We start from the raw sequence: 42,125 nt of genomic DNA, 5'->3' as shown, positions 1-42,125 counted from the left end.
GTTTTCGGGGTTCACTTCAACTTCAGTATAAGGGGTTTTTATTTTTAATTAAGAAGTTACTGTTCCTTGAAGACTTTGAGACAATTGAACATCGACTTTTTCAGCATCATGAATATGATTCATAATAGTAGTATTTAATTTTTGGAACATTTGTTGTGTGTTAGCGAATTCTCGTAATATATCATCATTACAAGACTTTTGGTTTTCAATAGCCTTAATAACATTTGTCGCACCGTTTTGTAACGTTTGAATCATAATTAAAATATTTTCAATTCTAGCGTTTGTATCGGCGCTCATTTCTACACCTTCATCGACTAAGTGTAAATTATCTTTTGTGTTATCGTATGCTTTTTCAATTTCTTCTTGAATTTTTTTCGTTAAATTGCCGATATTTTTTGTGCTTTCTGCTGTACTTTCCGCTAGTTTTCTTACTTCATTGGCAACGACAGCGAACCCCTTACCGTGCTCTCCGGCACGTGCTGCTTCAATACTCGCATTTAAAGCAAGTAAATTTGTTTGTGCTGCAATGTTTTGAATTACCTCTACAATTTGCTCGATTTCTTTTGAGCGTTCGCTTAGATGATTCATACTATTAGACGTGCGCTGAGATTGTTCACCTAATTTGTTAATTACAATAAGCAAGCGGTGAACGGATTCTTTTCCTTCATTAGAACAGTCAATAATTTCTGCGATAGACTGAATTAAACTTTGCTCCTTTTGTAACATTTCATTATTTAATTCGTTGGAATGTGTCGTACGTGCTGAAACATTCTCAAAACATGAACTTAACTGTTGAACTAAATTTTGGAGTGTACTGTGTTGGTTATTTACAAGTTTATGCTCTTGGACAACGCTTTGTACACGATCGTGGATAGTAGAAATAGTCTCTTGTTTTTCAATATCTTTTTGTTTTAATTCTGCTTCTAATTCTTGTATACGCTCTTCTAATTGAGTAATTGTATGTTGGAGTGATTTCTTTTGAGTAAACATATATTTATTTCAACCGCCTTTGGAAGTTATATTTTCTCTATATTTGGATTTTAGCATCTTTTGTAATTTTTAAATATAGGAATTGTTAAATATTTAAGAATCTATTACATTTTATTCATAATTCCCTATTTTTTGTCACGAAAAATAAACTGTATTTAATCGTTTTGTAAACAAACTGTAAAATAAATCATGTATAACTGTATAAGAAGGGAGTCGGATTATGAACTATTTTAAGCGAATCAGTAGTCTAGTATTAGCAGGAATTATCGGTCTTTCTAGTACAGTCGCTGTAAAAGCAGAGTCAAACGACGAGAAACTTAACAACATGCAACAGCAATTGCAACAAAACGATGCAGAAATGCAAAAGAAAGAGCAAGAGAAGCAAGCTGTTAGTAAAGAAATTAAAGGTATCGAAAACGAACTACATAATTTAAATAATACAATTGCAAAAAATAAAGAGGATCAAGCTGCTATTCAACGTAAAATTGATGAAACACATAAGCAGATTGAACAAAAAAAGGAAGAAATTATCGTTTTGGAGGATAAAGTCCTTGCTCGTAAAGATATTATGAGAAAACGTATGGTTTCTGTTCAAAACAGTTCAAATACAAGTTTAGTAGTAGAAGTTGTAGTAGAGTCAAAAAACTTTGCAGACTTCTTACAACGTATGAACGCAGTTTCTACTATTCTAGAAGCTGATAAAGAAATTTTACGTCTACAAGAACAAGATCTTCGTCAAATTGAAGAAGATAAGAAAACAATTGACGAAAAAGAAGCATCTTTAGTAGTAGACAAACAAAAATTAGCGAAAGCACAAGCTGAACTGCAAGATAACTTGAAAAAACGTCAAGATAACTTACAAGCAGTTCAAGCTAAATATAATCAGGTTGCAAGTCAACTTAATTTAGCAGCGGAAGAGAAAGCTAAAATTGAGTCAAATATGAAGACAGTACAAGAAACGATTGCTCGTGAGCAAGAAGCAGCAAGAATCGCAGCGGAAGAGCGTGCAAAAGCAGAAGCGGCTGCAAAAGCAGAGCAAGAAGCTTTAGCGAAAGCACAAGCGGAAATTGCTGAAAAGCAAAAGCAAGAAAAAGTTAATAAACCAGCTGAACCAGTTGCTAATAATAATTCGAAGGTAGAACCTGCACAACCTGAACCACCTTCTAAGCCAACTGCTGGTGGGAAAGAAATTTATGTAGAAGCAACAGCTTATACAGCTGATCCAGGGGAAAATGGTTATGCGCCAGGTCAACAAGTATTTTCTGCATGGGGACCAGGTGGTAAAGGTTATAATCTAACTGCAAACCCAGGAATGAAATTAATTGCTGTAGATCCAAATGTTATTCCATTAGGTAAGACTGTAAATGTTGAAGGTTATGGAGTAGCAATTGCAGCCGATACTGGTGGAGCTATTAAGGGGCATAGAATTGATGTTTTAATGCCGGATAAAGGTTCATCAAGTAGCTGGGGCAGAAAAACAGTTAAAGTTACAATTTTAAACTAACACGTAATCCAACTTTACAATACGTAAAGTTGGATTTTTTTATAGTAGTAATGTTAAGTTGAGTTTACATTTTGTTAAGGATAGCATACAATGATGGTGAGAGGTGGTAAATTTGACCATTTTAAACAGAGTAAAAGAATTAAGAGCTCGTTTTAACTTTACACAAAGCGTATTAGCAGAAAAGGTTGGAGTAACGAGACAAACAATTGCAGCAATTGAAAAAAGGGATTACGTTCCTTCATTGTTACTAGCATTGACGATTTGTGATGTATTCCAGTTAAAGATGGAAGACGTGTTTGTTTTAAATAAGGAGGGGGAAGAGGATGAATAGAATTGGTTTTTCTTATATTATAAATGTACTCTATACTGCACTAGCATGCTGGACATTTGTTGAATTTTATAGTGTTATTACAGAGTTAGCAGATATATTTAAAAACGAGAAATTCCCGTTTGAAGTAGCGGTTAATGGAGTACCATTTATTTTATTATTTATTGGGGCTATTATAGTTACAATTTTTTATAGAATTCAAGAGAAAAAATATAAGAATTTATCTTTTTGGATGTATCCATTATTATTTCCACTAGAAGATGAACGTGAAAAAGCGATTACGGATAAAGCTTGTCGAACAACATTTGTATCGTTATGGTTTGTGTTACCTTGTGCAGTTGGATTTTTAACTTTTTCGCCTATTATTAATGAATATCTTCCTGGATACCCATTATATATTCTATTTTCGATTTTCTTTATTCAAATGACAGTATTTCACGTATCACTATACAGAAATAAATTAGCTTAAAAAGAAACCTTCTTGCACCGGCAAGAAGGTTTCTTTTCAGCTAATACTTGTACATATGGCGATATTATTTTATCATTTTATATAGAGTAAGATTTTGTAAGGGAAAGGAATTGTATATGAATAAGCAAAGAATTTATAGTATAGTAGCAATCCTTCTATTTGTTGTAGGTGGCGTGTTAATTGGAAAGCCATTTTATGATGGATATCAGGCTGAAAAGAAACAGACTGAAAATGTGCAGGCTGTTCAAAAGATGGATTATGAAAAGCATGAGACGGAATTTGTAGATGCTTCCAAAATTAATCAACCAGACTTGGCGGAAGTAGCGAATGCATCATTAGATAAGAAACAAGTAATTGGTCGTATTTCGATTCCAAGTGTTTCAGTAGAACTGCCTGTTTTGAAAGCTTCTACTGAAAAAAACTTATTATCAGGTGCAGCGACAGTAAAAGAGAATCAAGTTATGGGAAAAGGAAATTACGCACTAGCAGGACATAACATGTCTAAAAAAGGTGTTTTATTTAGTGATATAGCTTCTTTGAAAAAAGGCGATAAAATTTATTTGTATGACAATGAAAATGAATATGAGTATGCGGTTACTGGTGTATCTGAAGTAACTCCTGATAAGTGGGAAGTTGTGGAGGATCATGGGAAAGATGAGATAACGCTTATTACATGTGTATCTGTAAAGGATAATTCTAAGCGTTATGTTGTTGCTGGTGATTTAGTAGGAACGAAGGCGAAGAAGTAAAAAAAGAAGGTGAACTCTTTAAAGAGTTCACCTTCTTTTTTACTAATGTTGAGAAATAATAGAATATTTTGGTTGGTATTTAAGTATTCTTCTATTTATGTATAATAAAGTTAGAATTTTATATTTTGGGAGGAACAAGAGTGAGACAACAGGTGAAGAAACTTCTTTTAACAACGAGTATAGCGTTATTGGTAGCTCCAATTTCAGCTTATGCACATCCAGGGCGTACAGATGCCAATGGTGGACATACGTGTCATACAAATTGTGAGAAATGGGGATTACAGTACGGAGAATATCATTATCACAATAAACCAGCTTCTAGTAGTGGTGCAACGAGTCCAGCTCCTAGCCAAAATAATAGTAGTGCTATAGAAGCTGAAAGACAAGCAGAAGCACAGCGCAACGCTGAGGTTGAAAAACAACGTGCTGCAGAAGCACAGCGCAATGCTGAGGCTGAAAAACAACGTACTGCAGAAGCACAGCGTAAAGCTGAAGAAGAGAGACAACGTGTAGCCGAGGAACAAAGAAAAGCTGAAGAGGCACGTAAACAAGAGGAAGCGCAGCGCCAAGCTGATATGGAAAAAGGTCAACTTGAAGGTCAAAAGAATGGAGAAACTGATTTTAAAGCAGGAAAAAATGATGCAGAAGTGCATGTAGCTGGAAAATCTGATGCATATAAACAAGCGTTTAAAGCGACTTATGCAGCCGCATGGTCTTTAGAAGAGCAGAAGAAAACGCATTTTGAAAAAGGAAAAGAACAAGGTTTAGCGCAAGAGACGATGGACGATAGTCAAGTTGCTCCAGAGTTTAAGGTAAACTTTGCAGACGGGTTCAAAGTAGGGAATAAAGAAAGAGTAGAAAAAATTGAAAAAGAGCAAGCTGAATTAGGGGAAAAGACAGGGAAAGAACTAGCTGAAAAGAATCCTGGAAATAGAGAGAAAGAAGTATACGTGAAGGCATATGAAACAGCGTATGAAAAAGGCTATAAGTCTACAAAAAAGGCAGTAGAAAAGGCTGGCTATAAGTATGCATTTGAAAACTATGATTTAAAAATTCCTGCTAAGTATGAAAGAAATGAATTATTAAAGAAATGGTTTACTGAAGGATTTAAATCGAATAAAAAAGCAGCGGAAATTCGAGAAGAAGGGTATAAAAAGGGAGACAGCTGGTTCTCATTTTTCTATAAGAGTTTCGTACCAAGTGAATATAAAGAACATAAAGAGCTGTACGAACAAGCAATAGAAAAAGGTAAAACGGCATAAAAAAAGATGAGGAGAAATTCCTCATCTTTTTTAATCCATCCATTTCACTAATTTCTTAGAAATTAATAATAAAACACAACCTAATACAATTGCCACAGCGCCAATAACTGTGAATACTTCAGCGTATCCAAGTGAAGTTGTGAAGCTTGCAAGTTGTCCGCCTAAAATGTTGGCGATACCTGAACTTGCTAGCCATACACCCATTAGTAAAGATGCTAATTTTACCGGAGCAAGCGCACTAACCATTGATAGTCCGACAGGTGATAAGAATAGCTCACCTAACGTATGGAAAAGATACGTAAAGACGATAAATAGTAAGTTTGCTTTTTCTGTAATGTTATGTTCATCACTACCTGTTTTTAATGTAGCGATAACGAGAATGATATAACCGATACCGAGCAAGATCATCCCAAGTCCCATTTTAGTTGGGATTTTTAAATCACCCTGCTTGCGAGTTGCAAGTTTTGCCCATAATGCAGAAATGACTGGAGCAAGTAAAATAATAAATAATGGATTGACCGATTGGAACCAAGATGTTGGAACTTCCCATCCGAACACAGAGCGGTCTACAAATTTGTTTGTATATAATGTTAATGAGCTACCAGCTTGTTCAAAGCCAGCCCAGAAGAAGACAACGAAGCATGTTAAAATGACGATAACTGCGGTACGTTGTTTTTCTTTTTTTGTTAACGGTGTATCTCCTACTGATGGTTGTCCAGCAGCTGTTTGTAAATCGCGAGTTGGTTTTTTACCGATATTACCAAGGAAGCGATTTGAGAGTGTTGTAAATAAAATTTGTCCAATGATCATTCCGATTGAAGCGGCTAAGAAACCGTAACGGAATCCGTAATGTACAACGCCATCAACTGTTGTTTTGAATAAATTTTCTGATAAAAATCCGCAAACGAGTGGAGCTAAAAATGACCCGACGTTAATACCCATATAGAAAATGGTAAATGCACTATCACGTTTTGGATCGTTCTCTTCGTATAATTCTCCAACCAGTGTAGAGATGTTCGGTTTGAAGAATCCGTTACCGATAATAATAAGCGCTAATCCGAGGTATAGGCCTAATTGGTTTTGCAAGGCAAATAGCGTAAGGTTACCGATTGCCATTGTTATACCACCAATTGTGATCGCTTTTCGTCTACCTAGGAAACGGTCTGTTAAGTATCCACCAATCATTGGTGTGAAATAACAGGCTCCAGTGTAAAATCCGTAAATAGAGAGTGCCCATGCGGGACTAAACCCAAGACCACCGCTTACTAAAGCTGTCGTTAAATATAATGTTAATAATCCTCGTAATCCATAGTAACTAAATCTTTCCCACATTTCTGTAAAGAAGAGTAAGTATAAACCTGGAGGATGTTTCTTTTTTCTTTGTTGTTCTTTTTCTAGTTGTATCGCTGATTCCATGTTATTTTCCTCCTGACACAAACAAAAACAAAGTTAATAATTTTGTACATTTAATATTTTACCTTATTAACTATTATAAGTCAATAAAGGTTGATTTTTCAGAAGAAATTGGAAAAGGGGGATAGCTATAGAAGGGGTGTTTCTTTTGTGATAGACTATGGACTATGTTTTCTTTGTAAGGAAGCAGGTTATTGTACTTTTTTATATGTGGAATTGATTTCATAAGAGATGAAATTAAAGAAGGAGAAAGAAATGAAATTGTTACAGAAAAAAGAAATTTTACTTATTAGTCTTATGTTATTTTCGATGTTCTTTGGAGCAGGGAATCTTATATTCCCACCTTTTCTTGGATATGAAGCAGGAGAACATGTGTGGATTTCATTAGTAGGATTTATTATATCAGCAACAGGTCTTCCTATATTAGGTGTTATCTCTATTGCAAAAGCAGGAAGTTTTCAAACGTTAGCGGGTAGAGTTCATTCTTCATTTGCAATTATTTTTCCATGTATCGTGTATGTATTTATTGGACCTGGGCTTGGTATACCGCGTGCGGGAAGTTTAGCTTTTGAGATGGGGCCAGGTCAGTTACTCCCTGAAGCAGGAAGCGGAGTATTATTGTTTTACACAGTTATTTTCTTTAGTATTGTTTACTGGTTAAGTTTATCACCATCTAAGTTAATGGGTTTGTTTGGGAAAGTTTTAACACCATTATTATTATGTATGATTGCCATTATTTTTATAAAAAGTATGTTTACATCAGTAGGTGGCGTGAAAGAGGCTGCCGGGAATTATGGACAAGCTCCTATGTTTCAAGGATTTTTAGATGGATATTTAACAATGGATGCGTTAGCTGCTTTAATCTTTGGGATTGTTATTGCAAATGCTTTACGTGCAAAAGGTATTGAAGATGATAAAGGTTTAGCAAAATATATGAGTATTGCTGGAATCGGGGCAGGACTATTATTATCGATTATTTATGTCATCCTTGGATATGTGGGGTCAATTAGTGGCTCATTAGGAACATTTGATAACGGTGCGAAAGTGTTAGCACAAGTGATGACCACATTATTTGGACAGGGCGGAGTCGTTTTATTAGGTCTTATTTTTACTATCGCGTGTTTATGTGTTTCAATTGGACTTGTTACGTCTTGTAGTCAATTTTTTGCAAGTGCATTTCCGAAAGTATCTTATAAAGTTTGGGCATTTATAGTAAGCGTTGTTAGTATGATTTTAGCTAATTTAGGATTAACGCAAATTTTAAAAGTATCAGTACCAATTCTTGGATTTATTTATCCAATTGCATTAACGCTTATTATTCTAGGGTTATTCCATAAGTATATGGGAAAGTATGCATACGTGTATGCAGTAACCGTTGGGGTTGTAGCGATATTTAGTGCAATTGATATTTTAAATAAAAATGTAATGATGAATCAGTGGACGTCAGTATTAAAATGCATTCCGTTTTATACAGAAGGTGTTGGGTGGATAGTTCCAGCTATTATAGGCGTGTGTGTTGGTGTCATCGTTAGCATTGTTCTAAATAAGAATAAATGAGTAAAAAGGTGTTTTCCTATTTTGGGAAGACACCTTTCTTTTTTTGGAAAAAATACTATTGAAAATGAATAGACTAAGAGTATGATAAAGATAATTGGTAATATATAGGTTCAATGAGAAGTTACGAATGAGGGGGAGCGTATGAAGAAGGATTTGGATAAGAAAATAGAAGCACTCGAAACGGCAATTGAAACGATTCAAGAAGCACTTGCTGAATTAAAAGTGAAGCAAAGGGAAATAGAAGTAGAGAACGCTCAGCAACATGTTAGTAAGGAAAAGAAAGAATGTATTGAAACGGTAATGGAGGAAAAGCCAAAAGAAGAAATAGTTACGATGAAAGAGCCTGTGCAAGAACATGAGGTAAAACAAGTAGATATATCAGCTTTTAAACCAGAGCCATTTAATATTATTAAGTTTTGTCAGACGTGGTTACCGCGTGTATTTGTCGGTATTATGTTGCTTGGAGTGATCTGGTTATTTAAAGCAGGGGTAGATGCTGGTTTATTAACACCAGCAATACGAATTGTGTTTGGTATCGCATTATCTATCGGTTTGTATTATATAGGAGATATTCAAATTAAAAGAGAGCGGCAGGCGTTAGGATTAGTATTGGTTGGAGGAAGTATTTCGGGGATTGTTTTAACGACGTTTGCGGCACATTATTTGTATGCATTTATTCCGGCAAGTATCGCGTTTCTCTTTAATATTGCATCGGTTATTTTAGGGATTTATTTAGCGAAAAGATATAACTCGGAATACCTTACTATCTTCGTAGCGGTAGGAGCGTTCTTCGTGCCATTCTTGTTAAATAGTACGACTCCTAATCCTTATATTTTCTTTGGATACGAGACGATATTAACACTTAGTTTATTATGGTATGGATTGAAAAATCGTTATAAATACTTATATATGATTTCTTACGCTGTTGCGGCCATTGTTCTTTTTGTCTTCTTTGCTGTTATGTCAATGTTAGTAGAGAACTTGCAAATACAGTTAACGATTGTATATGGTTTGATTCATTTACTATTATTTTGGCATATGTTTACGGAGAGAAGTTTTATACCAGAACCACGTTTGTCGATATTTAGTGCGAATGCAGTTTTCTTTATACTAGCTATTGCCAAAATACCTGATTTTACAACATGGGGATTGATTATTAGTGCAATTGTGCACGTTGCTATGTTTGTGCTTGAGTATAGAAAGAATAGACATTCTACATTTACAAATCTCTTATTTGGTTTCGCGATGGGAGCATTTAGTTTAGCGATTTTATACGAGTATAGTTTAGTGAATGCAGCGATCGCACTATTATTACAAGGTTTCCTTGGAATGGTTACTTCTATTAAAGGAAAACAACAGATAAAATTGTATGTTAGTGCAACGATTTACGCGATTGGAATGATACAGACGATTTTTAGTCCGTTTGATCAATTTATTTCGGCAGGCTTTGTTGCTCATATTATTTTAATAGGAACATTCTATTATTGCATGAGACAAGCGAAAGAAGTGTTAGCGAGTTTTGGTAAGTATGTGTACTCTATAGCGCTCTACTGGTTAATGGTCATTGTATTTATTACAATCACTAGAATTGGTGAAGTTCTTTCTACAGATGGAAGTATAATTAGCGTATCTGTATCGTTATTATGGATGATATATGCGTTATTTGCAGTTTGGTTTGGCCGTTATAGACAGATGAATGAAATATTATACGCTGGATTAATCGTATTAGTAGTAACGGTAGGGAAGTTATTCCTACTTGACTTACCAGAGGTTTCGATGATGATTAGGGCAGTGTTATTCCTAATCGTCGGTAGTATAGGTATCGTTATTTCAAGAATGTTTTTCTCAAAAGAAGAGAAGTGAAAAGAGGGCAATCCATGTATGGATTGCCTTTTTCATTATTTTTTATTAATCGTTACAGTTTCATTATATTTCGCTGTTGTATTTTGACGTAGACGAAGCGTTGCTTGTCCAGTTGTATTTGAATCAATCTGTACATTTACAACTTTTTCAGCAGAGCCTAAGCTGTTTGTTGTGAAAGAGAAGGCACTACTATATCCAAAAGCAGATGGCCAAGTGCCGTTTGTATTTTGGACTTTAGCCACTTGTGTTCCTCCAGAAGTGAAGATACCTAAAGAATAGTTGTTATAAGTTGTATTAGGTAGTAAGTTGTTTATTTGAATCTTCATTTGGAAAATTTCATTGTTTGGTAGAATGCTAGGGCGTGTAACGACGTAGTCACTTGTTGTTATCGCACCGTTATAACCGTATGAACCTGGTTTGAAAGTATTTGTATTAAACCATTGATAACCTGCATTTGGTGCACTCCAAGGTTCAGGTTGTGGTTCTGTTGATAAGTTTGGCTGTTCAAATGTTTGTAGAGCTGTAGGTGAATCAAGTTGTAAACCATTTACTTGATCTAAACTTGTAAATGTCTCTTTATTCGATAACCAATTTACGATATTTTCTAATAAAATTGCATCGTTTTCTTCTTTATAACCATCGTAAGTTTTCTTTGTTTGACCAGAATCTTCACGAACGTACTTTGGCGTAGCATCTTCAACAGGAGAAGAATCACCAATAAAGGCAGCTTTTCCAAGTCCTACTTTTGCAATTGCAGCATATGGGCCTTCTGCAATACCACCGCCATTATAAACGCCACTATCAACAGCGTTATTCCATTTGGATGGATTTTCTGGAAGATAAACAAGTCCTTTTGCTAGTTTTGGGTCTGTAATTGCTAGAGTAGAACCAGCATGCATTGCTACAGACGAAACACCTTTTGTAATTCCGAAAGATTGTTCAGGTGATACAATTGTTTTCGCTGAAACATCACCAATTGCATTGTAGCGGAAGCGAATACCGAAGTTGTCAGATAGCCAATCAGAGCTTTCTACGCCTTGCATAGCTTGTGAATTTGCTTCTTCGTTAGACATTCCTTTTGCTGGATTATCCCAAGCACCGCGTCTATATCCATTAAATACTTCAGAAGAATCCCAACGATTTTTATTACGATCTGCATTATAATGATCGGCAATGAAGAAGATACTACCGCCATTTTTCACATATTGTAACATAGCATCTTGTTCAGATTTTTTGTAAGGAATATTAGCTTCTGGAACGATAAATACATTGTAGTTTTTTAAATCTTCGTATGTAATAGGTGTTGATTTACGAAGTTCTTTTACATGATATCCGTTTTGGGCAATGCCGTTTCCGAAGTCAGAAAAGCCGCCGTCAATAACCCAGTCAGCTGTCCCAGCAGTTTGACCGTGTGTATTATCGAATAATACTTTCTTCCCATTGTTTTGATTTACAACTTTTGCAGCAATTTCAGGAGCCGGGTCTACAGAGCTTTCGGCATAAGTAGACGGAATATAAGCACTCCCTAGACTAAGTGTGATTGCTGTTGCTAAAGAAAATGTAATCCATTTTTTATTCTTCATAGAAGAATCCCCCTAATAATAAATATATGTGCTTTAATAATGTAATCTATTTTTTGTGTGAAAGAAAGATAGAAAATATTAAATAGTGTAAAGATAACGTTAATTTAATTGAGAAATATTTATGTGAATAATGAAAAAATCCCTTCCTAGCAAATAGGAAGGGATTTTGTGCTTAACTAATTTTTGAATTAGGTGTTTCATCAATCCTATGAAACCCTTTCATGTAATACACGATAGCTAAGCCGATAAGCCAAATTGGGCCGACAATCAATGCAATTCGTGTATCTTCTGAATAGGCCATTATACCTAATACTAATACAAGGAAAGCGAGTGAGAAATATGAGCTTAATGGGTATAAAGGCATTTTATACGATAACTTTTGTTTGTTTTGAGTAGGTAAACTTTTACGGAATTTAATTTGAGCGACTAATATAATTCCCCAAGTCCAAATTGCACCGAAGGTTGAAATGCTAGTGAGCCATGTAAATACCTTCGCAGGTACGAAATAGTTTAATATAACGCCAATGAGTAAAACGATAGCAGTTGCTACAATTCCTTGACTTGGAATGCCATTTTTATTTAAACGACCAAATCTTTCAGGAGCTTTCTTTTGCTGAGCTAATGTAAATAGCATACGGCCTGTACTAAATAAACCACCATTACAAGAAGAAAGAGCTGCTGTTAATACGACAAAGTTAATAATACCTGCTGCTTTTGCGATACCGATTTGCTGGAATGTTAATACGAATGGGCTTCCTTTCTCCCCAAGTTCGTTCCATGGATAAATTGCCATCATAACGAATAGAGCTCCAACGTAGAACAGTAATATTCTCCAAAACACGTTATCAATTGCTTTTGCGAGTGTTTTCTTTGGATTTTGAGCTTCACCAGCTGTAACCCCGATAAGTTCTACTCCAAGGTAAGCGAATAATACCATCTGTAAAGAGAGTAGTAATCCAGAAAATCCATTTGGGAACCAGCCACCATGTGACCAAAGGTTTGAAATACCAGTGGCGATACCACCGTTTCCGAATCCGAATAAAATAATACCAGCTCCGACCACTATCATACAGATAATTGTGACAATTTTAATGAGAGCAAACCAAAATTCAAGTTCTCCAAATACTTTTACCGATAAGAAGTTGAATGCACTCATTAATAATAGAGCGAGTAACGCCCAAGTCCAGCGCGGGATATCTGGGAACCAGTACTGCATGTAAATACCAGCTGCTGTAATTTCAGCCATACAAGTAACAACCCATAAGAACCAGTAGTTCCAACCAGTAATATAACCAGCTAGTGGGCCGATATAATCATATGCATATTTACTAAAAGAGCCGGCAACAGGTTGTTCAATTGCCATTTCGCCAAGCGCTCGCATAATGAAAAAAATAACGAGTCCGGCAATCATATAGCCTAGTAAAATAGAAGGACCAGCTAGTTTGATAGCGGAAGCGGATCCTAGAAATAGTCCAACGCCAATAGCTGAGCCAAGTGACATTAAAGTAATATGTCGTTCTTTTAAACCACGATTTAAAGTTCCGGATTTGTTTGTGTGCTGCATAAGAAGAATCCCCCTTGTAGAGTGAACGATATTTGAATGCGTTTACTAAATATTTAACTATTTCAAATTATAAAACATTTCTATCTGTTATGCTACAAAAATAATCATAATGAACTGTACTACATCTGTACTTGTCAGACTTAAACTTAAACTTAAAATTCGAACTATTAGAGAATATATTGACTCTTCTTTTTATTGATTGTTAAGATTAAGTATTATATTTTCTCACATACTAGTAAGAAAAGAATGTGTGATAATAATTCAGGTGTAGGAAGGGTACATAAGCATGTTTCAATTACAAAAATATAACACTTCTGTGAAGCAAGAGTTTTTAGCTGGCATCACAACTTTTTTTACATTTGCGTATATTCTTGTCATCAATCCAAAAATATTATCTGATGCAGGTGTACCATTTGACCAAGCGTTTACAGCAACAATTATTGCAACCGTTGTTGGAACAGTAGGTATGGCGATTTTCGCGAATTACCCGATTGTTATTGCTCCAGCTATGGGGATGAATGCATATTTTGCTTATTCTGTTGTACAGAAAGCAGAAGGAATTACATATGTAGTTGCCTTTTCAGCTGTATTTGTAACAGGGATTATTTTTCTTTTATTATCTTTTACTTCGTTTAGGCAAAAGTTAATTTTAGCAATCCCTGATAGTTTAAAGCATGCAATTGCAGGTGGAATTGGACTATTTATTGCTTTTATTGGATTGCGCCTTTCTGGAATTATCGTGGATCATCCGTCTAATTTAGTTACGATTGGTGATTTTCATTCTCCAGCCGTTATTTTAACTTTAATTGGTTTAATATTAGCGGCGGTATTAATGGCATTACGTGTGAGTGGTGCGTTATTTATTAGTATGATTGTGACAGGAGTTATCGCCTTCTTTACTGGGCAACTGAAATTTGCTGATAAAATTGTGGCGATGCCTCATTTGCCAGAGGGGAGTATCGTTTCAAACCCAATCAATGCATTTTCAGATGTAATTGAATACGGATTATATGGTGTTGTATTTTCATTTTTACTTGTACTTTTATTCGATACAACAGGTGCATTACTCGGTTTAATTAAACAAGCAGGTTTAATTACAGACAATACAGAGAAACGTTTTGGTAAAGCGTTTATTGCAGATGCAATTGGCGGGACTACGGGTTCTATCTTTGGAACAAGCCCAACAGCAGCGACGATTGAATCATCAGCTGGTATCGCTGCAGGTGGTAAAACTGGATTAACAGGGATTGTAGTTGTTGGTCTAACAATTATAACGGCATTTTTCAGTCCTGTTATTGCTTCTTTATCAAGTGTAGCCGCTATTACAGCTCCTTCATTAATTATAGTAGGTAGTTTAATGGCACAAAGCATTCGAGATATTAATTGGAATGAATTTGAAGATGCGTTACCAGCATTTTTGATTTTTATAGGTATTCCGTTAACATCTAGTATTGCAAATGGAATTGCAATTGGATTTTTAGTATATCCAGTTTTGAAAATTGTGAAGGGTAAAGGAAGTACATCCATTACTATACTTATTTACAATTTTATTTGGATGTCATTTATTCTTATAATATAGATATAGGAAAGTGAGCTTCTTATGAGAGGCTCCTTTTTTGTGTATAATAAAGTGAAACTATAGGCAGTAGTGGAGATTTATCCCCACTGTGCATTAGCCCGCATCAATCGGGATAATGTGGAAATTAAATTGAATTCGTAAAATATAAATTACCTAATGCAATATATATGTTACAATAAAGGTAGAGGAGGAACATGAATGGCTGTAAGTAAAATAAAAGTCGCGCGTGTTCAGTTAGATTTAACACAGCAACAATTAGCAGAAAAAGTAGGCGTTACAAGGCAAACGATTAGTTTAATTGAGAAGGGGAAATACAACCCATCTTTAGATTTATGTTTGAAAATTTGTTATGCGGTAGATAAAACATTGAATGATTTGTTTTGGGAGGAAAAGGAGTGATAGGGTGAAAATCGTGAAAGATGAACGTTTAATGATTGAGGGGTTAAAACACATTAGGTTAGTTTTCATCTTACAAAATATCATCATACTAGGTATTGTTTTTTACCGTTATGTTTTGCAAGGAGCAGGATATGAAAGTGTTTCGGATCTATTAATGGTATTTATGGGCGGAATCATAGCCATTAACTTCTTAAATTTAAAACATTCTGTAGAGGCATATGAGCATACAGGTGGGGTATCACGTAGCTATTTCATGAAATTATTATTCATTCCGGTAGGTATTGTTATTGGACTGTTAGCTATTTGTATTATTGTAACACCGGATATTTCGATAAAAGAAATCAGTATAACAGCACTTATTATGTTTGCTTGTTTTTTAGTTCCTAGTTTATTTATCTACATATATATGAAAAAGATAAAAAGTGAAGATTGAAATATAAGAAAAGCTTTCCCGTATTGAGGAAAGCCTTTCTTATATCTTTTTATACAGTACTTTATGAAGGCCAATTGGTTCAATTTCAAAGATTTCACCATGTTCGCGAAAGCCTAATCTTTTGTAATAGTCAGCTACAGTAATTCGGCCATTACACCATAGGATGTTTGCCTTCCGTTCTTTTAAAATTCGTTCTGCCTTCTGAATTAAGGAGCTTCCAGCTCTTTTGTTTCGAAAGCTAGGTAATGTTGCCATTCCTCGTAGTCTATAATGGATACCATTTTGTAAATCAGGATATATTTCTTTTGAGAAGGAAGCGATGCTAATCAACTCATCGTTTATAAAGGCGCCTAAGTGGAAGGTATCTACTTCGTAATCGGAAGGATATTTACAATCTGCTAATAGCTGATTAGGGCGCAAAATTTTCTGACGTAATACGTAAGTTTCAGATCCATCAATATTTTTCACGGTAATCATATTAACATCCTTTCTTATAACCCTTTTTCTATAAGTTGTATAAAGAAGTATGCAGGTGCAGCGAGAAGACCGAGTATGCTAGCGGTTCCGAGAAGGAGTGAAAGTAAAAGGCACGAGTATTTAACTCCATTTGATTTTTTCCAACCATAGCTGCAAATTTCAATACTAACACCGATGAGAATAATGGCGACGAGTACTTCCGCTAATAATAAGAGAGCTAAAGTTACAATAGACATAATGTAATCCATCCTCATAATATGTGATAGTAACATTTTACCATATGAAATTTAAAAAATGCCCCTCAATTATGTGAGGGGCGTTTTTTTACTCTAATATGTTTTTTAGTGTATCGATATGCTCTTTTGAACCTGTTACAAGTAATGTATCACCGTGTTGTAGTCTTGTATCACCATGTGGTATTAAAGCTTTATTACCACGGTAGATTTGAATGACTAGTACATCGCCTAAAAACGGAAGGCGGCGAAGTGCAACGCCGTTATATTTATTGCTGCACAGTTCAACTTCGCGTACTGTTTCGTTTGCTGTTGTGATTAAACGAACGAGACTAGGCTTATCAATAAGTGCACGTAATAAAATACGTGTAGAATTAATTGTCGAGAATACAGCGATATGTTCTTGCGTTGCTTTTTCTTGTAGAAGTGGATCTTCTACACTTGCAATAACATGTTCAACACCTAATTCTTTTGCATGTTCTGCTAATAATAAGTTTTGTTCATCGTCACTTGTTGCAACAACGACGCGATCTGCATCAAATGCTGTTTGTTCAGTTAATGATGCGATTGTGATATCATCTAATTTCACGATAGGGAAGTCATGCGATGTCGCTTCCTCATCATTTATTTTGTTTTGACGCATCATATATAGCGTTACGTCATAATCTTCTCGTTTTAAATCTAGTGATAACGGAAGGGTAATTCTGCTCGCGCCAATAATAGCTACTTTTGGTTTTGGCGTTTCTACTTTTGGGAACATTTTTTTAAACAATATCGGTGCAAAAATACAAGTAATAACTGCGCTTAAAATAAGGGAAGCAGATAAACTTGGACTGATGATTCCTAGTTTTTCACCGATTTGTGCAGCTGCAATAACTAAAGAAAGTGTTGATGTTAATAAGATGGCACTTCCTAGTACGATATTGCGTGGATACCATTTTCGTAAGACAAGTGATGGTAAAAGTTTTGAAATAAAGAGTCCTACAATTAAGATTGGGATCATTAACATACTAGAAGGTTCTTTGAAAATAGACCAAACCTCTAGATTTACACCAACCATTACGAAGAAAATAGGGATGAAGAAACCATAGCCGATAGAATCAAGCTTTTCAACCATATCTTCATTTGGTGATAATAATGATACAAGTACACCTGCTAAGAAGGCACCTAAAATATTTTCTGCTCCAACAGATTCAGATAACCCAACTAAGATTAAAATGAGTGCAAAAACAGCTCGTGTATCAATTTGTACACTACCAGCCTTTAAACTATCTAAGTATGGAATGTTTTTAAAGCGTTTTGCAACAAAGTAAATGACAATACCAGCACCGAATAGAAGAAGTAGGAGCCACATACTTTGGCCGCTTTCGGAATTTAATCCGACGAAAACAGCGAGTAAAATCATTGTAACTAAGTCTGCAATAACAGCAACTAATAAAATGATTTGTCCGATTGCAGTTTTTCCTAGGTTGTTTTCTTTTAATGTTGGTACAACAACACCTAAAGAAATAGTTGAAATAATTAAAGTCATGAACATTGCATTATCTACAAATCCTAGCCATACGAATAGTAATGATAGGGCATAAGATAAGATGAAAATAAATAAGAAGATAATGCTTGCTGCTTGGAATGTATTTGGTTCGTTTGTCGTATTTTTTTTCCCTTTTTGTTTAAAGATAGAAAAATCAATTTCTAAACCGCTTAAGAACATGAGGAATATAAATCCTAGTGTTGATAAGACTTGAAGCCACATATCTGGCTCAATAATATTAAACCCACTTTTACCTACAAAGATTCCTGCGATAATTTCTGCAACGACAACAGGAAGTGCTTTTAATTTAAAGCGTTGTAACAAAAGGGGAACGAAAAACGCGATTGCAACGACAACCATAAGTGATAGAACAGAAGTATGATGTTCCATTGCGTTCTCTCCCTTCAAATAAATATAGTACCTATTTAGCCATATAATAGGTAGAAAAGCAACGCATATGGATTCGATTTCATAAAGAAAGACTTTTCTTAAGATTTGTCATAATAAGTATATTTTTCATGATTCTGTTGTTAATTCCGTAATGTGGATGTAATAGGGGAGGAGAATAAAAAAAGACTGCTGAGATTCCTCAGCAGTCTTTTTCATGTACATTACATTGAGAAGAAGATCCATACAGTTAAACCAACTGTTGCAGTTGCAACGAAGAAACTGTATATCATTGTAAGAATTTGAACTCTTCCTTCTCCTTCTTTTAAATGCATGAACATAATTAATTGTAACAAAGCTTGCGCAACAGCCATTATGATAATAGTTGTTAAGACTGTTGAAAGTGGCAATGTTGTGTAAAGTGCCACGTATAGCGCTAGGAATGTTAGTGCAAGCGATAAAATAAATCCGAAAACGTGTGACCAAGGGAATCCGCTATGCGCATGCCCGTTTGCTTGGTTATTATTTTGACCCATTTACGCCACCATCCCGTTCAAGTAAACTAGTGTGTAAATAAAGACCCAAACTAGATCAAGGAAATGCCAGTATAAGCTGATAATGAATACTTTACGAGCTGTAACTGGTGTTAAACCTCGTTTTAAAATTTGGATAATAACACAAGTTGCCCAAATGATACCGCCTGTTACGTGGGCTCCGTGCGTTCCAAGAAGAACGAAGAATGCAGATAGGAAAGCACTTGTTTGAATTGTTGCGCCTTCACCGATGTACATAATGAACTCTTCGATTTCAAAGAATAGGAAACCTGCACCTAAAAGTAATGTAAGGATGAACCATCCAAGCATTGCTTTTTGGTTGTGCTTACGCATTTCGTGAATTACGATACCACATGTGAAACTACTTGTTAAAAGTAGTAATGTTTGAATTAAAAGCGTTTTAAGTTCAAATAGTTGCGCTGGAGTTGGGCCATCTGCCGTACGACCAGCAAGGACTAGATAAGAGGCGAAAAGTGTTGCGAACAGCATAATTTCAGCCCCAAGAAAAATCCAGAATCCTAGGATATTCAATCTGCTTTGTTCGGATTGATATTCCAAAGGTAAGCTTTTATCTAAAGCCGCCATGTCATTTCACCTCTCATGCTATATGTTCTGTTTCTTTAATTTCATCAACACTTACGTAGTAACCATCGTCATAATCGAATGAACGATAGATTAAGCAAGCTAAAATACCAATACCACCGATTGCTGCAAGCCAGAACCAGCTAAATACTAATGCGAAACCTGCAAGACCGAAGAATCCAGACGCAATAATAGGCACACCAGAGTTACTTGGCATGTGAATTGGTTTGATATCTTCTGCAGCTGGTGTAACTGTTTCTCCGCGTTTTTTCATGTACCAGAAAGCATCAGCTTCTTTGATTTCAGGAAGTTTCGCGAAGTTGTAATGTTGTACAGGAGATTGAGTTGCCCATTCAAGTGTACGGCCATCCCATGGATCTCCAGTTGTGTCACGTTCACCGTGACGTGCACTCCAAATTACGTTGTAGCAAAGAAGTAGGAAGCCGATACCCATCATTACCGCACCAACTGATGCGATTTGGTTTAGCCATCCCCATCCAAGACTTTCAGAGTAAGTGTACATACGACGAGTCATACCGTCTAAACCTAAGAAGTACATTGGGAAGAAACAGATGTTGAATCCGCTCATAAAGATCCAGAATGTCCATTTACCTAGGCGTTCATTTAACATATGACCAGTCATTTTTGGATACCAGAATGTGAATCCAGCAAGCATAGCGAATACTGTACCTGCGATTAATACGTAGTGGAAGTGAGCGATTAGGAAGTAGCTGTTATGGTATTGATAATCAGCTGCTGCCATTCCAAGCATAACCCCTGTAACCCCACCGACTACGAAGTTTGGAATAAATGCCAATGACCAAAGCATTGGAACTGTAAAACGGATACGTCCTTTATACAGTGTAAACAACCAGTTAAAGATCTTAACACCGGTTGGAATCGAAATCGCCATTGTCGAAATCGAGAAGAATGAGTTAACCGCTGGACCTGCACCCATCGTGAAGAAGTGGTGAAGCCATACGACGAAACTTAGTAAAGAAATTGCAACCATTGAGTATACCATCGCACTGTAACCGAATAGACGTTTACGTGAGAATGTACTAATGATTTCAGAGAAAATACCGAATGCCGGTAAAATAACGATATATACTTCAGGGTGACCCCATACCCAGAACAGGTTGGCCCATAACATCGGCATACCGCCGCTCGCCATCGTAAAGAAGTGAGCATCGAATAGACGGTCAAATGTCATTAATGCAAGAGCAACTGTTAATACTGGGAAAGCGAAAATAATGATAATTGTTGTAATTAAGATTGACCAAGTAAACATTGGCATTCTCATTAAAGTCATACCAGGTGTACGCATTTTTAAGATAGTAACAAGGAAGTTAATACCGGTCATTAGCGTACCGAGACCTGAAATCTGTAATGCAATTGCGTAGTAGTTATTTCCTACGCCTGAAGTAAACTCTGTACCTGCCATTGGGAAGTAAGAAGTCCACCCAGCGTCTGGAGAACCACCGATTACGAAAGCGATGTTGAATAACATTGCTCCGACAAAGAATAACCAGAAACTTAAAGCATTTAAGAACGGATATGCAACGTCACGAGCACCAATTTGTAATGGTACTACAAGGTTCATTAATCCCATAACGAATGGCATTGCCATGAAAAGAATCATTACTGTACCATGCGTTGTAAAGATTCCGTTATAGTGTTCAGCGTTTAAATAAGTTGTTTCTGGGAATGTTAACTGTGCACGGATCATTAAACCATCCATACCACCACGGAATAACATGATAACCGCAGAAATAATATACATGGCTCCGATTTTTTTATGGTCAACAGTTGTCAACCATTCGTCCCAAAGCCATTTCCATTTTTTATACTTTGTTAGTACGAAAATGATTGCTAATGTCACAAGAACGATAGAAGCGTCTGCACCGTAAATAATCGGGTCACCTGTGACAAAGAATTCATCAAGCTTCACTGTGTTCACTCCAATCTGTTGGAATAATAGCTATTATTTTTTGTTTTTGTAGTAGTTGTAATCACAATATTCAAGTGATTTTGGATCTACATAACTTAAGTGGTGACTAGAGAACGTCATGCGTCCAACTACACCAGGTTTAATAATTTCGTTGTATTTCTGTTCTGTTAACTTATCAGCAGTTTGTTGTACTTCTTTAACCCACTTGTCATATTTCTCTTTAGTTTTCGCTTCAACTTCGAACTCCATGTGAGTGAATCCTTCACCAGAGAAGTTCGCACTACGACCTAGGTAAGAACCTGGCTTATCAGCTTGTAAATAAAGATCCATAATCATGCCATCCATTGTGTACTTCATACCACCAAGTTCTGGTACCCAGAAAGCATTCATTGGGCCGACAGAAGTCAGTTTGAATTGAATTGGTACACCAGCGGGGATGTTTAAATAGTTAACGGTTTCAATTTTTTCCTCTGGGTAACTGAATAACCATTTCCAGTTTGCAGATGTAACATAAATTTCAACTGGTTTAATATGTTTGGACTCTTTCGGAACCTCTTCCGAAGCATAAGTTGCTTTTACCGTTGGAATCGATAATGCGATAACGATAATAACAGGAACAAGCGTCCAAATAATTTCTAATAATGTGTTACCGTGTTGTTCAGGTGGCTCATAGTCCATATTCTCTGGTTTTTCACGATAACGAATCAAGATGACTGTAAACAGGATGAATACAATTGCGATAATTAATGACATAAGCAAGAATGACCAAACAATTAAATCATACTGTGCTTTTGCAACAGGTCCTTGCGGATTTAATACTGCGAGTTTTTTATCACAGCCACCGAGGAACAGAAGTAATGATAACGGAAGAAGCGAAGCCAACTTCCAAAACGCTTTCTTTAGTTGCACGATTGAAAATCTCCTTTCTCCTTGGATTGAAACTATGCCAATAAAACAATATAAACCTATTAATTTATAGAAGGCAATAGTTTTTGATATATTGTTAAAAAATAGACACAAATGCACACTTTTTACGGTGAATATCATTTGTAACTTGATTACATTGTAAACTATTTTCCAGAGAAAAACGTGATTGTGAAAATTTTAAGATAAATAAAGTTATACCAGGATATCCAAGAAATAGAAAAAAGCTATCTTATCATAAGAAAGATAGCTGAATATTTTGTAAATTTAGTTTATTTCTCGTGTGATAGTTCGTTGCTGTTCAAATGTGACAACTTTTTTGTATTTAACTTGGTATAAAATGTAACAAATAATCATAAATGGAATGCCGCAATAAAGGGCAATTCTTTGATCTGGAATGAAAGCCAAACTAACAAATGTAATAAAATTGAGTGAGAATGCTACGATTGGCACTAATGGATAAAGTGGTGTACGATATTTTAAATCATTGATGTTGCCACCATTTTTCACGAAATTTCTACGGAAGAAAAACTGTGAAGCGGCGATTGACATCCAAACGACAACGGCAGCCATTGCTGCAATAGATGTTAAAACTAGAAAGACAGTATCTGCCGCAAATACACTTGTTAATAAGGAAAGACTTGCAAAAATCAGACTGAAAATTAATGCATTTAGCGGTACACCTTTTTTAGTTAACTTTGTAAAAGATGGACTTGCCATTCCTTGTTTTGCCATTGCCCAAAGCATACGAGAATTTGCGTATAGACCAGAGTTAGCTACGGATAATACAGCTGTAATAATAACAAAGTTCATTATGTCTGCTGCGTATGGAACACCAGCCACATCAAATACAAGTACAAATGGACTTTCGACTAGATTAGCCTCTTGCCATGGGAGTAAACCTACAACAACTGATATTGCTAGGACGAAGAAGAAAAGAGTTCGCCAAATTGTATTTTTGATTGCTTTTGGAATTGTTTTTTCAGGATTTTCACTTTCTCCTGAAGCAATTCCGATTAATTCTGTCCCTTGGAAGGAGTAATTTACTGTAATCATCGTAAGAAGAACAGCTAATGCACCGTTTGGAAATAATCCACCATTTTCAGTGAAATTGTGAAGCATTGGAGCTGGCTTTCCATTAAAGTCTAGTAGACCGAACATAACAGCACCACCAAGTACGATGAAAACAACAATTGTCGCGACTTTTACACTTGCGAACCAAAACTCTGCTTCTGCATATGCTTTTGCCGATAAAGCGTTTACAAGGAAGAGTGCTGCTGCAAATGTAACACACCAAATCCACGAAGAAACGTCTGGAAACCAACGTTTCATTAAAATACTTACAGTTGTTAACTCTACGCCAACTGTAACAGCCCAATTTAACCAATACATCCAACCGACAACAAATCCAAAACCAGGTGAAATAAATTTGCTTGCGTAGCTCTGGAATGAACCTGCTTCTGGCATAGCAACGGATAATTCACCGAGACATAACATCGTTAAATACATAACAAATCCACCGACTAAAAATGCAAGAATAGCACCACCAGGTCCAGCGTTATGAACGATTTGACCAGATCCCATAAATAGTCCGGTTCCGATAACACCACCGAGTGCGATCATGAATAGGTGTCTACTTTTCATTGTTCGTTTTAAATCTGTTTGTTCAATTTGTTGATTCATCTGCCCCTCACCCCGTATTTTCTTGAATGTGTGAACTTCGTTTTATTCTGAGTTTTTAATCATTAGTGGGGGATGTGACACATACTCAGTTTATTTGCTATGAAATGAATGGAGTATGTAAAAAACGAACTATGACTAAATACTCTAAGAATTTTCATTAACAAGGTGATATCTTCACTATGTTAATAATTTTGATTTTAGCAAAATGTTTCGAAAAAGTATATTGTTTTTTCTTTTTATTAAAAATAATTAGAATTTTATAACGATAAAAATGCGAATAATGATTCACAGAATCTTTCTAGCAAACTAGTAAGAAGAAGGGTACAATGATAAGAGTTGTGTCTGTAAAATAATAATTAATGGAGTTTTGTTTATAATGAAAAAGTTAAAGTATCTTTTTGTTTTTGGGATTATACTTGCTGCTGCGTTTTTTATAGGGAAAGATAAAATTATACAAAAGGCGCAAGTTTTACGCTTAGAGTTTCTATCTGAAATGAAAGAAGCGGCTATGATTGAAGATGTTCCGTTTATTAAACAATTACCAGAGTTACCTCGAGGATGTGAAGTGACAAGTTTAGCTATGTTGTTGCAATATAAAGGTGTACAAGTAGATAAGATGCAACTTGCTAGCGAAATCCATCGTGTTCCATTTGAACAAAATGGTTTGCGTGGAAATCCTTACGAGGGATTTGTGGGAAATATTTATACGAAGGCTGAACCTGGATATGGTGTATACAATAAACCGATTTTTGATTTAGCAGAAAAGTATGTTCCTGAAAAAGTAATTAATTTAACAGGTAGAGACATGCAAGATATATATAAAGTAATTAGTTCTGGCTCTCCGGTCTGGGTCATTATTAATACGACGTTTAAGCCGCTAGCTGAAAGTAGTTTTGAAACATGGAATACGAGTTCGGGCGAAGTGAAAATTACATATTATGAGCATAGTGCAGTAGTAATTGGATATGATCAAAACTTTGTATATGTAAATGATCCTCTAAAAAATAATCCGCGGTTGGCTGTTCCACGAGCAGAATTTGAGAAAGCTTGGGAGCAAATGGGGAACCAAGCTATTACTATACTATAAAAATAAAAAGTCATCTTTTGATGGCTTTTTATTTTTAAAATACAAACATTGAAAATTCAGAAGATTCTTTTAAAAGTTAACAATTCACGTTATAATAACATTTAACTTGGTGAAGAAGGGGAGAAGAGAAATGGATGTTGCAAAGGAACTTGTTTTGTCAAAGAATCAATTGATTGAGTGGAGAAGGCATTTTCATAAGTATCCAGAGTTATCTTTTCAAGAAGAAAAAACATCTCAATTTGTATTCGATATACTTCGAAACATCCCGCATTTAGAAGTCTCAAGACCTACTAAATATAGTGTAATGGCAAAGTTGATCGGTAAGAATCCTGGTAAAACAATTGCGGTTCGTGCGGATATGGATGCTCTTCCTATTCATGAAGAAAATGATTTTGATTTTATTTCCACATATAAAGGTGTGATGCACGCGTGCGGTCATGATGGACATATGGCGATATTACTTGGAGTTGTACATAAGTTAGTGGAAGAAAGAGAGAAAGTTAAAGGGGAGATTCGCTTTCTGTTTCAGCATGCAGAAGAAAATTTCCCTGGTGGTGCAGAAGAAATGGTTGCGGCAGGGGTAATGGAAGGTGTGGATTACATTATCGGTGCGCATCTTTGGGCTGCGTTAGAAACGGGGAAAATTGGTGTGACGTATGGTCCGGCAATGGCTGCACCGGATGTTTTTAAAATTACAATAGAGGGAAAAGGTGGACATGCTGGAATTCCTCATGAAACAGTGGATAGTATTGCAATCGGAACACAAGTCGTTTCGCATATTCAACAAATTGTATCTCGCCTCACGAATCCATTAGATCCTCTCGTAATATCTGTTACACAATTTCATGCGGGGACAACTCATAATGTAATACCAGAGCAAGCGGAGATTGAAGGGACAGTGAGAAGTTTAAGACATGAATTACGAGGTGAAACAGAAGAGAAAATTAAGCGGATTGTGAAGCATATTACAGAATCTTACGGAGCGAAATATACGTTTTCTTATGAATATGGATATCGACCAGTTGTAAATGACTATGAAGTTACAGAGCTTATTGAACAGACGGCACTACAGCTTTATGGAAGAGAGAGAGTTGTTCGTTTACAGCCGACGATGGCTGGGGAAGATTTTTCAGCGTTTTTACAGAAGGCGCCAGGGACATTCTTTTTTATCGGAGCAGGAAATAAAGAGAAAGGTATTATATATCCTCATCATCACCCTCGTTTTACGATTGACGAAGATGCATTACCAATTGGAGTGGAAGTCTTTGTATCATCCATTATGAATTTTATAAGTAAAGGAGAATGAGATGAAGAAAATACACGTACTAGCGCTTATTCCAGTTCTTTGTTTAGTAGTTGGGCCAATATTTGCGAATTCAGTTACTCCTTACGTATTAGGGATGCCGTTTTTATTATTTTGGGTATTATTATCAGTGTTTATTACGTCTCTTTGTATGGGAATTGTGTACGTATTTGATCCTGCTAATAAGGGGGATGTAAAATGACGGCATTACTTATCATTATTTTATTTTTGTTTCTCGCACTATTTTTGGGGATTCGGGCACAACATGGAAAAGATATGAATTTAGAGCAATGGTCAGTTGGGGGAAGAGGATTTGGCACTATTTTTGTTTTTCTCCTTATGGCAGGTGAAATTTATACGACGTTTACATTTTTGGGAGGAAGTGGCTGGGCGTATAGTAAAGGAGCACCTACTTTTTATATTTTAGGATATGGCGCTTTAGCTTATCTTTTATCGTATTTTTTATTACCACCAATCTGGAAGTATGCGAAAGAGCATAACCTTGTTTCGCAGTCGGATTTTTTTGCAAAGAAATATAGAAGTAAAGCGCTTGGACTTATTGTTTCAATTGTTGGTGTTGTTTCCATCATTCCATATCTTGTTTTACAGTTAAAGGGACTGGGAATTATCGTTTCAGAAGCTTCTTACGGAAGGGTGTCACCTGTTGTTGCAGTATGGATCGGTGCTATTGTTATAACTATATATGTAATGGTTTCAGGTATACACGGTTCGGCTTGGACGGCCGCTTTAAAGGATATTATGATACTATTTATTGTTATGTTTTTAGGTATATATTTACCGTATCACTATTATGGAGGGTTTCAGCCGATGTTCGAAGCTGTAGAAGCAGCGAAACCAGGTTTTTTATCTTTACCTGAAGAAGGAATGAGTATTTCTTGGTTTGTTTCTACTATTATATTAACGGCCCTCGGTTTCTATATGTGGCCCCATACATTTGCTTCTGCTTTTTCTGCAAAAAATGAAAAAGTATTTCGTAAAAATGCAGCAATTATGCCGCTGTATTCTCTAGTCTTACTTTTTGTATTTTTTGCAGGGTTTGCTGCTATACTACAAGTTCCTGGGTTAAAAGGAGCGGATGTAGATCTTTCGTTATTCCGTCTTGCTTTACAAACTTTTGATCCATGGTTTATTGGAATTATTGGTAGTGCGGGAGTATTAACGGCATTAGTTCCAGGATCTATGCTTGTTATGGCGGCTTCTACATTGTTAGCGAAAAATATTTATCGAACAATCCTTCCATCTTCTTCAGATAGACAAGTTGCGAAAGCCGCAAAGTTATTTGTACCTGTAGTAACGCTCGTAGCAGTTTTATTTACATTTAAAGGAGGAGAAACAATAGGAGCTCTTCTTTTAATGGGATACAGTATTGTTACACAACTTTTCCCTGCACTTGTTTGTAGTTTGTTTCCGCGCCAGATTATTACGAAGCAAGGGGCGATTGCAGGAATGGGAATGGGATTATTAGTTGTTGCGTATATCACTTTATCAGGTTCTACTATAGCTACGATGTTTCCAAGTTTTCCACAGTCTATAAAAGATTTAAATGTAGGTATAGTCGCATTGTTAATGAATATAATGGTGATGTTTGTAGTGAGTGGGTTTACGAAAAGTGTATCCGTAAAGAATGACAATATAATAGTAGAAAAGTAATTCGTGTATTAGAGCTATCTTTGAAAAGAGATAGCTCTTTTTTGTATATATTTTCTTCTATTAGCGGAATCTAACTAAAAACTTGTTGAAAAGGAAGTTAGGTGGGGGAAATTGTTAGAGCTTGAAGGTAATTTATTTGAAGTTATGAAGGAAATTAGGGATGAGTTAGGGTCACCTAATGATTTAACAATTAGAGAAGTTGCTCTTGCTGGGAGTTTTACACGTTGTGCGGTTGTTTTTTTATGTGGATTAACAGATAAGGATAATGTTTATAAATATGTCGTTCGTACACTGCAATATGAAGAAGTTTCAAATGAAGCAGCAGTTGTACAAATTTTATTGGATCGTTTTATTTCTATTGCAGAAGTGGGTGTGAAGACGACATTCCCAGATATTATGAATGCAATCTTAGCCGGAGATACAGTGATAATAATCGATAATATTCAAACTGCTATAGTTGTTAATAGTAGAGCCTGGGAGAAAAGAAGTTTAGAGCCTCCAGTGACGGAAGATTTAATACGTGGGCCGAGAGTTGGATTAAATGAAGACATTAATGTGAATAAAATGTTAATTCGGCGTGGTTTACGTGATCCGAAGTTACGGTTTCAATCTTATATTATGGGAGAGCGATCGCAGAAAGAGGTAACCCTAGTATATATAGAGGATATTATTAATCCTTACATTGTAAAAGAGTTGGATCGGCGTCTTCAGTCAATAGTGACAGATGTTGTTTTTGAGACGGGTACGATTGAGCAATTAATTCAAGATAATAATTTGTCACCGTTTCCGCAGTTTTTGAATACGGAAAGACCAGATAGTATAGTGGCCTCATTAGCGAAGGGAAAGGCAGCTATTTTGGTGGATGGATCACCGTTTGCTCTTATTGCACCACTAGTGTTTGTTGATATCTTTCAGTCTGTCGAAGATCATTATGAGCGTTGGGTGATTGGAACTTTATTGAGATTTTTGCGGATGATGTCCGGTATAATGGCAATTTTGCTGCCAGCTATGTATGTAGCACTTGTCTCGTATCACCAAGGACTTATTCCATCTAAATTGGCTTATTCAATTGCTGGTGCAAGAGAGGGTGTTCCGTTTCCTGCATATATTGAAACATTAATGATGGCATTAACGATGGAGTTAATACGAGAAGCTGGAATTAGATTGCCAAAACCGATGGGACAAACAATTGGGATTGTAGGCGGTCTTGTAATTGGGGAAGCAGCGGTGAATGCAGGAATTGTAAACCCATTTTTAGTTATTATTATTGCAGTAACTGCAATTGCTACATTTTCACTTCCGGTGTATAGCATCACGATTACGTTTCGAATTTTACTTTTCGTCTTTGTATTAGCAGCAACTGCTTTTGGATTGTACGGAATCATTTTAGCTCTTATTTCACTTGCGATTCATATTACGAATTTAAAGAGTGTTGGTATCCCTTATACAACGCCTATTGCTCCAGCATTTTATAAAGATTGGAAAGAAGAGCTTATTCGTCTGCCAAAATCAATGTTGAAAGAGAGACCGGAATATTTACAAACAAAAGATTCTACAATACGTCCAAAGGAGCGGAAATAATTGAAACCATTTGAGTATGGCGATGAAGAGATTGGATCTCGGGAAATTGGATTTGCGGTATCGTCAACAATTATTGGTATAGGGGCATTATCTATGCCAAGAGATATCGCTAACCAAACTTTATTTTCGGACGGTTGGATTATTTTGCTTTTGGGTGGATTGGTATGTGCAATTTTAGGTTGGTTTGTAACGAGGGTAGCTATTTTATTCCCAAAACAAAACTTTGTTCAATATACAAGTGCGCATTTGACAAAGCCCGTTGCATACACAATTAGTAGCATTTTAGTATTAACGTTTGCTGCTTTAACAGCATATGAATCGCGGATGATTTCAGTCATTTCCCAAACGTATTTATTTAGTGATACACCAATACAACTACTGTCTTTCTTCTTCTTATTAGTTGTTATTTATGGAATAGCAGGATCAAGAGCGGCCTTGTTAAGGTTAAATGTTATATTCTTACCTATTGTTTTAATTGCGATAGTGCTTCTTTCTTTATTGAATATAAACTTAATGGAAATAAATAATTTACTACCAGCTTTGCAAACGAATATTAGTCAATATGCAGTTGGTGTTAAAAATTCTATCTTTACGTTTATTGGATTTGAGGTAGCTTTATTTTATGCGGTGTTACTGAATGATAAGACAGCGAAAAAAGCGCCAATGGCAGTTGCAAAAGCGGTGATAGTAAACGTGTTGTCATACATTTTAATTTATATGACTTGTATTAGTGTTTTTACATATATGACAACCCGTGGATTGACATATCCAACAATTGAACTAGGGAAAGAAATTGAAATTGGAGGAGGATTTTTAGAAAGATTTGATGCGATTTTTTTTACTACTTGGATTATTACTATTTATAACACTACTGCAATGTATTATGACGTCGCATCTTTATTATTTTGTGCTATGTTTCCAAAAGTGAAGAAACATATTTTCATTTTTGTAAGTGCCCCGATTATCTTTATGGTGAATATGATACCTAATAGTTTGAATGCTTTGTCAAGTTATGGGACTTATTTAGCTTGGATAGATATGGGTTTTGTCGTGTTAGCGCCTTTGTTGGTTTTTATTGTATATAAAATAAAAAGAAGGAATGGTAGAAATGAAACACCTTCTTAAAATTATAATGCTTATGGTTTTAGTGGGATCTATAAGTGGATGCTCTGAGCTAGAAGAAATAGAAGAAAGAGGATTTGTAGTAGGTGCAGCATATGATATTGTGAAGAAAAAACAATCGAATCCAATTATGAAAGGGACGTATCAGATGGTACTTCCCAGTAAGTTAGCGCAACAAGGTGGACAAGGTGGTGGGGATAGCGAAAATTATATTAATGTGAGTGCGAAGGCAGATAGTGTCTTTGAGCAAATACGAATTATCGCCAAAAAAATTAGTCGCTCACTATTCTTTCCGCATATACAGGTAATAATTTTTTCTAAAGATTTACTAGCCAATCCATATGTTTTACAAAATACGTTAGATGTATATATTCGCGATCATGAGATGAGAAGAAATATTCGTTTGTTCGTTTCTAAGAAAAATGCAGAAGCTATTTTAAAACAAAGTGCCAAGCCTGAAAATTTACCGGCGCAGTATATTGATATGTTAGCTGAACATCCTCCGAAAAATGCCCAAATGATTGAGGCTGCAAGAATTGGTGAAGTTCAGGAAAAGATGATTTCCAATCAAAGTTTCGTATTACCCATTCTCGAACTAACAAAACAAGGGGTACAAATGAACGGTGCAGCGTTGTTTCGCGGAAAGGATAATAAGTGTGTAGGCAGTTTGAGTGGGGAAGAGACATTAGGAATGAACTATGTAATAGGTAAAAAAATTGGAGGTTTTTTTACTATACGTAAAAAGAGTCAACTTATTACATATGAAATTCATAAGATGCGCCGAAAGATTAAAGTGTCTACAGAGAATGTTACTAAACCGAAATTCGATATTCACTTATATTTGGAAGGGACATTGGCTGAGTTGCATTTTAGTGATCATAAACAAATTATGAATGAAAAGCGATTAAAGAAAAACATCGCGGAGGAAATGGAGAAGCGTATCCAAAAATCGATTAAGCTCGTGCAGAAAAAATATAAAGTAGATGTATTAGCATTAGGAGAAGTATATAAGCGGCATAATTATAAAGAGTGGAAAAAAATAAGTAAGAATTGGGATCAAGGCCAGAATTATTTTAGTAATACTGAAATTACTGTTCATGTTCATCCGACGATTGAGCATTCAGGTTCAGCTTTACCGAAAAGAGTGAAATAAGGTGATGTAAGTTGTTTACTGGATTAGGAATTAGTTGCACGATATTAATGGCGGTTCTTCCGGGGGCTATATATTTCATTCATAAAAAAATTTCAACATATGGAGCGCAGCCATGGAAAGAAAAAAAGAAACCTGAATAATTTTCAGGTTTCTTTCGCGCAAAGCAAATGTGAAGGGGGATACCTTCTATGTATGCTTTGCTTTATACAAGCCCTAACCAATGTACCAGTTGTGTAGAGAGGAATGTAACAACAATGGCGATAACGGTAGGGATTGCAAACGATAAGAATGTCCATTTTGCACTTTTTGTTTCTTTATATATGTTAACCAGTGTTGTTCCACACGGGAAATGAAGAAGTGAGAACAACATTGTGTTTAACGCTGTTAACCAAGTCCAACCATTTTCTAGGAATAGATTTTTAATTTGATTAAAATCATCTATTTCAGTTAAAGCCCCAGTTGATAAGTAAGACATTAATAAAATTGGGATTACAATTTCATTAGCTGGTAGTCCAAGAATGAATGCAGCTAGAATAAACCCGTCAAGTCCTAACATTTTAGCGAATGGATCTAGGAAGTTTACAAAATACATAAGTAAGCTTGTGTCACCGATAAAAATGTTAGCAAGTAACCAAGTTAATGCAGCCGCAGGGGCAGCTACAACTATAGCTCGTTTTAAAACATAGATTGATTTATCGAGTGTTGCGCGAACGATTGTATTCCAAACTTTTGGCTTGCGGTATGGTGGTAACTCAAGTGTGTAGTGAGTCGGAACGCCTTTTAAAGCTGTTTTTGATAGTACCCAAGAAACGGTTAATGTCATAATAACACCAATTACAACCATTCCAACTACAACACCAGCAGTAACCAATGTTTGCATACTGCCTGTATAACCAGCGGCCATAAATAGTGAAGCCATTAAAATTAACATAGGCCAGCGACCGTTACAAGGGACGAAGTTGTTCGTTAAGATTGCTAACATACGTTCACGTGGTGATTCAATGATACGTGTTGACATAATGGCTGCTGCATTACAACCAAATCCCATTGCCATTGTTAAAGATTGTTTACCATGTGCACCAGATCGTTTGAATAAGCGGTCCATATTAAACGCGACACGTGGTAAGTATCCGTAATTTTCTAATAGTGCGAACATAGGGAAAAAGATTGCCATAGGTGGTAACATAACGCTAATAACAGCACCGATACCACGGAATAAACCAAGTATTAAAATGCCATGTAACCATTCAGGTGCATGCGCTGCTTGGAACCAAGATGTTAAATATCCTTCGGCCCATCCGAAGAATTCGGCAATCATATCAGATGGTACGTTAGCGCCTGCAATTGTAAGATAAAAAATAATAGATAAAATACCGAGCATAATTGGGAATCCCCAGATTGGAGATGTGAAAACTTTATCTAGTTTTTCGGAACGATATAATTTATCGGTATTTGTATATTGAACAGATTCTTTACATATGCTTGCAGATGTTCGATAAATATCTCCGACAATATCATCTCGTATATCTTCTTTTGAGAGTGCTTGTGCATGTTGAATAATATAGTCTAATGGAAGAGCTTTACTGGCTGAGTGAGATTCCATTAATTACGACCTCCCTTACAAGTGGTTCATTATGGTGTTTTTGAAGTGTAGTTAAGAAATTTTTATCTCCATCTAATATACGTAACGCAATCCAACGTGCTGGATACGTATCACCGAACACTTTATAAATTTGTGGTTCTAATTCCTGAATCATATTTTCGATTTTTTGGCTGTAAGTAATTTTAATTGGTGTTGGAATTAGTTTTTTATTTGCTACTTTCGCAATGACATTTAGCAAATGACCAATGCCTACTCGGTTACGTGCTGAAATTTTAACTACAGGTACACCAAGTGATTTTGCTAATTTCTTTTCATCAATAACAATACCTTTTTTCTCGGCTTCATCAATTAAGTTAATGCAAATGACTACATTGTTTGTCATTTCCATCACTTGGAGTGCTAAATTTAAATTTCTTTCCATAGCAGTTGCGTCTATGACAACTACAGTTACTTCTGGTTTTTCAAATATAATATAATCCCTCGCCACTTCTTCGTCCGCGGAATTTGAATATAGTGAGTAAGTTCCAGGTAAATCTATTAATGTATAAATACTTCCGTTATGTTCATATTCTCCTTCAGCTTTTAAAACAGTTTTTCCCGTCCAATTTCCAGTATGTTGTTTTAAACCTGTCAAAGTATTAAATAATGTACTTTTCCCGGTATTTGGGTTGCCAGCTAAAGCAATACGATGTTTGCTCATCTGAAATCATCTCCTATTAATACCCCGAAAATAAGGGAACTTTCTTCTTTTCGCAGTGCAATAGTTGTGTTGCTCACTTGATAAGCGACCGGATCTCCAAGTGGACTGCGTTGCAATACTTTAATCGTTGCTCCGGGGATAAATCCCAAATCTAATAAACGTCGTTTCATAGTTCCTTCTAATTGTATCTTCTCAATTTGTACAAACTCCCCTGTTTTAAATTCGGAAAGTGGTTTTATATTAGCCGATACCATAAAAGTTACCTCATCTCTATATTGTTAGTTTAAGTTTAAAAAGTTTCCTAAGGTAAACTTTTTGTTAGTAATATATTAGAACACATTGGATGATGCTGTCAATTAGTACTTTAAAAATATTCATTTATTTTTAGAATTGTTCCAATTTATTTAGTTGTACTAAAAAATATTACTGAAATTCTTTTAATGTAAAGAAAGTAAGGGATGTAAAAGTTAAGAAATATGGTGTAATTGTAAATGTATTTTTAATTAAAAGAGGAAAAGGGAGAAAAATATTTACAATGGATTTACATTGTTAAGAATAAATTTACATTACAGCTTAATTAGTGTGGCATTTGTTGGCTTCTTTAACTATAAAACTTGGTATTCCTAGCTTTTAAGGATTATTATCGTCATTTACTTAAAATTAAAAATTGCTTAACACTCACATAATATTGTTGTCCTACAATGAATTTGTGTTCGAAATAAAATGAATTCGAAAAGTGATAATCCAAATGGGGGTACAAGACATGATTATGAAAAAAGGTATTAAATTTTCTTTAGCAGCTTTAGTGGTAGCAGGAGCATTAGTTGGGTGTGGAAAAGCAGAAGATACAACTAGTAAAGAAACTGCTAAAGGAAGCGATAATACAAAACAAGAATTATCAGGTACGATTGCAGCGGCTGGTTCTACAGCTCTTCTACCTCTTGCGGAGGAAGCTGGAAAGAAATTCATGGAGAAAAATTCAAAAGTTTCTATTCAAGTTCAAGGTGGCGGTAGTGGAACTGGGATTAACCAAGTAGCATCTGGTGCAGTACAAATTGGTAATTCAGATGTTCCGTCCGGAGATAAAATAAAAGATGCTGAAAAGGCGAAAGAATTAGTAGATAACAAGGTAGCGGGTATTGCATTCGCTCTTGTCGTAAATAAAGATGTAAAAGTTGATAACTTAACAGTACAACAAGTACAAGATATCTTCACTGGAAAAGTAACAAACTGGAAAGAAGTAGGCGGAAAAGATGAAAAAATCAACGTAATCAATCGTCCGGCTTCATCTGGTACACGTGCTACATTCGAAAAAACGGTTATGAAAGACGCGAAAATTAATGATGGAACTGGTACAACACAAGATTCTAACGGTGCAGTAGAGCAAGCTATCAATTCTACTCCAGGTTCAGTAAGTTATTTAGCGATGTCTTACATGGTTGGCGATAAAAAAGGTGCACTACAAACGGTGAAAATTGATGGTGCTGAACCGAAAGTTGAAAATATTTCGTCTGGTAAATATCCATTCTGGTCTTACGAGTATATGGTGACAAAAGGTGAAGCGAAAGAAGCAACAAAAGCTTACATCGATTATGTAAAAGGTAAAGACTTTGAAAAGCAAGTAGAAGATATGGGTTACATTCCAATGTCTAAATTAAATAAGTAATCAAATCTATGGGGCTGGCTGCAAGGCCAGTCCTGTTCATTTCAATCTGTGAAGTGGGGTCTGTCCTGTGATGAAGGGGAAAAAACAAATTAATTACGTAAAAAGTGAATATATAGGAAGATCACTTGTTACGTTTTGTGGTATTTTTATTGTTTTAATTACATTAGCTATTATTGCATTTATTTGTGGTAAAGGAATTCAATCTTTTACACAAAGTGGTATCTCGTTTACTGAGATGTTAACATCGACAAAATGGAATCCAAATGCTGATCAAGGATCCTTTGGGGCTTTAATTTTTATTGTGGGTTCAACAGTGGTTTCGTTAGGTGCGGTTATTATTAGTGCACCAATTGCTATAGCTCTGGCTATATTCATGAATTTAATTTCGCCGAAGTTTGGAAATAAAGTATTGAAGCCTGTTTTAGAATTATTAGTTGGTATTCCGTCAGTAGTATACGGATTATTAGGGGTTACCATTTTAGTTCCGCTATTACGTGATTCGTTTGGGGGAGTGGGCTTTAGTTTAATTGCGGGTATTGTTGTATTAAGTATTATGATTTTACCTACTATTGCTAGTATCGCTTCTGATGCAATACGCTCTGTTCCATTTGATTATTTAGAAGCTTCTTATGGTCTAGGATCAACGAAATGGCAAGCAATTAGCCGGGTGATTGTTCCTGCTGCGAAAAAAGGAATTTTAACAGGTGTTGTTTTAGGTTTAGCGCGTGCTTTTGGTGAAGCACTAGCCGTTCAAATGGTAATCGGGAATACGATTAAATTACCAGAAGGAATATATAGCCCGACAGCAACGTTAACTGGTATTTTGACAATGGACATGACAAATACATTGAACGGAACTGCTTGGAATAATGCGCTATGGACTTTAGCGATGATTTTACTTGTTATTTCATTCCTATTTATTTTAGTAATTCGAGCGATTGGGCAAAGAGGTGAGCGATAATAATGAATGCAAGAACGGTAAATAAAGTTTGGACGGGTATCTTTTATGCGGTTGCGGCTTTGGTCGTAGCTCTGCTAGTGTTCTTAGTGTTTGAAATTTTACAAAAAGGATGGGGATTTTGGGATCCTAATTTCTTGTTTGGCGAACCAAGTAACACCAGAGCTGGTGGTGGGATTGGTCCGCAGTTATTCAATTCCTTCTACATGCTTGTTATAACGCTTATTATATCTATTCCTCTTGGATTAGGTGCTGGAATATATTTAGCGGAGTATGCAAAACAAGGGCGCTTTTTGAATTTTGTTCGTTTATGCATTGAGACAATGGCGTCTTTACCTTCTATTGTTGTTGGTTTATTCGGTTTGTTAGTGTTCGTTACAATGACAGGCTGGGGATACACAGTAATGGGTGGTGCTCTTGCTTTAACTATTTTAAACTTACCAGGTTTAACACGTGTTTGTGAAAATGCTATTTCAGAGGTGCCTCATAATGTAAAAGAGGCAAGTCTTGGATTAGGTGCAACAAAGTGGCAAACGATTGCTCGTATTATTATCCCATCGTCATTACCGCAAATTATTACAGGTATTATTTTAGCGGCGGGTCGTATATTCGGGGAAGCGGCAGCATTAATTTACACAGCGGGTTTAACATCCCCGATTTTAAATTCAGCAGCGGACTTCTCGAGTCCTGCGCATCCTCTAAATCCGTTTAGACCAGCTGAAACGTTAGCGGTTCATATTTGGAAGTTAAATTCTGAAGGGTTTATTCCAGATGCGAAGTTGATTGCGACGAAATCTGCAGCTGTATTAATTATTATGGTATTACTATTCAATGTCATTTCACGCTTGATAGCATCTGTATTGCATAAACGCTTTACAGGAACGAAAAGAAAAAGTAAAACGACGAAGAAGATAAAAGCGGCATAAGTTACAAAGGAGAACTCTCTATTTATAAGTAGAGGGTTCTTTTTGCATTTTAATATAGAAGGAAAAGGTGTAGCGATTGTTGAATTTGTAATTCGTTATATAGATAAAGAGGTGAAAATGAGGGAGTGGATTTAATTTGTTTTTTCTGCAAATGTCAGGTTTTCCAGGGGCGGGAAAATCCACAGTTTCTAAGTATATAGCGAAGTTAACAGGTGCGATAATTGTAGATCATGACGTTTTGAAATTAGCATTGTTAAAATCACTAGAAGTGAAAGGTATTGAATCAACGATTGTTGGTGGACTTGCATATGATGCTGAATGGGCATTGATTGATTCTTATTTGGAACAAGGGCATAGTGTTATATTGGATAGTCCGTGTTTATATGAGGGAATGGTTGAAAAAGGTATTAAATTATCAAATAAACATGGTGTGAAATATAAATATATTGAGTGTTATCTTAATGATATGGAAGAGATTAATATGAGATTGCGAACACGTAAGCGTATGATCAGTCAAATTGAAAAAGTAGAGTCGGAAGTAGGTTTTAAAAAGTGGTTAAATGGTAGTAAGAGACCTTTAAATAGTGAATACCTTATTGTGGATTCTAGTGAACCTCTAGAGCGGTATGCGGAAAACATGATAGAGTATATGAGTAGATAGAGAAAAGGCGTTATCTTCATTCGTGAAGATAACGCCTTTTGGTTTTAAATATCAGGTGTTTCTGTAGAAGTGTTTATTTTTCTACGGGAGCGCCTTTTTCTCCCGATTTTATCTAATAGTTCATACATAACTGGAACGACTACTAATGTAAGAACAGTTGAAACTGCTAAACCACCGATGACAACGACTGCCAAACTTTTTGATACCATACTTCCTGCTTGCGATTGACCGAATAAGAGTGGTAGCATAGCGACGATTGTTGTTATAGCCGTCATAATAATTGGACGTAGTCTAGTAGAACCTGCTTCAAGTAAGGCTTCTCTCGTTTCCAGTCCGTGTTCCCGATTTTGTTGGACTCTTTCTATTAATACAATAGCGTTTGTAACGACAATCCCGATTAACATTAATGCACCAATTAAGGAATTTACATCAACAGGTGTTCGTGAAATGATTAATCCTAAAATACCACCGACAGCAGCTAATGGCAGGGAGAATAAGATTGCAAAAGGAGCGCGTGCTTGCCCGAAGGTGATAACCATAATTAAATATACAATCCCGATTGCAATCCCCATAATTTTGAATAAATCTGTAAAATTCTCTTGCATAGATTCAGTAGCTCCTGCGATATTTACTTTTGCACCGCTAGGTAAATCTAAGTCATTTATCGCTTTATTTACTTCTGTGTTTACCTTACTTAAATCTTCATTTGAAGCTTCGGCGGTAATTTGAATTGTTTCTTTTCCGTCTTTATGGAAAATTTCTGTTTGTGTTTGTTTTTCTGAAATAGTTGCGATGTCTTTTAAAGGAATTGGTCCATTAATAGGTGATAGTATGTTTGTGTTTAAAATATCTTCTTGTTTATTAATGTTTTCCTTTTTGTGTTCTATCATAATAGTAGTTTTGTCATTATTAATTGTAATTTCACCAATAGGTGATTTTCTCATAAGGAATGCTACTTGTTGCGCAGCTATTTCTGGTGTTAAGCCTAGTTGTTCAGCCTTTGTTTGATCAATATGAATTTGCCATTCTTTCTTAGAGTCTTCTAAATTCGTTTTTACTTTAGAAAGATCATCCATGCTTTTTAGTTTTGTTTCGACGATAATAGCCGCCTCTTTTAAATTCGCTTCGTTAGTAGCTGTTACGTTAAATTGTAAATTGTTTCCGCCGCCAGAGCTGGAATAACTTGTTTTTATATAATCCAGTTCAGCAGGCTCAAAAGTTTTATTTTCTTTTTTTAACTCTTTAATATATTGATCGATATCAGAACCTTTTTTGAAGACTACAAATATACTGGCAAGGTTATTTTTTGTTGTTTGCCCCCATTGTGCATCTTCTGCGCTAGATCCCATTCGTAAAATAACGTCTGTTACATCTGAATTAGAAAGTAGTTTCTTTTCGAAATCAAATGCTTTTTGTTTTTGAACTTCAGCATTATAATCGGCTGGAAATGTCATGTTAATAGATAGCATTGTGTCGTCTTCCGATTTTATGTTTGCTTTCGGTAGTAATATATAGGCTGCGATTGATCCTACAAATAATAAAAAGGCAGTAAGTAGAATAATGAATTTATGAGAAAGAGCCCACTTTAACGTAGCGATATATCTTGGTGAAGAACTTGGTTTTCGATGCTTTGTTTTTTTGAGTAGTAAAAAAGCCATAAGTGGAACAACTGTTAGTGCAACGATTAAGGACGATAGAATAGAATATACAACTGCTAATACCATAGGTAACATTAATTTTCCGATTGCCCCTGATACGAGGCCGATAGGTAAAAAAACAGCGACCGTTGTTAAAGTAGAAGAAGTAATTGCGACGGCGACTTCTTTCGTTGCATCGAGAATGATATCTTTAGAGAAAGAATCTTTTTGTAAACGGCGGAAAATATTCTCGATGACAACGATACTATCATCGACGAGACGTCCAACCGCAACAGCTAAACCACCAAGGGTTAAAATGTTAAGTGTGATGTTAGATTGATGTAGTAAAAAGAGTGTTAAGAAAATAGATAATGGGATACTGACAACGGCGATGAGTGTTGTTCGGAAGTTACGTAAAAAGATTAAGATAATTAGAGTTGCAGCGATTGCTCCAAGGATTACTTCCTTTCCCATGCTAGTAACAGCATTTTCAACTTGTTCATGGGTTGAGGCTAAAAGTTTAATAGAAAATTGCTCTTTATATTGCTTATTTATCTCTTTAACTTTTTTATCAATCTCTTTTCCGATTGCAACTGCATTTTTACTTGGTTCTTTCATGATGATTAATCCTGTGCCTTCTTCTCCGTTTACATGTGAAATTGTATCGTAGTGTTGTTTGAGTTCAATTTGAGCAATGTCTTGTAATTTCACTTGAGGTGCTACAGTGATGTTCTTAATGTCATTTTCATTTTTTATGTCCCCAATGACGCGAAGGTTGTATTCTTCCTGATTAATAGTAATCGCTCCAGCTGGAGTAGAAGTTTCTTTTCCTTGTAAAACAGTTAATACTTGCTGTGATGTTACGTTTTTGTTTTTTAATAGATTCGGGTCAAGTACGATAGATAATTCAGAGGTTGATTTTCCGAAAAACATAACATTGGCAACACCATCAATACTTTCAAGTTGTGGTATGACTTCTTTTTCAATTTGTTTTTCATCAGCTTTTGAAAAACCGTTTTGTTTCTGGATAGTAATTTGAGCGAGTGGAATCATAGAAGTGTTTAATTGACTAACTATGGGCTTGGTTACATCTTTAGGTAATTTAATTGTATTGACGGCTTTTTCGACTTCGCGTGCTGCATCTTTCATATTTGCTTTGGACGTATACGCAATGTCGATGCGTGATAATCCTTCGTGCGTAGAAGAAGTGATGGTGTCGATATGTTCCAAATTACGAAATTGTTTTTCGAGAGGGTCAGTTACGTCCTTTGTCATCGTTTCAGCGTCAAGTCCTTGAGATAAGGTTGTGACGGTGATTGCTGGATTATCGATACTTGGCAAAAATTCCATAGGTAATTTAGAGCCGGAATAAACACCGAGTATGGAAATGAGAAAAACCATGATGATAATGGCGGAGCGGTTTTTTAATGAAAACTTTGTTAACCTATCCATAAAATAATTCCTCCATTGCTTTATTTATAGTTGAATACGTCCTTTTCTACTATATAACAAAAAATGGATATTTTTCATTAATTAAATGTAAAAAAATTCTAACAATATTCTTAAGCTGAACTTTTAGTTAGGGATTTTGTTATTTGTAGGAAGTGGAGTGATGATGTGGGTTGCTTTTTAATGGAGATTGCCTCGTTTTTCTGACAGTGTTATATCGAGGTTCTATTTTTTTATAGTGAAGTAAATCATTATGAACTTTAATATAGAAGAGAATGAAAATCTGGGAAGGTATTGTGAAATACAATTTGGTTGAATGGGGTGTATTAGTATACAATCAGAATAACTATTTTCAGTAGAACGGATAATAGTTATTTCTATAGAAGAAAGTAGGGCAGATAATTTTTTTGTTTTTTTATAAAAAACACTTGTTATTTGAAAATCGTGATGGTATATTAATAAACGTCGCTGATGCGGAAACGCAGAAAACGACAAAAAAGAAATTGAAAAACTTAGTTGACATCGAAAAATGAAGATGTTAATATGATGAAGTCGCTTCTGAAGCGGCGGACAAGTTCTTTGAAAACTGAACG

At 35.7% G+C, this 42,125-nt stretch carries 36 protein-coding genes and 2 pseudogenes; 22 read left to right on the top strand and 16 right to left on the bottom strand.

All coding sequences use genetic code 11. The annotated features are described in order from the left end of the window. Positions 1-48: 48 nt before the first annotated feature. Positions 49-579, bottom strand: a pseudogene (locus COK05_RS32265) (methyl-accepting chemotaxis protein); the annotation flags it as partial. 631 nt (positions 580-1,210) lie between these two features. On the opposite strand from COK05_RS32265, the gene COK05_RS28685 reads away from it, so the two are divergent. The 5 genes from COK05_RS28685 to COK05_RS28665 all read left to right on the top strand — a co-directional run bounded on the left by COK05_RS28685 (position 1,211) and on the right by COK05_RS28665 (position 5,302). After that, positions 1,211-2,494 carry a 3D domain-containing protein gene (locus COK05_RS28685; protein ID WP_098615231.1) on the top strand — a complete coding sequence of 428 codons (1,284 nt, stop codon included), beginning with the start codon at positions 1,211-1,213 and terminating at the stop codon, positions 2,492-2,494. Between the two features lie 112 nt (positions 2,495-2,606). Further along, entirely contained in the window at positions 2,607-2,825 is a 219-nt protein-coding gene (locus COK05_RS28680; protein WP_141539292.1) for a helix-turn-helix transcriptional regulator, read from the top strand. Then, a complete protein-coding gene (locus COK05_RS28675; RefSeq protein ID WP_098615229.1) occupies positions 2,818-3,291 on the top strand; it encodes a DUF2178 domain-containing protein in 474 nt (157 codons plus the stop codon). The genes COK05_RS28680 and COK05_RS28675 overlap by 8 nt, the downstream gene beginning before the upstream one ends. 116 nt (positions 3,292-3,407) lie before the next feature. Beyond that, on the top strand, positions 3,408-4,040 hold the full coding sequence (locus tag COK05_RS28670) for a class A sortase (protein ID WP_001041724.1): 633 nt from the start codon (positions 3,408-3,410) through the stop codon (positions 4,038-4,040). Positions 4,041-4,180: 140 nt separating this feature from the next. Next, the gene (locus tag COK05_RS28665; protein WP_098615228.1) at positions 4,181-5,302 is read left to right on the top strand and encodes a YHYH domain-containing protein; all 1,122 of its coding nucleotides are present in this window, start codon (positions 4,181-4,183) and stop codon (positions 5,300-5,302) included. A gap of 30 nt (positions 5,303-5,332) precedes the next feature. Here the strand turns inward: COK05_RS28665 and COK05_RS28660 are convergent, their stop codons facing one another. Then, positions 5,333-6,718 (bottom strand): peptide MFS transporter, encoded by a 1,386-nt coding sequence (locus tag COK05_RS28660; RefSeq protein ID WP_098615227.1) that lies wholly within the window; start codon positions 6,716-6,718, stop codon positions 5,333-5,335. 252 nt (positions 6,719-6,970) lie between these two features. Here COK05_RS28660 and brnQ1 point away from each other — a divergent pair, with 252 nt between their 5' ends. Further along, positions 6,971-8,272, top strand: coding sequence for a branched-chain amino acid transport system II carrier protein BrnQ1 (gene brnQ1, locus COK05_RS28655; protein WP_098615226.1), 1,302 nt, complete (start codon positions 6,971-6,973; stop codon positions 8,270-8,272). A 141-nt stretch (positions 8,273-8,413) separates the two neighbouring features. After that, complete coding sequence (locus COK05_RS28650; protein WP_098615225.1) at positions 8,414-10,135, top strand: DUF2339 domain-containing protein; 1,722 nt, start codon at positions 8,414-8,416, stop codon at positions 10,133-10,135. 35 nt (positions 10,136-10,170) lie between these two features. Here COK05_RS28650 and COK05_RS28645 read toward each other — a convergent pair whose 3' ends face one another. Further along, the gene (locus COK05_RS28645) at positions 10,171-11,718 is read right to left on the bottom strand and encodes a DNA-binding protein (protein WP_098615224.1); all 1,548 of its coding nucleotides are present in this window, start codon (positions 11,716-11,718) and stop codon (positions 10,171-10,173) included. 172 nt (positions 11,719-11,890) lie between these two features. Then, entirely contained in the window at positions 11,891-13,282 is a 1,392-nt protein-coding gene (locus COK05_RS28640; protein ID WP_098615223.1) for an amino acid permease, read from the bottom strand. A 286-nt stretch (positions 13,283-13,568) separates the two neighbouring features. Here COK05_RS28640 and COK05_RS28635 point away from each other — a divergent pair. The 3 genes and pseudogenes from COK05_RS28635 (at position 13,569) to COK05_RS28625 (ending at position 15,693) form a co-directional block, all read left to right on the top strand. After that, positions 13,569-14,856: pseudogene (locus COK05_RS28635) on the top strand (NCS2 family permease). A 203-nt stretch (positions 14,857-15,059) separates the two neighbouring features. After that, positions 15,060-15,260 carry a helix-turn-helix transcriptional regulator gene (locus COK05_RS28630; protein WP_000301182.1) on the top strand — a complete coding sequence of 67 codons (201 nt, stop codon included), beginning with the start codon at positions 15,060-15,062 and terminating at the stop codon, positions 15,258-15,260. 4 nt (positions 15,261-15,264) lie between these two features. Then, positions 15,265-15,693, top strand: coding sequence for a hypothetical protein (locus COK05_RS28625; protein WP_098615222.1), 429 nt, complete (start codon positions 15,265-15,267; stop codon positions 15,691-15,693). Positions 15,694-15,732: 39 nt separating this feature from the next. Here the strand turns inward: COK05_RS28625 and COK05_RS28620 are convergent, their stop codons facing one another. The 8 genes from COK05_RS28620 to COK05_RS28585 all read right to left on the bottom strand — a co-directional run bounded on the left by COK05_RS28620 (position 15,733) and on the right by COK05_RS28585 (position 24,015). Continuing rightward, positions 15,733-16,170, bottom strand: a complete 438-nt coding sequence (locus COK05_RS28620; protein WP_098615221.1) for a GNAT family N-acetyltransferase — start codon at positions 16,168-16,170, stop codon at positions 15,733-15,735. Positions 16,171-16,184: 14 nt separating this feature from the next. Beyond that, entirely contained in the window at positions 16,185-16,442 is a 258-nt protein-coding gene (locus tag COK05_RS28615) for a DUF4022 family protein (protein ID WP_141539291.1), read from the bottom strand. Positions 16,443-16,494: 52 nt separating this feature from the next. Further along, positions 16,495-18,324 carry a monovalent cation:proton antiporter family protein gene (locus tag COK05_RS28610; protein ID WP_098615220.1) on the bottom strand — a complete coding sequence of 610 codons (1,830 nt, stop codon included), beginning with the start codon at positions 18,322-18,324 and terminating at the stop codon, positions 16,495-16,497. A 221-nt stretch (positions 18,325-18,545) separates the two neighbouring features. After that, positions 18,546-18,857 carry a cytochrome aa3 quinol oxidase subunit IV gene (gene qoxD / locus COK05_RS28605; RefSeq protein ID WP_000531386.1) on the bottom strand — a complete coding sequence of 104 codons (312 nt, stop codon included), beginning with the start codon at positions 18,855-18,857 and terminating at the stop codon, positions 18,546-18,548. Next, a complete protein-coding gene (qoxC, locus tag COK05_RS28600; RefSeq protein ID WP_000729314.1) occupies positions 18,858-19,460 on the bottom strand; it encodes a cytochrome aa3 quinol oxidase subunit III in 603 nt (200 codons plus the stop codon). Between the two features lie 13 nt (positions 19,461-19,473). Next, positions 19,474-21,408 (bottom strand): cytochrome aa3 quinol oxidase subunit I, encoded by a 1,935-nt coding sequence (qoxB, locus tag COK05_RS28595; protein WP_016083499.1) that lies wholly within the window; start codon positions 21,406-21,408, stop codon positions 19,474-19,476. A gap of 33 nt (positions 21,409-21,441) precedes the next feature. Continuing rightward, on the bottom strand, positions 21,442-22,317 hold the full coding sequence (locus COK05_RS28590; protein WP_001176166.1) for a cytochrome aa3 quinol oxidase subunit II: 876 nt from the start codon (positions 22,315-22,317) through the stop codon (positions 21,442-21,444). A 282-nt stretch (positions 22,318-22,599) separates the two neighbouring features. Then, the gene (locus COK05_RS28585; RefSeq protein ID WP_098615219.1) at positions 22,600-24,015 is read right to left on the bottom strand and encodes an amino acid permease; all 1,416 of its coding nucleotides are present in this window, start codon (positions 24,013-24,015) and stop codon (positions 22,600-22,602) included. A gap of 376 nt (positions 24,016-24,391) precedes the next feature. Between COK05_RS28585 and COK05_RS28580 the strand changes: the two genes are divergently transcribed. The 8 genes from COK05_RS28580 (at position 24,392) to COK05_RS31940 (ending at position 32,072) form a co-directional block, all read left to right on the top strand. After that, positions 24,392-25,102 (top strand): C39 family peptidase, encoded by a 711-nt coding sequence (locus tag COK05_RS28580; protein ID WP_098615218.1) that lies wholly within the window; start codon positions 24,392-24,394, stop codon positions 25,100-25,102. A gap of 130 nt (positions 25,103-25,232) precedes the next feature. Next, positions 25,233-26,408 (top strand): amidohydrolase, encoded by a 1,176-nt coding sequence (locus tag COK05_RS28575; RefSeq protein WP_098615217.1) that lies wholly within the window; start codon positions 25,233-25,235, stop codon positions 26,406-26,408. A gap of 1 nt (position 26,409) precedes the next feature. Next, positions 26,410-26,607, top strand: a complete 198-nt coding sequence (locus COK05_RS28570; protein ID WP_098615216.1) for a DUF3311 domain-containing protein — start codon at positions 26,410-26,412, stop codon at positions 26,605-26,607. Next, positions 26,604-28,076, top strand: coding sequence for a sodium:solute symporter family protein (locus COK05_RS28565; protein WP_098615215.1), 1,473 nt, complete (start codon positions 26,604-26,606; stop codon positions 28,074-28,076). Before COK05_RS28570 ends, COK05_RS28565 begins: the two co-directional genes overlap by 4 nt. 144 nt (positions 28,077-28,220) lie before the next feature. Beyond that, positions 28,221-29,657 (top strand): spore germination protein GerLA, encoded by a 1,437-nt coding sequence (gene gerLA, locus COK05_RS28560; RefSeq protein ID WP_098615234.1) that lies wholly within the window; start codon positions 28,221-28,223, stop codon positions 29,655-29,657. Beyond that, positions 29,658-30,782: a spore germination protein GerLB gene (gene gerLB / locus COK05_RS28555; RefSeq protein ID WP_098615214.1), complete on the top strand. Its 1,125-nt coding sequence runs from the start codon at positions 29,658-29,660 to the stop codon at positions 30,780-30,782. It begins immediately after the preceding gene. Continuing rightward, positions 30,766-31,932 (top strand): Ger(x)C family spore germination protein, encoded by a 1,167-nt coding sequence (locus COK05_RS28550; RefSeq protein WP_141539290.1) that lies wholly within the window; start codon positions 30,766-30,768, stop codon positions 31,930-31,932. The genes gerLB and COK05_RS28550 overlap by 17 nt, the downstream gene beginning before the upstream one ends. An 11-nt stretch (positions 31,933-31,943) precedes the next feature. Further along, a complete protein-coding gene (locus tag COK05_RS31940) occupies positions 31,944-32,072 on the top strand; it encodes a hypothetical protein (protein WP_098615212.1) in 129 nt (42 codons plus the stop codon). Positions 32,073-32,134: 62 nt separating this feature from the next. Here the strand turns inward: COK05_RS31940 and COK05_RS28540 are convergent, their stop codons facing one another. From COK05_RS28540 to COK05_RS28530, 3 genes are read right to left on the bottom strand one after another with little or no spacing between them, the layout of a single operon-like run. Further along, on the bottom strand, positions 32,135-33,535 hold the full coding sequence (locus tag COK05_RS28540) for a nucleoside recognition domain-containing protein (protein WP_098615211.1): 1,401 nt from the start codon (positions 33,533-33,535) through the stop codon (positions 32,135-32,137). After that, positions 33,513-34,235 carry a FeoB small GTPase domain-containing protein gene (locus COK05_RS28535; protein WP_098615210.1) on the bottom strand — a complete coding sequence of 241 codons (723 nt, stop codon included), beginning with the start codon at positions 34,233-34,235 and terminating at the stop codon, positions 33,513-33,515. Before COK05_RS28535 ends, COK05_RS28540 begins: the two co-directional genes overlap by 23 nt. Beyond that, positions 34,232-34,489: a FeoA family protein gene (locus COK05_RS28530; RefSeq protein ID WP_000252984.1), complete on the bottom strand. Its 258-nt coding sequence runs from the start codon at positions 34,487-34,489 to the stop codon at positions 34,232-34,234. The genes COK05_RS28535 and COK05_RS28530 overlap by 4 nt, the downstream gene beginning before the upstream one ends. A 509-nt stretch (positions 34,490-34,998) precedes the next feature. Between COK05_RS28530 and COK05_RS28525 the strand changes: the two genes are divergently transcribed. The 4 genes from COK05_RS28525 (at position 34,999) to COK05_RS28510 (ending at position 38,446) form a co-directional block, all read left to right on the top strand. Next, entirely contained in the window at positions 34,999-35,901 is a 903-nt protein-coding gene (locus COK05_RS28525; RefSeq protein ID WP_141539289.1) for a phosphate ABC transporter substrate-binding protein PstS family protein, read from the top strand. 70 nt (positions 35,902-35,971) lie between these two features. Further along, positions 35,972-36,862: a phosphate ABC transporter permease subunit PstC gene (gene pstC, locus COK05_RS28520; RefSeq protein WP_000676676.1), complete on the top strand. Its 891-nt coding sequence runs from the start codon at positions 35,972-35,974 to the stop codon at positions 36,860-36,862. A gap of 2 nt (positions 36,863-36,864) precedes the next feature. Then, the gene (gene pstA / locus COK05_RS28515) at positions 36,865-37,785 is read left to right on the top strand and encodes a phosphate ABC transporter permease PstA (protein ID WP_098615208.1); all 921 of its coding nucleotides are present in this window, start codon (positions 36,865-36,867) and stop codon (positions 37,783-37,785) included. A gap of 136 nt (positions 37,786-37,921) precedes the next feature. After that, complete coding sequence (locus COK05_RS28510; RefSeq protein WP_098615207.1) at positions 37,922-38,446, top strand: AAA family ATPase; 525 nt, start codon at positions 37,922-37,924, stop codon at positions 38,444-38,446. A gap of 44 nt (positions 38,447-38,490) precedes the next feature. Here the strand turns inward: COK05_RS28510 and COK05_RS28505 are convergent, their stop codons facing one another. Continuing rightward, complete coding sequence (locus COK05_RS28505; RefSeq protein ID WP_098615206.1) at positions 38,491-41,535, bottom strand: efflux RND transporter permease subunit; 3,045 nt, start codon at positions 41,533-41,535, stop codon at positions 38,491-38,493. Between the last annotated feature and the right edge of the window lie 590 nt (positions 41,536-42,125).

The organism is Bacillus cereus, from assembly GCF_002567495.1.
Taxonomy (GTDB): domain Bacteria; phylum Bacillota; class Bacilli; order Bacillales; family Bacillaceae_G; genus Bacillus_A; species Bacillus_A cereus_AQ.
Note: the sequence above shows the minus strand (reverse complement) of the source record. Positions and strands in the feature narration are given on the sequence as shown.

Coding starts and splice junctions, on each gene's coding strand:
- gerLA (WP_098615234.1), top strand. CDS start 28,221: ATGAAGGAAATTAGGGATGAGTTAGGGTCACCTAATGATTTAACAATT.
- COK05_RS28540 (WP_098615211.1), bottom strand. CDS start 33,535: ATGGAATCTCACTCAGCCAGTAAAGCTCTTCCATTAGACTATATTATT.
- COK05_RS28645 (WP_098615224.1), bottom strand. CDS start 11,718: ATGAAGAATAAAAAATGGATTACATTTTCTTTAGCAACAGCAATCACA.
- qoxC (WP_000729314.1), bottom strand. CDS start 19,460: ATGGCGGCTTTAGATAAAAGCTTACCTTTGGAATATCAATCCGAACAA.
- COK05_RS28505 (WP_098615206.1), bottom strand. CDS start 41,535: ATGGATAGGTTAACAAAGTTTTCATTAAAAAACCGCTCCGCCATTATC.
- COK05_RS28550 (WP_141539290.1), top strand. CDS start 30,766: ATGAAACACCTTCTTAAAATTATAATGCTTATGGTTTTAGTGGGATCT.
- COK05_RS28675 (WP_098615229.1), top strand. CDS start 2,818: ATGAATAGAATTGGTTTTTCTTATATTATAAATGTACTCTATACTGCA.
- COK05_RS28660 (WP_098615227.1), bottom strand. CDS start 6,718: ATGGAATCAGCGATACAACTAGAAAAAGAACAACAAAGAAAAAAGAAA.
- COK05_RS28670 (WP_001041724.1), top strand. CDS start 3,408: ATGAATAAGCAAAGAATTTATAGTATAGTAGCAATCCTTCTATTTGTT.
- COK05_RS28535 (WP_098615210.1), bottom strand. CDS start 34,235: ATGAGCAAACATCGTATTGCTTTAGCTGGCAACCCAAATACCGGGAAA.
- pstC (WP_000676676.1), top strand. CDS start 35,972: ATGAAGGGGAAAAAACAAATTAATTACGTAAAAAGTGAATATATAGGA.
- COK05_RS28640 (WP_098615223.1), bottom strand. CDS start 13,282: ATGCAGCACACAAACAAATCCGGAACTTTAAATCGTGGTTTAAAAGAA.
- COK05_RS28685 (WP_098615231.1), top strand. CDS start 1,211: ATGAACTATTTTAAGCGAATCAGTAGTCTAGTATTAGCAGGAATTATC.
- COK05_RS28620 (WP_098615221.1), bottom strand. CDS start 16,170: ATGATTACCGTGAAAAATATTGATGGATCTGAAACTTACGTATTACGT.
- brnQ1 (WP_098615226.1), top strand. CDS start 6,971: ATGAAATTGTTACAGAAAAAAGAAATTTTACTTATTAGTCTTATGTTA.
- COK05_RS28580 (WP_098615218.1), top strand. CDS start 24,392: ATGAAAAAGTTAAAGTATCTTTTTGTTTTTGGGATTATACTTGCTGCT.
- COK05_RS28575 (WP_098615217.1), top strand. CDS start 25,233: ATGGATGTTGCAAAGGAACTTGTTTTGTCAAAGAATCAATTGATTGAG.
- COK05_RS28615 (WP_141539291.1), bottom strand. CDS start 16,442: ATGTTACTATCACATATTATGAGGATGGATTACATTATGTCTATTGTA.
- COK05_RS28585 (WP_098615219.1), bottom strand. CDS start 24,015: ATGAATCAACAAATTGAACAAACAGATTTAAAACGAACAATGAAAAGT.
- qoxD (WP_000531386.1), bottom strand. CDS start 18,857: ATGGGTCAAAATAATAACCAAGCAAACGGGCATGCGCATAGCGGATTC.
- COK05_RS28565 (WP_098615215.1), top strand. CDS start 26,604: ATGACGGCATTACTTATCATTATTTTATTTTTGTTTCTCGCACTATTT.
- COK05_RS28610 (WP_098615220.1), bottom strand. CDS start 18,324: ATGGAACATCATACTTCTGTTCTATCACTTATGGTTGTCGTTGCAATC.
- COK05_RS28630 (WP_000301182.1), top strand. CDS start 15,060: ATGGCTGTAAGTAAAATAAAAGTCGCGCGTGTTCAGTTAGATTTAACA.
- COK05_RS28525 (WP_141539289.1), top strand. CDS start 34,999: ATGATTATGAAAAAAGGTATTAAATTTTCTTTAGCAGCTTTAGTGGTA.
- COK05_RS28530 (WP_000252984.1), bottom strand. CDS start 34,489: ATGGTATCGGCTAATATAAAACCACTTTCCGAATTTAAAACAGGGGAG.
- pstA (WP_098615208.1), top strand. CDS start 36,865: ATGAATGCAAGAACGGTAAATAAAGTTTGGACGGGTATCTTTTATGCG.
- COK05_RS28650 (WP_098615225.1), top strand. CDS start 8,414: ATGAAGAAGGATTTGGATAAGAAAATAGAAGCACTCGAAACGGCAATT.
- COK05_RS28570 (WP_098615216.1), top strand. CDS start 26,410: ATGAAGAAAATACACGTACTAGCGCTTATTCCAGTTCTTTGTTTAGTA.